Source organism: Niveispirillum sp. FG156, from assembly GCF_057809555.1.
This window is the reverse complement of sequence record NZ_JBMDKE010000022.1, coordinates 1-55125: the sequence shown is the minus strand read 5'-3', so window position 1 is coordinate 55125 and position 55125 is coordinate 1. Positions and strand designations below refer to the sequence as shown.

The following is a 55125-nucleotide window of genomic DNA, read 5'->3' as shown; positions in this document are numbered from 1 at the left end:
CCCAAATACGCGGATTATGCCGGGGCGAAACCCGCGCTATTTCGGCGCTGTTACAGGTATTTCAGCCACCAGATGTCACGGCGGCGCTGCTTCAGGCCCGCGAACCAGCGGGTGGGCAGATAGAGCGGCACCAGCAGGATGGCGACCCAGATCCAGACGGTGGAAACATTGTCCACGCCGAAGAACTGCCCCTTGTTCAGCCCATACAGGGCGACGGCGATCAGGTAGAGCGCCTTCAGCACATAAAGATGCAGCAGGTAGAAGAACATGGGTGCCCCGCCGAACATGGCGAGATAGGGCATGATTCTGCTGTCCTGATATTTTTCAAACAGAGCCAGCAGCAGCACACCCGTGCCGACCGTCGGCAACAGGAACAGCAGCGACGGCGGATACTTGGTCAACGACAGGAAGGCCATGACGCTGTGCAGCGTGTCGACGCCCGGCACCCAGGGCTTGTCACCATAGACGTTCAAGGCGCGGATGACGACAAACCCGACCAGCATGATGCTGCCGGTCAGGATCAGGCGGCGGCGGCGGACCATCGCGTCGCTGCCCTTGGCGAACCAGGGGCCGGTGGTATAGCCGAGCAAGATGACGCCGATCCAGGGCAGGATGGGGTAGGTGGTCTTGGCAATCAGACCGCCGCCCAGCTGGATCACCGACCGCTGATGCAGCACGGCCCAAATCTCATAGAACGCATCGCCGGGCGCCAGCCGGATCGGGTCCAGCAGATTATGCCCCAGCACGATGGCCAGCCCCAGCGCCACCTGTGCCGCGCGCGGCAGATGCAGCAGCCCGGCCAGCACGATCATCGAGATGCCGATGGCCCAGATCACCTGCAGCCAGAAGGTCTGCGGCGGAAACTGCGCCGACCAGGCAAAGCCCACGAAGGTCAGTTCCAGAAAGATCAGGAACAGGCCGCGCTTCAGCAGGAACATCGACGTCTCGGCCTTGCTGTGCGACTGGCCGTAGAGCCAGGCCGACAGGCCGGTCAGCGCCACGAAGGTCGGGGCGCAGAAGGTGGACAGAAGCCGCGTGAAGAACAGGGCAGGGTCGGTCGTCGTCGTATCGACCGGGTCCGTGACCTGCATGTGCAGGAACCAGGTCTCCCGCACATGGTCCACCAGCATGAAAACCATGACCAGACCGCGCAGCGCGTCAATCGCCACCAGACGCGCATGCGCCTTGGCGGCGGCCAGCGTCCTGCCGGCACCCGCTGCTTTGGCCTGTCCGTCCATACCCGTGATGCTGGTCATGCCGTGAACCCCCGTTCGCTGCGATGCGCCTTTTTGCGGCGTCTTGGATCAGATTATCCCTGCATGCGGTGCGTATATGCGGAAATGCGGGGGGCGGCAGTCAATGCTGCCGAAATGGGCGCGGCGGACAGCAGTGAGATATTTTGACGATTATCGAAATATAATATAGACGAGGCCAAAATATTTCGATAATTATCGAAATATGGAGCAGATACAAGCCATCGATGCCCTTGCGGCGCTTGCCCAATCCACAAGGCTGGAGATTTTCCGCCTGCTGGTACGGGTGGGGCCGGGCGGGCTGAATGCGGGGGAGATCGCGGAACGCCTCGGTGTCGGCGCCTCCACCCTGTCGCATCATCTGGCCACACTGGACCGGGCAGGATTGCTGCGGTCCTGGCGGGTGCAGCGGCAGATTTTCTACGCCACCGACTATGACGGGACCCGCCGCCTTCTGGCCTTCCTGATGGAAGATTGCTGCCAAGGGCGTCCCGAACTCTGCGGTGATGGGGCGGGCATGCTGGCTTGTGTCGCTGAACAGAAGGAACCCAACGATGAAACGCCTTCACCTACATGTGGCTGTTGACGATCTGGGACAGTCTGTCCGCTTTTACTCCACCTTGTTTGCGGCACAGCCTGCCGTGCTGAAGGATGATTACGCCAAGTGGATGCTGGATGATCCGCGCGTGAACTTTGCTATCTCCCTGCGCGCAAGCACCCCCGGCGTCGAACATTTGGGTATTCAAGTGGACAGCGCCGACGAATTGGCCGAGGTCTATGGCCGTCTGCGTCAGGCCGACACGCCGGTGCTGGAGGAAGGGCACACGACCTGCTGTTACGCCAAGTCGGAGAAATCCTGGGTCACCGATCCGGCTGGCCTGTCTTGGGAGGTGTTCCACACCTATGGCGGCAGCGCCACTTACGGCGGCGGTGCTACGGCCATTGATCCACGTCTGGCCTCTACGGCTGCTCCCAAGCCCGTGGAAAAGGCAAAATCGGCCTGCTGCGGCGCCACCGCGTGATTTCCCTATTCCCATTTCAGATCGGAGACCCGCCATGGTGGACGCTGGCGTTCACACCGTGCTGTTCCTTTGCACCCATAACAGCGCCCGTTCCGTCATGGCGGAATCGATCCTGAACCGGATGGGGCAGGGGCGTTTCAGGGCCTATAGCGCGGGCAGCCACCCGTCAGGCCGCATCAACCCTTATGTCCGCGATCTGCTAACCCGCCTCGGCTATGACCTGTCCGATGCAAGGTCAAAGGATTGGTCGGAATTTGCCCAGCCAGGCGCTCCAGCCTTGGATTTCATCATCACCGTCTGTGATCAGGCGGCGGGAGAGGTCTGTCCCATCTGGCCGGGACAGCCCATGACGGCGCATTGGGGCTTTCCCGATCCGTCGTCTGCCACCGGCACCGATGCAGAAAAGGCGGCTTTCACGGCGGATGTCTACCGCATGATCGAACGACGTCTGTCTATCTTCACCAGCCTGCCGCTGGCTACGCTGGACCGCATGGCGCTGAAAAGGCGGATGGATGAAATGGCCGGGGAAAGCCACGCATGACCCGGCCTTCCTTGTTTCAGGCGTTGATCGCCGAAGGGATCGGCACTGCCTTGCTGCTTGCCGTGATTGTCGGGTCCGGGATCATGGCGTGGCAACTGGCCGGTGGTAACGGCGCCATCGCTCTGTTGGCGAATGCCATTGCCACCGGTGGTGCCCTGGTGGCCCTGATCCATGCGTTCGGACCCTTATCTGGCGCGCATTTCAACCCGGCTGTCACGCTGGCCCTGGCCGCCACCGGCTATTTTCCCTGGTCGCGGGTGCCGGCCTATCTGGCTGTACAGGCGGTCGCTGCCGTATCAGGCGTGCTGCTGGCCCATGGTATGTTCGACCAGACGCTTGTGCAGGTCTCCGCGACGGTCCGCACCGGTCCGGGACAATGGCTGTCGGAAGCCGTGGCAACGCTCGTTCTGGCGACCGTCATTCTGCGGGCGCTACGCAGCGGTACGGCGACGGTTCTGCCTTATGCCGTGCCGCTGGCCGTCATGGCCGGCTACTGGTATACGGCCAGCACCGGCTTCGCCAATCCCGCCGTCACCCTGGCACGCAGCCTGACCGACAGTCTCGCCGGCATCCGCCCCCTGGATGTCCCAGGCTTCATATTGGCCCAGGCTGCTGGCCTCATTGCCAGTCTGGCCCTGGACCGTGCATTGAGGCTAATGAAGAAAATATAATTTCCATAATCATAATTATCGATTTTTATATTGTAAGCGGGGTGGGTTCTATTTTGAAGTGCGACTCTTCTTTATAATCAGATGGTTGCCGGTTCGGCGTTGCTTCACCCCCCGGTGCGCCGACGGATGACCTCGCTGAACGGAAACTCAATGTCGCAACGCAGGCCGTCGGGTTCAAAACGCAATGCCGTGGCGCCTTGCAGTTCGTAGGCAAGTGAGCGCTGGATCAGGGTTGTGCCGAAGCCAGAGGTGGTCGGCACCGCCGTCAGCGGGCCGCCGGTTTCCTTCCAGCTGAGATGGATGCGTGGCTGTTCCCCATCGGTCAGGGTCCACAGCACTTCCAGATGTCCGCCGGCCTGTGAGAAGGCTCCGTACTTGGCGGCGTTGGTGGCCAGTTCGTGGAAGACCAGTGCTAGGGCCAATGCCGCCTTGGGCCGCAGTTCGATGGCGGGACCATCGATACGCACATCATGCGGTTCCTGGGCATAGGGCGTCACCTCATGCCGAATGACGTCGGCCAACTGCACCCATTCCCAGAAATGATCGGCCAGCAGATTATGCGTCTCTGACAGTGCCCGCAGCCGGCCCTCAAACGACTGCCAGAAACTGTCCGTATCGGCATGACGCCGGCGGGTCTGCTTGCCAATCGACAGCACGGTGGCCAGCGTGTTTTTGACTCTGTGCGACAGTTCCGCCATCAGCAGTTCCTGCCGTTCTTCGGCCTGACGGCGTTCAGTCACGTCGATGATCTGCACAACGGCCCCTGCCGGCCCCTCATCACCATCCAGCGGGGTGATCGAATAGAGGACCGGGACCAGTTGCCCGTCGGGCCGTTCCAGGGTTGCGGCACTTTCCGCAACAGCCGGGATGGGAATATTGCCCTTCCCCAGGGGCACGCCCAGCTTTTCAAACAGGGATGCGCCTTCCAGCTCTGTCCCCAGAAGGCCGATGGCGGGCGGATTAAGGTATGTCGCCATGCCCGCGCCATTGGTCAGGATCAATGCTGCGGGCACATTTCGGGTGATGGTGGCGGTAATCAATGCTTGATCTGCAAGGCGCCTGTTCACCGTCGCCAACTGGTCGGCCAGCATGGCCCGTGTGCGGGCGGCGTTGCGTTCCGCCTCCAACCGCAGGGCGCGCCCTTCCCTTTCCCGGAAATCGGCCAAGAGGCGCCGGTTCTGTTCTTCCAGAAAACGGCGGCGCAGAATGGCGCGCAGTCGCGCACGCAGCGGCGGCAGCGGCGCCTTTGGATCGAACAGATCGTCGACGCCCGCACCCAGCAGCCGGTGGACCCGGTCCAAATCCTGCTGCCCACCCAAAGCCAGGATCAAGGCAGTACCGGTACCCAGGCTGGACCGGCATTGCCGGCAAAGCTCCAACCCGTCCATGTCCGCTAGTTGATCATTGACCAAAATCACATCCTGCGGCTCCAGCGCCAGGTGCGACAGAGCCAATGTAGCCGTCTTGACCCCCGTTATCCGGCACCCCTCCTCCAGCAACAGCGCGCGAAGGGCGTATTCCAGGACAGATTCAAACCCGACCAGCAGGGCGCGCGGCTGCCGGAACTGCGTCTGCGGCAGTACATCCATATCATCGTCGCGCCGCGCATGACGCAGCAGCTGCCGTACACGCAGCAGTAACACTGCCGAATCTGTGGATTTGGGCAGGAAATCGTCGGCGCCACTGTCCAGGCCTTCACGCTGCCGGGCCGGGGTCTCGTCGGCGGTCAGCATCAAGATGGGCATGGAAAGGGTTGCCACATGCAACCGGATCAACCGGCAAAGGTCGCCACCTTGCATGCCCGGCAAATGATGATCAACGACCAGCAGGTGTGGCAGCGTGCGGTTCAGAACGGGAAGTGCCGCTTCCGCGCTGTCTACCAGTTCGACAGTGTACCCCTCATCCTCCAGCAGTATCTGCAGGCGCAGGGCCTGCGTGGGGCTGTCTTCCACCAGCAGGATGCGCCGGGCACTGTGGGGAGCTTCCGTCTCAAGCCTGGCCGACACCCGCCACCTTCACCATTTCGCCTGTTTCTGCCAGGAAGACCGATTGCGCCAGACGGGCCAGGTCCCGTTCCGCCACCGGTTTGCGAAGGACCGGACGGTTCCTCCATTCCGCCGGAAGACCCGCCACGTCATAACCGCTGGTCAGGATGAAGGGAACGTTGCGGGCAGCCAGGGCAGATGCCACGGGAAATACCAGTTGCCCGGACAGGTTAACGTCCAGGATCGCGCCGTCCAGACGACCTTCATCAATCAGGGCCAATGCCTGCTGGATGTTTCCGGCGGGTCCGATCACACCAAAACCCAGGTCGGCGATGATGTCAGCCACATGGATGGCGATCAGGAACTCGTCCTCAACAACCAGGATTTGCTTCTGTTGCCCCATGGACCGGAAATCCTGCAATCGTGAACTCAACGTCTCTCAGACAGTCTAACGCTGTCGGGCCCAAAATGGCCCCAAGCGTTTCGCCTTATTTCGAATGGTATAAGAGAAGACATAGGCATGCCAGTCTTCCGCTTAAAGTCCAGGATTACCGCCAATTTCCGCCATGATGCGTCCTGCCGCCTGCCCGACCAGCCCACCCAGCAGGGGCATACGCGTATCGGTTATGCGTGCCATGGGGCCGGAAAGTGAGACGGCACCAACCGGATCGCCATGTTCATTGAAGATCGGCGCCGCCACACATCGCAGGCCAACAGCGTGTTCCTCATCGTCGATGGCGTAGCCACGTGCCCGTGCCGCAGCCAGATCCGCGCTCAAACCCCGCCTGTCGGTGAGGGTTCGGGCCGTCATCCGGGTCAGACCGTGCCTTTCCACATGGCGGAGCAGCGCTGCCTCATCCAACGCGGATAAAAGCGCCTTGCCGACGCCAGAGCAATGCATGGGCACCCGCGCGCCCAACCGCGCGAAAGTGCGCATCATCTCCCGGCATTCGACCTGCGACAGGTAGACGGCCGCCCCCTGATCCTCGATGGCCAGGTTCACCGTCTCGCCACTGGCCTCCATCAAGGCCCGCATATGGGGCCGGGCCAGCCGGACCAGATCACGGCTGCGCAGGAAACCGTTGCCCATGATGAAGGCCTGCACCCCCACCGACCACAGCTTGGTTTCCGCATCGAAGCGCACATAACGCTCCGACTCCAGCGATGTCAGCAGGCGGTGGGTGGTGGAGGCGGCCAGACCCACGGCATTGCCGATCTCCGTCAGGCTGGCCCCGCCATCGGCCTGCGCCAGATGGTTCAGGATGGCGATGGCGCGGGTCAGGACCTGGACATTGCCATTGCGTTCGGGGCTGTCGGCGGTGGGTTTGGGCATGGTGGTTCCGGTGATCATTCGCGTGAACCTATCAATCTTTCCGTATCGTGGAAAGACTTCCATTCTCTGTTGCGTGGCAACAAGGGCGCTGATAGGGGTGGACAAACAACACCAGCCGCCAGGGAAGGTCCGCGTCCATGTCCGCCACCGTCGATATAAACGGCCTGAAGGTCGATGCCGAACTGCACCGTTTCATTGAGATGGAGGCCCTGCCCGGCACCGGTGTGGAGCCTTCTGCCTTCTGGTCGGGCTTCGCGGCCCTGTTCAATGATCTGGCGCCCGTGAACAAGCGGTTGCTGGACCGGCGCGAGGCGTTACAGGCCAAGATCGATGGCTGGCACATCGCCCGGCGCGGGCAGGATATCGCCCCGGACGCGTACGAGGCTTTCCTGCGCGATATCGGCTATCTCGTGCCGGAAGGGCCGGATTTCGCCATCACCACCGCCAACACCGACCCGGAAGTCAGCCAGGTGGCGGGGCCGCAGCTTGTGGTGCCGGTGATGAACACCCGCTTCGCCCTGAACGCCGCCAATGCCCGCTGGGGCAGCCTGTATGACGCACTGTACGGTACCGACGCGCTGGGCGATGTCGGCACCGCCGGGGCCAAGGGCTATGACCCCGTGCGCGGGGCTGCGGTGATCGCCAAGGGCCGGGAGGTGCTGGACCGCGCCGCCCCGCTGGCCAGCGGCAGTCACAAGGACGCGACGGGTTATCGTGTGGCCGATGGTGCGCTGTCGGTGACGCTGGCTGACGGGTCGGTGACAGGGCTGGCCGACGCGGCACAGTTCACGGGGTATAATGGCGATGCCGCCGCCCCGACCAACATCCTGCTGGCCCATCACGGCCTGCACCTGGACATCGTCATCGACCGCACGCATGCCATCGGCAAGGGCGATGCCGCCGGTGTGGCCGATATCGTGCTGGAATCGGCCCTGACTGCCATCATGGATTGCGAGGACAGCATCGCCGCCGTCGATGCCGCCGACAAGGTGACCGTCTATCGCAACTGGCTGGGCCTGATGAAGGGCGACCTGACGGCGACGTTCGAAAAGGGCGGGCGCACGATGGACCGCACGCTCAACCCCGACCGCCGCTACACCAGTGCTGATGGTGTGGGTACGGTGACGCTGCATGGCCGTTCCCTGCTGTTCATCCGCAATGTTGGGCATCTGATGACCATCGATGCCGTGACCTTCGCGGATGGAGCCTGGGTGCCGGAGGGCATTCTGGACGGCATCGTTACCAGCCTGATCGCGCTTCACGACCTGCGCCGCACGGGCGGCCTGTCCAACAGCCGGGCCGGATCGGTCTATATCGTGAAGCCGAAGATGCATGGGCCGGAGGAAGTGGCCTTTGCCAACCATCTTTTCGACCGGATCGAGGATGTGCTGGGCCTGTCCCGCCACACCCTGAAGATCGGCATCATGGATGAGGAGCGGCGGACCACCGTCAACCTGAAGGAATGCATCCGCGCTGCCAAGGACCGGGTCTGCTTCATCAATACCGGCTTCTTGGACCGCACCGGCGATGAGATGCACACCTCGATGCAGGCCGGACCCATGATCCGCAAGGCCGACATGAAGGCCGCCGCCTGGATCGGGGCTTACGAGAACTGGAATGTCGATAATGGTCTGGCCGCCGGATTCCGTTCCCATGCGCAGATTGGCAAGGGCATGTGGGCCATGCCCGACCGGATGGCGGAAATGCTGAAGGTGAAGATGGGCCATCCGATGGCCGGCGCCACCACCGCCTGGGTCCCCTCACCCACCGCTGCCACCCTGCACGCGCTGCATTATCATCAGGTCGATGTGGCGGCCCGGCAGGCCGAACTGTCCTCCCGCCCGCGCGCTTTGCTGCGCGATATCCTGACCATTCCGCTGGCACGCGGCATCAACTGGTCCGACGCGGAGATCACTGAAGAGTTGGAGAACAACGCACAGGGTATTCTGGGCTATGTCGTGCGCTGGGTCGATCAAGGGATCGGCTGTTCCAAGGTGCCCGACATCCATAATGTAGGGCTGATGGAAGACCGCGCCACCCTGCGCATTTCCAGTCAGCATATCGCCAACTGGCTGTTGCATGGTGTCTGTACCGAGGCGCAGGTAATGGCGGTCATGAAGCGCATGGCTGCCGTCGTGGACGGGCAGAACGCGGGTGACCCCGCCTATCGCCCCATGGCCCCGGATTTCGACAGCTCCATCGCGTTTCAGGCAGCCTGTGATCTAGTGTTCAAGGGTGTGGAACAGCCCAGCGGCTATACCGAGCCGCTGCTGCACAAGCACCGCAGGGCGCTGAAGGCGCGGGGGTGATGGACTCCGGGAGGCATTGATTTCGACATCAACTAGTGTTGAAATCAATGCCTGAGGACAGGAGAGCGCGCGATGCGGACGACAATTTCGTTATTGCAGGCGGCGCTGAAAACACTGATTGCCCGAAAGGCTGCGTTTATTTTGGCCCAGCTTGGTGGCAGTGAACCTGAAATGACGGTCCCGCCCCGTCGGCGCCTTGAATGATCCGGTCGGTGCATCAGTCTGTCTCTACCATGCCAAGCTGGATTTTCCGCCAACCGTGCGTGAGAGTAGTCCTCACTTGATAAGCCGCAGCAGTTCCTTGAATTCTGGTCGGTCATAGCGTTCCAGCCATTCGAACAGCACCATTTCAACCGTGACCAGTTCCACGCCGTGGGAGCGCAGGCGGTCAAGGGCGGCCTGTTTGCTGGCGGCGGCACGGGAGCCTGCGGCGTCGATGATGACGGCGACGCGCAGGCCAAGCGCTTTTAACTCCAAGGCAGTTTGCAGTACGCAGACATGCGTCTCAGTGCCCGCCAGCAGAACGGTTCCCCCGGCGGCGGCCCAGGCCAGGAAATCGGCCTGACGCGCGGCGGAGAAGTGTGATTTGCCGAAGGTACGCGGGATCAACGCCGCCAGGACCGATGTTGTCGGGCCGATGCCGGTGGGGTTCTGTTCGGTGGCCGCGACCGGCACGCCCAGACGGTTGGCCGCCGTGACCAGCTTCACACAATTTGTCACAACGCCATCGGCGCCGTCGATGGCGGCCAGCAGCCGATCCTGAACGTCAATGATCACCAACCGGCTGTCGGTGGACAGAAGCAGGTTGGGGGGTGCCGTGTCGGTCATCACAGGGGCCTCTGGTAACAGCCATGCGGTGCAGCATGTGCGGTGGATCACTTTCCGACAAGCCTCGATCGCTGATCCTGCTCATGCTTTTGCACTGCAATATAAGGAGGCGGCGATGGGCCGCTTGATCCTGGTTCTGATCCCGATCTTCCTGCTGGCCGCCTGTGGCGGTCCGCAGGCCGTCAGTCCGCCGCTGGCCGTGGCCGACGAACATCCGCATTTCGCCAATTGCGCAGCCTATATCCAGGCTTCCATGCCGGCCAAGGGTGCGGAACAGGCCCGCGCAGACGCGCTTGAACGCTGTCTGGAACGCAATGGCAGCTCCAGACAGGTAGCCACAAGGCTTTGATAGGCCTGGACGGACGGCCCGCCCGTACTACATTGTCACCACGAACGTTCCTTTTACAGGTGCATCATGGGTGACAAGGTGACGACCCTGGGCCGGCGGGCCATGCTGGCGCTGGCCGGCGGTCTGGCGATGATGGGGGTGATGGGCATGACCGGTACCGCGCAGGCGGCCAACGCCTATGATTTCGGCTTTACCGCCATTGAGGGTGGTCCGCTGAAATTTGATGCCTATCGCGGCAAGACCGTGCTGGTGGTTAATACCGCCTCCATGTGCGGCTACACGCCCCAGTATAAGGGCCTGCAGGCCCTGTGGGAGAAGTACAAGGACAAGGGTCTGGTCGTGCTGGGCGTGCCATCGAATGATTTCGGCGGGCAGGAGCCGGGCAGCACGAAGGAGATCAAAGAGTTCTGCGAGGTCAATTTCGCCATCGACTTCCCCATGACCACCAAGGAACCGGTGAAGGGCCCCAATGCCCACCCGATGTACAAGTGGCTGGCCGAACAGAAGGGCGAGCCGAAGTGGAATTTCCACAAGTACCTGATCGGCACCGATGGCAACCTGATTGAGGCCTATGGCTCCAAGGTGACGCCGGACAGCGCCGAACTGACAGGTGCCATTGAAAAGGCGCTGCCCAAGGGCTGATGGGATCAATCCCCGCCCCTTGTAATTGTCTTACAGGCTGGGTTAGGGTCGGGCATGCCGTCCATGTGGACGGGTCCGACCCATCCTGTTGATTTGCCTGGGAAGAGATGAGCTACGGCCTCTACGACCACCGCCGCCGCTACCGCCGTCGCATCTGGGGCCGTGTGGGCAAGGCTGCCCTGGTCCTGGCTGTACTGGGCGGCGTTGCCGGCTTCTCCTATCTTGTCGGCGTGGAGCAGCTGAAATCCCGCGAAGGCTCCATCCAGGAAGAGCTGGCGAATATGACGGCGGCCAAGGACAAGGCCGAACGTCGTGCCCAGCAGTTGCAGCAGATCGCCCAGACCCAGGAAATCCGCGCCAACGAGCTGGAAATCCGCCTGCAGCGTGAAGTGCCGGGCGGCGAGCTGGCCAAGATCACCGAACTGGTGGCCCGCAAGCTGGCCGAGGGGGTGAACCCCGAACGCATGGCCTTCGTCATCGAACAGACCAGCAATCCGCGTTCCTGTGCCCGGCCCGACACGAAGCGATTCGTGCTGCCCACCCCGATCTATCGCGGATCGAACACACAGGTGGCCTTTGCCGATGGCGCCATCATCGTGACGGGTGAGGGTGTGCCCGCCCGCAATGATGGCGGCAGCCCGGAAGCCTGGTACGATCCGACCAAGCCCGTGAAGCTCCGCTTCACCGATGCCAATGGCAAGGTGGATGAGGTCAATGGCGTCCTGCCGCTGACCCACAACCTGATCTCCAGCGACAAGGAAGTGCGCCTGACGGTCGGCGCCGGTGCCCGGTCGTTTGTGGAGGTGACGGGCGAGGTCTGCCGCTTCCCGTAAGCGGTATTGCTGTTGCGTCGTCCATGTCCGAAAACCGCGAGCCGCCTTGGATGGCTCGTGGCAGGATCGGGACATGGAAACGCTCGACCCCACCGCCTGCTACCGCGCCGTTGAAACCAGGGATGCCCGCTTTGACGGGCGTTTCTTCACGGCGGTGCTGACCACCGGCATCTACTGCCGCCCCATCTGCCCGGCGCGCACGCCCAAGGCGGAGAATTGCCGCTTCTATCCAACGGCAGCCGCAGCACAGGAGGCGGGGTTCCGGCCCTGCCTGCGCTGCCGGCCCGAAGCCGCCCCGGACCTTGCCGTCTGGCGCGGCACCTCCAACACCGTCTCGCGTGGGCTGGCCCTGATCGCGGAAGGCGCGCTGGATGGGGAGGAAGCCAGCGTCGATGCCCTGGCCGGTCGGCTGGGCGTGGGGGAGCGGCAGTTGCGCCGCCTGTTCAAGCAGCATCTGGGCGCCAGCCCTATCGCCGTGGCGCAGACGCGGCGCGTGCTGTTCGCCAAACAGCTGCTGCATGAGACGGCGCTGCCCATGGCGGAGGTGGCGATGGCTTCTGGCTTTGGCAGCATCCGGCGCTTCAATGAGACGTTCCAGTCACTTTATGGCCGGCCCCCGCGTGATCTGCGCCGGCAGGCCCTGACGTCGGACCGGGCGGAGGGCAGCGTGGCGCAGGATGGGGTGATCCTTCGCCTGCGTTACCGCCCGCCCCTGGACTGGCCGGATCTATTGAACGCCATCGCGGCGCAGGGTGATGCAGCAGAGCAGGTGGCGGACGGGGTCTGGCGCCGGCAACTGTCCGATGGCGACGTCACTGTCGCCGCCCTTCCCGGCCAGGACGCGCTGAAGGCCGTGATCCGCACCGGCGATATCAAGTCACTGTCGGGCATCGCGGCCCGGCTGCGGCGGCGGTTCGACCTGTCGGCGGATATGGCGACCATCAACGCCCACCTGTCTCAGGACCCTGCCCTGGCCCCGCTGGTGGCGGACCGGCCCGGACGAAGGGTACCGGCCCCATGGGACGGGCCTGTTCCGATTTATGAAGGCGAGCGACGATGGCATCCCTGGGGTGCCTATGCCTGCCGTCACCTTGATCTTCCTGTATTTCCGCTTTCCCTGGAAAAGGCATCATGACCAAGACGAAGTTTGAGATTTTCGACGCCCTGCACCGGGGCGACAGCCCCCTGATCCTGTGCAATGTCTGGGACGGCGGCAGCGCGCGCATGATGCGCAATCTGGGGGCCCAGTCCATTGCCACCACCAGTGCCGGCCTTGCCTGGGCCCTGGGCGTGGCCGATGGCAACAAGCTGCCGGCGGATTTGCTGCTGCATGCCGCCGCCACCATCGTGCACGCCGTGCCCGACCTGCCCGTCAGCATCGATATGGAAGCTGGCTATAGCGATGATCCCGCCGCCGTCGCCGACCTAGCCCGCCGCATCGTGGCGACGGGTGTCGTCGGGGTGAATATTGAGGATGGGGCGGGCACGCCCGACCTGCTGGCCGCCAAGATCCAGGCCATCCGGGCCGCTGTTGGGCCGGGTCTATTCATCAATGCCCGTACCGATGTCTATCTGAAAGGGCTGGCCCCGGCAGGGGAGCGCGCGGCAGAGGTGGCACGGCGGGGACAGCTGTATACAGCTGTCGGAGCCTCTGGCCTGTTCCCTGCTGGCGTGACCGATCCAAAAGAAATCAACTATATAGCTGATAATGTTAAAGTGCCGCTGAATGTGATGGCCCGACCCGGTCTGTTGCCGGCAGCGGAACTGGCGAAGTTGGGCGTGAAGCGGCTGTCGGCGGGTTCGGCCCTGCCGGAATATCTCTGGGGCCGGGTGGCGGCCATCGGCGGGGCTTTCCTGTGGGATGGCGTGTCCGATCCGATCTGTGCCGATGCCATGCCGTATGGTCAGATCAACGCCCTGATGGCGGGGGCGTCGGCCTGAATTCTGCGGCCAGCGCCAGCAAACGGTCTCGCGCCTCCGCCACGGCGGGGCGCGGGGTGCCCGTGCGGGTGACAAGGTGATAGAGATAGGGGTTGGGGACCCAGAGCGGGCTGAGCGGTACCAGCCGGCCATCGGCCACCCAGGCATCGCCCAGGGGGGAGCGCAACATGCCGATCCCCAACCCCACCTCCAATGCGGCCAGCACGGTGTCGTAATCCTCAAACCGTATGTCCTGGGGCCGGGGCTTGCTGTACTGCACGTCATGGGCCGCCAGCCAGGCCCGCCAGGAGGTGACGGTACTGTCATGCACCAAGGTTTCGGCCATGATGGTGGCGACAGATGGGTTGGGTCCCAGACGGGCGGCCAGCGATGGAGAGGCAACGGGATAGACCATTTCCTGAAACAGGGGTGTGCTGTTCACCCCCGTCCACTGGCCATTGCCGCACCGTACCGCGATATCGACTTCTCCCTTTTCCAGATCGGCCAGCCGATGTTCGACCAGAAGGTCGAAGCGCAGGTGGGCATCCTGCAATTTGCCCAGCATCTGGAACAGCCAGAGCTTGGCGAAGGCCGGCAGGATAGAGAGGCGCACAATCTCCGTCCCCCGGCGGTGACGCCATTGGTCGCCGGAACGGGCGATCATGTTGAACGCCTCCCCCACCCGCGCGATGAAGCGGTCGCCATCGGGCGTGGTGCGGACGCCGCGCCCGTGCCGTTCGAACAGGGCCACCCCCAGCCAGCTTTCCGCAGCCTGTACCCGGCGGCTGATGGCGGCGTGGGTGACGCCCAGTTCTTGGGCGGCGGCGGAAAAGGAACCGGTGCGCCCGGCGGCCAGAACGGCGGTCAGGCTTTCCAGGGGCGGCAGGGATAAGCTGTGCGTCATGCGTACAGGTGTGCCGTCATCAGTACGCTATGTCAACAACCCGCAATCAGGCAGGATCACCATCATGTCGCCCCTGAACGGAAACTCTCCCATGACGGCCCTTGCCAGCCCCCTGCCCCGGTCACGCTTCCTGCCCGCCCTTGCCGTCTTGGTGACGGTGGTCAGCTGGGGATCGGCTTTTCCTTCCATCCGTCTGGCGCTGGGCGGCATGGACCCGTTGCCGCTGGCGGCGGCGCGGTTTGCCATGGCCGGGACGCTGGCCCTGATCTTTCTGCTAGTGACGCGGCCCAGGCTGCCACGCGGCATGGATGCGGTGCGGTTCGCGGCCTGCGGCGGGATCGGGATCGCGCTCTATAATCTGCTGCTGAATACCGGACAGAAGACAGTGGCGGCGGGGGCGGCCAGCTTCATCGTGAATGTGGCCCCGGTCCTGACCGTGATCTTCGCGACCCTATTCCTGAAGGAAAGGTTCCGCCGCTGGGCCTGGGTCGGCATGGGGATCAGCATGGCCGGCGTCGGCCTGATCGCGTCGGGGCAGCCGGGGGGCTTGCGCTTTGGCAGCGGCGCCACGCTTCTGATCGGGGCGGCATTGGCCACCGCCACCTATTTCGTGCTGCAACGGCCACTGGTGGCGCGCTATGGCGCCCTGCCCTCATCCGCGCTGACCTTGGCAGCCGGTGCGCTGTGGCTGTCGCCCTGGCTGGGTCAGGGGGTGCAGCAGGCATTGGCGGCCAGCTGGCAGGTGCAGGCTGCCCTGCTATTCCTGGCGCTGTTTCCCGCCGCCATCGGCTATGCCGCCTGGACCTACGCGCTGGGCCATTTCGGCGCGGCGCGGGGCTCAAACTTTCTCTACATGGTGCCCGTGGTCGCCTCCACGGTGGCTGTGCCGATGACGGGTGAGTTGCCCGTCTGGACGACACTGGCCGGTGGGGTATTGGCCCTGGGCGGTGTGGCGCTGGTCAATACCAAGGGGCGGGGGTGAGGCCGCGCGAGGCATTTAGATTAGAAATGTCGCTCAATCTCGTCATCCCGGCGAAAGCCGGGCCCCAGCATAAGGCGCGATTAGCGCCGATATGAGTCATGTCGCAGCTATCGCTGCTCTCGCTGGGTCCCGGCTTTCGCCGGGATGACGGATAGAGCGCTTCAGTTCACACCAGCCCCGCCACCAGCACCTTGCCCGGATCATAGGTGGCGCGGTCGCCGTTCGGCTCACTCTCGATCGACAGAAGCGGGGCGTTAACCCGGCCCAGGACGCGGGAACCGCCTTCGGACAGACGGATTACTTCCGCTTCTTCCGCCATGATGGCGGCCTGACAGCCGGCGGTACGGGCCAGGCGGGCATGGGCCTCCAGATGCATGTCGGTGCCATGCACCGGCAGGGCGATGCGCGGACGGACCATGGCATAGAGTTCACGCAGTTCATTGGCGCCGGGATGGCCGGAGACGTGCAGCGGCTCGCCACCCATCAGTTCGTGCCCCATCAGCACCTCCACGCCGCGCGCGCGCAGCTTAGAGACGACCTTTTCCACCGACTCTTCATTGCCGGGGATGACGCGGGCCGACAGGACCACCGTGTCACCGGCGCCAAACGGCGGGAAACGGCGTTCGCCGCGCGCCAGCTTGGCCAGGGCCGCCTTTTCTTCACCCTGCCCGCCTGTGCAGATCAGGGCGACCTTGTCGCGGTCCAGACCCTTCAGGTGGGCGGGTTCGGTCAGCGGTTCCGGCACATGGTTCAGCAGGCCCAGATCACGGGCCACTTCCTCGCAATTGCGCATGGAACGACCGGCCAGCGCCACCTGACGGCCTGCATCGGCGGCGGCGGAGATGGCGGACGCCACGCGCGCCACATTGGTCGCAAAGCAGCAGATGGCGATCTGGCCCTTGCGGGTGGCGAACAGCCGGTCAAAGGCGCGGCGCACCTGCGCCTCCGACGTTGACGGCAGATCCTTGTGGGCGTTGGTGCTGTCACACAGCATGGCCAGCACGCCATCGTCGCCCAGCTTGCGCAGGGCGTCGAAATCCGTGGGCAGGCCGATACCCGGCTCTGCGTCGAACTTCCAGTCGCCGGTATGCAGGACGGTGCCCGCCGCCGTGTCGATGGCCAGGGCCACCGGTTCCGGGATCGAATGGGTCATGCGGATGGAGCGGAAGCCGAAAGGCCCGATGTTGAACGCGCCACCCACCGGGTAGCTGTTCAACTCCACCTTTTCCAGCACACCAGCCTCATCCAACCGGCGGGAGATCAGCTTGGTCGCGAACGGTGTGGCATAGATGGGGCAGTCGATGCCCTGCGGCCACAGCCGGTCGATGCCGCCGATATGGTCCTCATGCGCGTGGGTGACCACCAGGGCCAGCAACCGGTCGCGGATAGGGGCCAGAAAGGCGGGGTGCGGGACGATACAGTCCACACCCTTCGTGTCGGGATCGGGGAAGGCAATGCCCGCATCGACCAGGACCCAGGCGCCGTCATGGCCGTACAGGGTCCAGTTCATGCCGATGCGGCCCAAGCCGCCCAACGGCACAACCAGAACTTCGCCCTTGCCCGGCACGGGCCAGCGGCGGTCATAGTCGGTATAGCGGTGGAAGGGGATAACCGTGGCGTCCGCCCGGTCCATGTCCGCGCCAGCCCCGATGCGGGGGAACGCGGTGGCGCTTTCATGCAAAGCGTCGAAATCAGTCTCGTTCATGCCTTACCTTTATGTCGCATCGCAGCACCCAAGTCAAAGGTGCCGTACGCGGGTCAGGCATGGGTTTTTGGATCAGGAATGGGCCGCCAGATCAGTGCCCTCAATCCAGCAGGCGATGGACATGTCCATGCACGGAATGCAGCGCCAGGAACTTAATTCGGATTCCGAATTAAGTTCCTGGCGGCGACGATATTGCCGGGATGGGCCGTGGGTTTGAAAGGGCTCCGGGTATCAATGTCAGTGCAGCGGAAGACCGACATAGTTTTCCGCCAGCGACTGCTGTGCCGCGTGGGAGCCGCGCAGATAGCTCAGTTCCGCGATCTGCATGCGGCGGCCAAAGGCGTCGGTTTCCGGGAAGCGGTGCATCAAGCTGGTAAACCACCAGGAGAAGCGTTCGGCCTTCCATACGCGGGCGAGTGCGCGGGCGGAATAGGCATCGATGCCGGCCTGATTTCCCCGGTAATGATCAGCCAACCCGTCGGCCAGATAAGCGACGTCGGTTGCGGCCAGATTGAGACCCTTGGCCCCCGTCGGTGGCACGATGTGGGCGGCATCACCGGCCAGGAACAGGTTGCCATGGCGCATCGGTTCGGCCACGAAGCTGCGCAGCGGCGCGATGGACTTTTCAATCGACGGACCGCGCGTGACACGGGGTGCGACTTCTCCCCCCAGGCGCAGGCACAGTTCATCCCAGAACCGCTCGTCCGACCAATCTTCCACCTTCTCGGTGTTCGCGACCTGCACATAGTAGCGCGAGCGGGTGTTGGACCGCATGGAGGCCAGCGCGAAGCCGCGTTCATGGCTGGCATAGATCAGTTCATGGTCGCACGGCGGCACATCGGCCAGCACGCCCAGCCACCCGAACGGGTACACACGCTCAAAGGTGCGCAGGACATCGGCGGGAATGCTGGCCCGCGCCACACCGTGGAACCCGTCACAACCCGCGATGAAGTCGCATTCCAGGACACGGTCGACGCCATCATGCCGGAACGTGACGCGGGGCCGCGCGCTGGTGATGTCGTGCAGGGCAACGTCCTGCGCCTCGAACAGCAGCGGGATATCACGGTGGATGGCGGCATCGATCAGGTCACGCGTCACCTCCGTCTGGCCATAGACCATGACGGATTTGCCGGTCAGCGCCTTCATGTCGATGCGGGTATTGTCGCCGTCGGTGGACAGCGCGAAGCCGTCATGCGGCAGGCCCTCACGGTCCATGCGGTCATGCACGCCGACCTGACGCAGCAGATCGACCGTCACCTGTTCCAGGATGCCGGCACGGATGCGGCTTTCGACATGGGCGCGGTCACGGCGTTCCAGGATGACGCATTCCACGCCCGCCTTGTACAAAAGATGGGCCAGAAGCAACCCGGCGGGGCCGGCACCGATGATGGCAACCTGTGTGCGCATTGCCTTCTTCCTCCCAATATTATGTTGGCTGTTGACGGGATGATAGCGTCGGCGAACCATTGAGGCAGGACACGCATCGTGTAAAAAATTGGATTTTTCGTCGATCCTTTGACATGCTGCGCCGCATGACCCGCAAAGCCAGCAATCCCGTGCCCCGCTTCTTTCTGTATGGAGAGGCTGAGGCCAAGGCAGATGAACATTTCATCCATGCCGAAACCCTGGAACGGCGCAGCCAGCCCAGCGGATGGCAGATCCGACCACACGCCCATGCCGATTTGAACCATGTGCTGGTCATTGCCACAGGCGGCGGGGATTTGTTGGCGGGGGGGGACAAAGAGGCTTTCACGGCGCCCTGCCTGCTGCTGATCCCGGCGGGGGAGGTGCATGGCTTCAACTGGAACGCCGACAGCCAGGGACATGTGGTCACATTCGTGGAGCCGATGCTGCGCAGGCTGGCGCGGCGGGAACCGGGGCTGGGCGAGTTGTTCGGGCAGGCATCGGCAGTACCACTTGGCAGCGATGGGGCGGATTGCCTGCGGCTGGCGGCCCTCTTGGAGGCAGAGATGGCGGGCGGCGGAGTTGGCCGTTCGCTGCTGGTTGAAGCGGCGCTGATGGCGCTGCTGGTCCATGCCTGGCGGGCGGCGCGCCTGTCGGCGGGCGGTGGTGGCGCAGCGCGCGGGCCACGGGCGGCCCTGGTGGCGCGCTACCGTGATCTGATTGAGGAGCAGTATCGCGCCGGATGGGGGGTGGCGCAGTTTGCCGATGCACTGGGCGTTACGCCGGGCCGCCTTCGCGCGGCCTGCATCGCGGTCACGGGCCATCCCCCCATCGATCTGCTGCATGATCGGCTGTTGGCGGAGGCGAAACGCAGCCTTCTTTACAGCGACCTGGGCGTGGCGGAGGTGGCGTTTGAGCTGGGATTCAGTGACCCCGCCTATTTCAACCGGTTCTTCACGGGCCGGGTCGGTTGCTCGCCGGGACGGTTCCGGCAGGGGGCGGCAGGGTAAAATTCGAACGGTTGCAGTAGGTCAGGTCGGGGCGTAAGCCCCGCCCTGACAGAGAAGGCCTTAAATCCATTTCTGTCAGGGCTCGCCTTTGGCTCGACCTGACCTACGCCTTTGCCTGTTCGCGCAGGCCCAGCCAGCGGCGGGCATTGGGCAACTGGCGCAGGATGGCCAGATCGATCAGGGCAACCACGATCACCGACAGGCCCAGCAAGGGCAGAAACAAGGCGAAGAACAGCAGGATCATGCCCATGACCGCCGGGCTGCCCCGCATCCGCAGGGGCGGCGGTGCGCCCAGCGCGCCGTTTGGCCGGCGTTTCCACCACATCACGGCCCCGCTGACCGACAGCAGGACCAGGCCCAGGGCGGCGATGACGCCCAAGGCCTGGTTGAACCAGCCGAACAGTTGCCCCTCATGAGCGGCGATGCCGATGCCGACGACGCGGTCGATGATGTGGCGGTCGGCGAAATCCTCCCGCCGGATTTGGGTGCCGGTGGCGCCGTCCAGATCGATGGAGACGCGGTCGGGCCGGTTGGCCGTCATCGACCGCACCGCCCAGCTGCCCCCCACCTTGGCCGGTAGGTTGATCTGAACGGGTGCGGCCAGTTTCAGGGGCGCCACCTGTGCCACGACATCGGCCAGGGTCACGGTTCCCACCATCATATCGTCCATGGACAGGCTGCCATGGTCCATCGGATGGTCTTCGGCATGTTCCTGGGCGTCGTGTCCGGCGCGTTCTGCCTTCCGGCTGGTTGTCCAGTCCTGCTTGACGGCGGCGGTTCCCGTCGCCTCCCGCACGGCCTTGAACGCTCCGCCCCAGACGCTGGCCCAGGGCAGGCCCGTCAGCAGCAGGAACAGGGCCAGCAACGATATCCACAGACCGGTCACGGCATGCAGATCGCGCCAGAAGGTGCGCCCGCCCGCCGATAGACGTGGATAGACAATGCCGGCCAGCCCCTGGCCGCCGCGCGGCCACCAGAGATAGAGCCCGCTGACCACCATCACGATGCCCCAGCATGCAGCCAGCTCCACGAACCAGGACCCCTGGTCACCCATCAGCAGTTCGCCATGGAAGGTCTTGATCTGGTTCATCAAGCGGTCTTCTTCTGGGATCGAATGCAGAACCTCCAGGGTCTGGGGATGAATATAGACGCGCCACATCGCCCCTTGCCCGTCGCGGACCAGAACGCGCACGGCGTCGTCCGCCTCTTCGGGCAAGATATAAGATTTCAATGTTCCACCCGGTACCGCGGCAAGGGCGGCCAGTGCCTGGGCATTGGCATCGGCCGCCGGGCCGGTCAGGACCAGATTGTCATAGGGCCTGTCGATCAACGCCTCCACCTGCGGCTTGAACAGGTAGAGCGAACCGGAGAGGGCCAGGGCGACAATGAAAGGCACACAGAACAGGCCGGCATAGAAATGCCAGCGCCAGATGGTGCGGTAATCCAGCCAGCCCTTGGCCGGCGGTGCCTTGATCGACAGGTCGGTCATGGCGTCAGCCCTTCCATTTCAGTTCAAGCGTGAAGGTGCGTTGCGGATAGGGGTGGAACACCCAGGCCTTGTCATTGCCGATATTATCGACACCGACGCTGAGCTGGGTTTCCGCCGTCACGTCCCAGGACAGTTTGGCATCAAAGATCATCAGTTCCGACGTATAGCCATAGGTATCGCCGCGCTGCGTCCCCTCCAGATTGGTGTTGGGACGCGACGCGTAGCGCCAGCCGGTGGAGAATTGCCAGTCATCGGCGAACTTGTACCGGGCATTACCGTTCAGGCGCCATTTCGGAATGCGCGGGAACTGCCCCCCTTCGGATGCCGGGACGGACCGGTTGCGCACCGTCTGGGCGTCGATCCAGGCGGCATTGAAATCGACATTCAGGCCCTCGATGCCGGCAATGTCCGAGGCCTCGATAATGCCCTCCACGCCCCACTGGCGCACAATGTCGATATTTTTGAACGACGAGGTCACGACGCCGAACTGGTTGAAGCCCTGCTGGCTGAAGATCGCATCTTCCACCCGCTGATAGAAGATGCTGCCGGTGAAGCGGATATCATCGAAGGCCCGACGCAGCATCAGGTTGGCGTCACGCGACTTTTCTGGCTTCAGGTTGGGATCGAAGCTGTTGATGTCGAAATTGCCATTGCCGTCCAGACGGCCCTGGAACAGCTCGCCCACCGTGGGGAAGCGGGTGGCGGTGGCAAGGCTCAGTTGCCCCACCCAATCGGCGGGCAGGTCGGCCTGAATGCCGGCGGACGGGTTGATGGCGGTTTCCTTGCGGTCGGTATAGGACTGATATTTCGGGGAACCGGATACGCGGGTGCCGATGCGGCCATCGAACGCTCGCCAGTTGTCCAGACGTACACCGCCGGTCAGCTTCACCCCCGGCGTCACCTGCCAGGCATTATCGATGAAGGCCCCCAATTGCCGGGAACGGCCACCAGTCTGCGTCGTGAAGGTCGGCGCGGCGCCGGTGCGCCAGTTGCCGACGCCATAAATGGTCTGATCGGTTTCATAGAGGCTGCTATTGAAACCGATGGCCAATTCGTGATCGCCCAGCGTGCGTTCCAACTGCCCATCGCCGGTCCACCAACCGGTATCGCCCTGACGTGTGTCGGTGCCGACGCCACTGTTGATGCCGTTCAGATAGCCGGTGGAGGCGCGGGAACGCTGTTTATCGATCACGAAGCGCGACAGGTTCAGGCTGGCCTGCCAGTCGCCAATCGGACCCTCCAGCTTTGCCCCACCCAGGATTTCCCGCCGTTCGGTCAGGGACAGGTTGATGGCGGGCATAGTGTATGGCGTGCCATTCACCGACACGCGGCCCGTGAAGACCGGGTTGCCGCTGGCGTCGCGCAGATATGTGGTGGGGGTGGTGCCGTCATAGTCACTGGTCCACAGCACGGCCAGCAGCGAGGCATTCCAGCCATCGCCGAAATCATAGCCGATGCGGCCCCGCAACTGGTCCTGCGTGGTGTCTTCCACCGAATAGGCGCCGGACACGGGCGTCTTGGTGATCAGGTTCGGGTCGGTCACGGCGCCGGTCACGACAGTTGACGCTGCCGTGCCGGTGGCCGGGGTCAGTTGATAGAATTGCTGCGGATGGCCCTGATTCTCCAGCCGGCGGTAGGACAGACGGGCGCTCCAGGGACCGTCCGTCTGCTTCCACCCGAAACCGGCCTCGCCTGTGTAACCGTCAAAATTGCGGTCGGTGCCGTATTGCTTATAGGGCTGGACGAAATATTGCACGGTGGCAAAGCTCTCCAGACCTTCCTTTGGCGGCTTGGTGGTGATCGAAATGATTCCGCCCATGGAATTGCCCGGATAGCGGGATGAATAGGGGCCGTAGACGATGTCGAACTGCTGCACCTCGCCCGGCCCGACCACGCCCCATTTCGGAGGAAACGAGAAACTGTTGCCCAACAGGTTCGACACCACAAACCCATCCACCAGCACCAGCGAGCGGGCCGATTGTGCGGAATGGGTGCCACGGAAGCCGGGAACGGCGTTGGCATCACCGATGAAGCGTTTGCGCACGAAGAAATTCGGCGCGTACTTCATCAGATCTTCGACATTGACGGCATTGATCGCCGTGAACTGTTCCTGGCCCAGCGAGACGGAAAGGCCGCGCGGCACGATGGTGATGGGGGTATCACGCTGGCCGATGACGATCACTTCCTGCACCGGGGCGGCGTCGGCCACCTGGGTATCCTGAGCAAAGGCAGGCGTGGATAGGGCGATGAGGGCGACCGAAGCCAGGCTGCGGGCGCGAAAAGGCGTGCGGGGCACTGTAACGTCCTCCGGCGGCCGACCCCGCGATCATGCTTTTCTCAAGCGGGGGGCGCCAAATACGGGAATTGTCCTGGGATGATGGGTGTCAATAAGCCCAGGACAGGGGCGGTGCCCGCGCCCCCAAGGTCGGCCCGCACAGCAGGCGGCGTCGACGCGTACCCATGAAGGGCCGCAGAACAACAATATCCCCCGCCACCGGCAGCAGCAGCGCCAGCAGCAGCAGGACGGGACCCAGCAGGGTCATGGCCAGGTAGGGGCAAAGGCCCTGATGCCCGGTATCGGCGGGGGCATTGTCATCCCCGCCATCACCATCAACCTGAATGCTGGCGGAACCGGCACCGGTACAGATGACCAGCCAGCCCTTGCCATTGTCGGGGTTCATGTTGGGCATATAGCCGCCGGGGATCATCCCGCGCAGCAGCAGGGCAAGCAACAGCAGCCACGGCGCGAAACGCCGTGCAACGCCGATTGCAGAAAGGAGAATGCCCTTGCCCATGAAGGGTTAATGACGCCAAGCCATCGTGCGGTCAATGGCCCCGTGATGCGACCGAATGGCATTCGCGTCATGACGGGGGCACGGATAATCCCCACCCCCGCCTGCATTCATCAGATGCCAGCCACCGATCCCAGGATCAGCAGAACCGACGCGGCCAACAGCATGATCCAAGTCAGCAGAATGCCCAGCAGGCGGCCCGGGCTTTTACCGTCGGGATTGGAGGTCAGACCCTGGGCATGCAGGACGCGGCCCAGGAACAGGGCAGCACCCAGCCCATGCACGATGGCCGGCTGCCGGCCCGTCAGTTCCACCAGCAGCAGCAGGATCAGGGCGGTGGGCACATATTCCACGAAATTGCCCTGCACCCGGATGGCGGTATGCAGGCCCTTATGACCGCCATCGCCCAGCGAGATGCCGTGGCGACGGCGATACATCGATACGCGGTAGCTCAAAGCCAGCAGCAGCACGCCCAGCAAACCCGCATACAGTGCGGTGATACCCATCTGCATGTTTCCCCCCGAATATAATCATTGTGTCGTAAAGATCACCATACGGGGGGATCATTCCCCCCGCAACGCGAAGCCCACAGCCCGTTCGATGACACCGGCATCCGACAGCAGTCGGCGATGACCCAGCCCCTGCACCAGATGCATCCCGGCACCGGGCCAGACAGACGCCAATTGCAGGGCATCCGCCACCGGCATGATCCGGTCATCCGCAGAATGGATCAGCAGGGCCGGTGTGCCTTCATCACCATGCAGATGCAGGGCGGCCAGCGGCTGTCCCAATGTCCGGTCAATCTCCCGCCCCAGCGCATGTTCGCTATCCAGGTCCAGGCGCAGGACATAAGCGATCTGGCGCAGGGGCAGGGTCAGGTCGGCAAGGGGGGACAGCAGAATGGCGCGTCCCGCCTGGAACCCATCCTGGATCGCGAGCGTCAGGGCGGTGGCACCCAGGCCATGGCCGATCACCGCCGCTACCTTGCCACCTGTGGCGGTCGCGACCGCCCGGATGGCGCGGGCCATTTCCAGCAGGTTGGTCTCGTCGCCCGAACTGCGGCCATGGGCCGGCGCATCAAAGGCCACGACGCGGGCGCCGGCATTCAGCAGCGGCTGCACAAAGCCCAGCATGTCGTGCACCTGCCCTTCCCAGCCATGGGCCAGCAGCACCAGCGGTGCTGCCTCCCCCCGCTCTGCCCCCCAGAGGCGGGCGGCAAGGTGGGGCGTGAAGCCAGGAACCGCCAGCACCATGGCGCCCGCCGGTTCCGGCAGGGCCGGCGGTGCCACCGCCCGTTCCGGCTCCAGATACATGCGCCGTCCCTCGGCCAGCAGGTGGCGTTCGCGTGACCAGGGGTGGAACAGGTCCGTCAACCCATCCAGCCAGGACTGGCCTTGCTGCTTATTTTTACGAACGTTCGTGCTTTTTTCAGACGAAAAATAGGCCATGGAACTCTCCCCCCAATGGGGGCGTCCGTCCATCCGGGCGGGCGCCGTGATGAAACCGGTCCGGTCCCGCCGCACGCGGAACCCGACGAACGCTTTACTGACGCACACGCGCCCGGTCGACCAGACCATGGACAGCGTTGCGGGCCCAGACCTCCGACTTCGGGTTCTTCAGAAGCCGATAGGACTGGGTGAAACCGTAACAGAGCGAGATCCCCTCAAACGCGAATTGCTCCACATCCAGGTCGGCCCGCAGGTGCCCCTCCTCCACCGCGCGGCGGGCGGCACCGATGACCACGCGGCGCATATCCTCCTGCTGCTTGACGATCAGGTCCTGGATGGGACCGGGTCGATCATCAAACTCGATAGAGGCAGCCTGAATGGGACAGCCGCCGGGCAGAACCGGGTCCATCGTCCAGGCAATCCAATTCTCAAACAGGCCCAGCACACGCGGCAGTCCACGCGGCTGTGCCAGGGCGGGACGCACCACGGTATCGGCGAAAAGTTCCGCCGCCCGCTCCAGCACCGCCGCCTGCAGCTGTTCCTTGCTGCCGAAATGGGCGAACAGCCCGGATTTCGACATGCCCAGCCGGTCGGCCAGTGTCCCGATGGTCAGGCCGGTCAATCCGTCCGTGCTGGTCATGGCCAGCGCTTGGTCCAGGATTGCGGCGCGTGTGCGTTCACCTTTGCTCATAAGGTCTAAATAATACGAACGGTCGTACTATTGTCAAGCCCATGGCAAATGGAAAGCAATCAGCGTAAAGCTTGGCTGGCCTGCGCCTGTCGCGGGCGCCGCCGCTGCCAAGGGGTCCGCTGCCATGTCCGCCGCTTTCGAACGCCGAACTTTCGCACCGGGCGAGCTGATCTTCAAGGAGGGTGATCCCGGCGACAGCCTTTATGTAGTGGAAAGTGGCCGTGTGCGCATCTGGCGGGGTGATGGGGAGCATCCGACCGTCATCGGTCGGGTCGAAACCAGCGGCATTTTCGGGGAAATGGCGATTTTCGACCGCAAGCCGCGCATGGCCCATGCCAGTGCGGAGGTGGAGTCGGTCCTGATGCGCATGCCGGCCAGCGTGCTGCGCGAGGGGCTATATGGTGCCGACCCGCTGTTGCGGCAGCTGGTGCAGCTTCTGATCGACAATATCCGTACCATGGCGAGGCGCCTGGACGAGTTGGAGGCGAGGCTGAGCGGCGAATGACATTCGCCCGATCCCGTTGATTTTACAGGTGCGTCCGGTCACGCCGCTCCCCATACTGCGGCAACTGATCCATTGTTCCGCGCCCAAGGTTAAATCGCGTGCCGCACGACACCAATCTGCTTGCCACCCTGTCCATCGCGTTCGTCCTGGCTTTCGGCTTCGGTTTCCTGGCCGACCGGCTGCGTCTGCCGCCTCTGGTCGGCTATCTGGTGGCGGGTGTCCTGGTCGGGCCGTTCACGCCGGGTTTCGTGGCGGATGGAAAGCTGGCGCTGGAACTGGCGGAGATCGGCGTCATCCTGCTGATGTTCGGGGTTGGGCTGCATTTCTCTGCCGCCGACCTGATGGCGGTAAAGGGGATCGCTATCCCAGGCGCGGTGGGACAGATCCTCATTGCGACCCTGATGGGCCTTGGCCTGGCACTTTACTGGGATTGGGGGCTGGGGGCCGGCATCGTGCTGGGCCTGTCGCTGTCGGTGGCCAGTACGGTGGTGCTGCTGAAGGCCCTGGAAGAACGTAATCTGTTGCAGACCCCTAATGGCCGGATCGCCGTCGGCTGGTTGATTGTCGAGGATCTGGTCATGGTGGTGGCGCTGGTGCTGCTGCCAGCCTTCGCGGGCCTGTTGGGCGGCACGGTTCCGGCTGATGGCGGTGGACACGGTGCCGCCGCCCCGACCGATGCGCCGGTCTGGCTGACCTTGGCCATTACCCTGGGCAAGGTGGGGCTGTTCGCGGCGGTCGCCCTGATTCTGGGTCCGCGTATCGTCCCCTGGCTACTGGCCCAGGTGGCGCGCACAGGCTCGCGGGAGCTGTTCACCCTGGCCGTTCTCGCCATCGCCATGGGCATCGCCTATGGCTCAGCCCAGGTGTTCGGCGTGTCGTTCGCGCTGGGCGCCTTCTTTGCGGGCGTGGTGCTGGCCGAAAGCCGGTTCAGCCACAAGGCGGCGGCGGACAGCCTGCCCCTGCAGGATGCCTTCTCGGTCATCTTCTTCGTGTCGGTCGGCATGCTATTCGACCCGTCGATCCTGCTGCGCGAGCCGCTGTCGGTGGCGGCTGTCCTCCTGACCATCATCGTGGGCAAGTCGCTGGTGGCCTTCGCCATTGTCCTGGCGCTGGGATACCCGATGGGTGCCGGCCTGCTGATCTCCGCCAGTCTGGCCCAGATCGGGGAGTTTTCCTTTATCCTGGTCGGGTTGGGCATCAGCATGAACCTGCTGCCGCCGGAAGGGCGCGATCTGGTGTTGGCCGGGGCCTTGCTGTCGATCACCCTGAACCCGCTGGTCTTTGCGGCGGTGGAAAAGGCAACCGTCAGGGTGAAGGCCCGGCGTCCCGACTGGTCCAACTATGGCCAGACCAAGTTCAAGCGCCTGACGCAGCAGATCAACCGCGTCCGCGACCAGATGGCGGAGCGGGAGAAGGCGCACGGCCTGCAGGTGCAGAAGCTGGTGGAGACCTTCCCCGTCCTGTCCCGCCTGGGCAAGGATGAGCTGGAACGTCTGCTGCTGATGTTCCGGCCAGCGGCAGCGGTGCCGGGCGAACGCGTCATCCGCAGCGGCGATCCCGCCGACGGCATGTATTTCCTGGCCAGTGGGGCCGTGGAGGTGCAGTTGCCCGACCACAAGATCAAGCTGGAGACCGGGGCCTTTTTCGGGGAGATGGCCCTGCTGTCGGGCCGTCGGCGCAGTGCCGACATCACGGCGCTGGATTACTGCCAGTTCCTGATCCTGGAACGGCGCGATTTCAACCAGTTCACCCGCCAGCATGGCGAACTGCGCGCCGCCATCCTGGAAAAGGCCAATCAGCGCCGCAAGATGAACCAGACCGCCAAGGAAAAGCAGCAAGAGACGGAACCGGAAGAGGTGGCAACCGTCATGCCGACCGCAACTCCTTCTTGAACCGCTCCGCCAGGGCCGGGTGGGCCAACGCATCGGTCAGCAGAGCCGGATCAGGCCGCTTGTCCAACAGTAGGGCGTTCAGACGCGCGACCGTCCAGGCCTCCTCCCCACGCTCCACCAGTGTTACGGCATCACCCGCTGTCAGAATGCCCGGTCGCACCACCTGCATGTACCAGCCGGGCGTGCCGGCCTTCATGGCCAGCGGCCCCAGCGCCTTTACGCCTGTAAGGACACCGGGCCAGGAACAGCGCGGCACGGGCTGGTTCACCATCACCTGGGCGGTGCCGATGGCCAGCACGTCGCCGATGCGCGCCTCGGCATCGGTATAGCCTTCAAACAGCAGGTTCTCCCCAAAGCCGGGGCGCTGTATCGGCCGGCCAAGGCTGGCTTCCAGCGCCTCATAGGACTCGGATGCAAAGCCATGCAGGGCCGTGTCGCCGTCCTTTCGGTCGCGATAGGCGCTTTCATCGCCATTCAGACCGCTGGGCCCCAGGGGGAGCAGACCGGTCACAGGCTGCTTGCCGATGCCCGTCCCTTCCTCCCGCCCCTTGGCGTTGGTGCGGGGGATGACACGCCCGATATTTACCTGAAGGATCTGCATGTCCATCTGCCGATATGGAAAGGGCCGGTCGCAAGGACCGGCCCTTCTTAACTCTGGGGGGGGGGCTGTTGAGATTCGCCGGAGCTTCAGAAAATCTGCCTCCCCGGCGAAGGCCGGGACCCAGGGGGCACAGGCTCAAACCTATAAGCTGCGTTGATCGACGCTGCTGATATGTCGGACGCTGGGCCCCTGGGCCCCGGCCTTCGCCGGGGAGGCAATCTATGAGTTCCAATGGGTTAGAAAAACTAAGCCCCGAATCTCAACACACCCAAAAACGCCAATGCCTTACTTGAAGGCTTCGGTATTTTCGATGATGTGGCTGACGATGCCATATTCCTTGGCTTCTTCCGCCGACATCCAGAAATTGCGGTCGGTATCCACGGCCACCCGCTCATAGGACTGGCCGGTTTCGCGGGCGATCTCTTCATTGATGCGCTTGCGCATCTTGATAATTTCCTTCGCCTCAATCGCGATATCGGTGGCCGGACCACCTACGCCGCCCGCCGGCTGATGGATCATGAAGCGGGTATTGGGCAAACAGAACCGGTCTTCCTTGGCAGCGCCCAGGAAGATATGGGCGCCGGCAGAGGCGACCCAGCCGGTGCCCAGCACCAGCACGCGCGGCTTCACGAAGCGGATCATGTCATGGATCGTGTCACCGGATTCGACATGGCCGCCCGGCGAGTTGATGATCAGCTTGATCGGCTCGTCATTCTCTGCGGCCAGACCCAGAAGCTGGGCCGTCACGGCCTGTGCCACCTTCTGGTTGATCTCGCCGAACAGCAGGATGGTGCGGGCCTTGAACAGATTCTGCGCGATGGAGGGGGGCGCCTTGGCCTTTTCCTCCTGGGCATCGGACTCCGGCTTTTCGTCCTCAAGACGGATCGGGTTGACGAGCAAGGCGGCACTCCTGAATTTGGTATTCTGCATTTACTGACCTAGCGGGAAATCGGTCGCGGTTCAACCCATCATTGGATGGGAGTCCCATACTTATGAAAGGTCGATCCAGACGCTTTTCAAGTCCGTGTATTTTTCCAGCGCATGCAGGCTCTTGTCGCGGCCAAAGCCGGACTGTTTGAAGCCGCCGAAAGGCGTGGTGATGTCGCCCGCATCGAAGCAGTTGATCCAGACCGATCCCGCCTTGATGGTGCGGGCGGCCTTCATGGCGGTGGAAATGTCGCGGGTCCAGATGGCCGACGCCAGACCATAGATCGTGTCATTGGCGATCTTGAAGGCTTCTTTCGTGGTCTTGAAGGTCAGGGTGGACAGGACGGGGCCAAAAATCTCCTCCCGCGCGATGGTCATGGAACTGTCCACGCCGTCGAACAGGGTGGGTTCGATGTAGTAGCCGCCGGTATCCTTGCGTACCGCCGATCCGCCCAGACGCAGGGCGGCCCCTTCGGCCTTGCCCTTTTCGATATAGGACAGCACGCGTTCATGCTGTTTGGCATCGACCATAGCGCCCATGGTCGTCGCGGGGTTCAGCGGATCGCCGGGTATCCAGCGTTTGGAATGGTGGATCACCTTTTCCAGGAACTCATCCTTGATGCTTTCATGCACCAGCAGGCGAGAGCCGGCGTTACAGACCTCCCCCTGATTGAAGAAGATACCACCGGCGGCATTGGCGGCGGCCTTATCCAGGTCGGCGGCGTCGGGCATGATGATATGCGGGGTCTTGCCGCCGCATTCCAGCGACACGCGCTTCAGGTTGCTTTCCCCTGAATAGCGCATGAAGTACTTGCCAACCTCGGTCGAGCCGGTGAAGGCCAGCATGTCCACATCCATATGGCGGCCAATGGCCTGACCCGCCGTTTCCCCGAAACCGGGCACGACATTCAGCACGCCATCCGGCAGCCCCGCCGCCACCGCCAGTTCGCCCAAGCGGATGGCCGTCAGGGGCGATTGTTCGGCAGGCTTCAGCACCACGGAATTGCCGGTGGCCAGTGCCGGCGCCACCTTCCACACCGCCATCATCAGGGGGAAATTCCAGGGCACCACCACGCCGATGACGCCCAGCGGTTCACGCAGGATCAGCGACATGGCGTCCGGCCCGCTGGGCCCGACCTGATCATACAGCTTGTCGATGGCTTCGGCGTAATATTGTACACAGCGGATCGACAGGGGGATGTCGATGGAGCGGCTGTCACGGATGGGCTTGCCCATGTCCAGCGTTTCCAGCAGCGCCAGCTCGTCCGCATGCTCCTCCATCAAGCGCGCCAGCTTCAGCAGCACGGCCTTGCGGGCACGCGGATGCTGATCCCGCCAAATACCGGATTCGAAGGTGCGGCGGGCGGCAGCCACGGCGCGGTTCACATCCTCCGCATCGCATTCGGCGACCTGGGTCAGCACCTTGCCGTCGCGCGGGCTGATTTTGGGGAAGCTCTTGTAACTGGCGGCGGGCACATACTCCCCGTCGATGAAGGCATTGTTGCGGAATTGCAGCCGGGCGGCGCGGTCCTGCCAGTTGGTGGCGGCGATGGCGTCCATTCGAAGGGCTCTCCCGTTAGAGGGTGGTCGCTGGTTGAAGCGATCACACAACGAAACCTGCGGCGGGCGTGCCCGCCTGTCGAGGGAGAGAGTGCCCGGTGGCACAGGCTGCGGCAACCCCCAACGGATGGGCAATTGTCACGGACACATCTTGGTAATTGCGTCAGCAATGCTGACATGTTCCGATCCTGATCCCGATATCATCCAGCCGGATGTCCAGCCGATGCGCCCCCTCCACATCGCCCTCGCCTTTCTGGTCGCCATCATCTGGGGGGCCAATTTCGTGGTGATCAAGCTGGCGCTGACCGGCTTTCCACCCATCCTGCTGACGGCCCTGCGCTTCACGCTGGCCTGTCTGCCGGTGCTGTTCATCCCGCGTCCGGCGGGGATCGGGTTCAAACAGCTGGCGCTGGTTTCCACGTTCCTGTTCACCGGTCATTACATTTTTCTGTTCATGGGCATGGACCGGGGGATGGCGCCAGGCCTGGCCTCCATCGTGCTGCAATGCCAAGCTTTCCTGACCATGCTGTTCGCGGCGGGCATGCTGGGTGAGCGGCCCAAGGGCCAGCAACTGGCCGGGGCCGGGGTGGCGGCGGCGGGGCTGGCGGTGACGGGCAGTACGGTCGGGCTGGATGTCACCTGGATCGGCTTCGTCCTGACGCTGCTGGCGGCGGCCAGTTGGGCCATGGGCAATGTGCTGATGCGGCGCCTGCCGCCGACGCCGACCTTGCCGTTGATGGTCTGGCTGTCGACCGTGCCGCCCCTGCCCGTCTTTGCCCTGTCGCTGATGGTGGAGGGGCCGGACCGGGTGTGGGCGGCATTGACGGGCTTCAGTTGGACCGCCGGCCTGTCGCTGCTTTACATCGTCTGCCTGTCCACCCTGGTGGCCTTCGGCATCTGGGGCATGCTGCTGCGGGAATATAAGGCCGGGGTGGTGGCGCCCTTCTCCCTGCTGGTGCCCGTGACCGGCACCGTGGCGGCCCATCTGGCCTTTGGGGAGACGTTCGGGCCGCTGCGCCTGCTGGGCATGGCGCTGCTTTTCGCCGGCATCGTGATCACCATCCTGCCGTTGCGAAAACGGCAGGCGGCGATGGTTTGATCAAGGTTCGACCAGGACCTTGGCCCGCATTTTGGGGTGAATTCGGCATTGGATGATGAATTCACCCGGTGCCGTGAAGGTCACCGGCGTCTCTGTGCCGGGGTCCTGCAAGCCGATGTCGAACACGCCATTCATGCTGGGTGAATAGACATTGTGGCCGAACGGGTCCTCGTTCCGGAACGTGACCTGATCCCCCACCTTGATCGTGACGGCCCGTGGCGCGAAGGAGATGTCGCGCTGGGCAATGACGAACGGATCCTCCGCCGCGCTGGAGCCGGCCAGCAGGCCCAACCCCATCACGGGTGCCAGGGTACACGCCCATTTACGCCACGCACGCGACATCGCCATCATTCCCCTCACATCCTCATCGTCTCGGTTATGGCCGTGAGACCTTATCGCTTGTCCAGGATGGCGATATCGATCACGTCGCTGCCATCGCCGATGCGGCCCATCTTCTTCATGCCACCCCGGGTGACATTAAGCTCATAGAGGGCACCCCCGGCCACCGCACGACCATGATATTCATCTTGGGCGTCGGTGAAGATATCGACTCCTTCAACGATGGTGCCCGCCGGCACGCCCAACGGGCCGATGGTACGCAGCACGCCGTCATTGGGCGGGTCCTGCGACACCCAGGCGCCGGCACCGCTATCGACATCGAACAGCTGCGTCTGCGTCGCCCCGGCGAAGGAGTTGATATAGGCCCCGGCATAGACGGCAGGCTTCTTGCCGGCGTTTACCTTGTTGTTGGCGTGATAGACCAGCGGCTTGTCCACGGCGGCGGCACCTGTCTCCACGTTGACGCGCAGGTTCTGCCCGTCCGACCCCATGACACGCAGGCGGTCCGCCTGTGGGTTGAAGTCCGCAACCACATGGTCGATGGCCGTCAGCGCGACCGACAGTTTCGGCCCCGCCGTGGCGGCACCGGTTTCCAGATCGATGGTGTAAAGGCTGTTGTCGCTGGCTATACCATAAAGCTTGCCATTGGCCGGACGGACATCGATGCCCAGCAGCTTGCCCTTCACGCCCGTCACGGGCAGCACCTTTACGGTGCCCGGCGATTTGTCAGAGAATAGCAGCAGTTCGTTGCGCTGGTTCAGCCCGGCAATATCAAGTGCCAGCGACGGCATGGCAGTGCCGGTCAGCGCCAGCCCAATGGCAATGGTTGCGACCTTGTTCTTCATCGACCCCTCCCAACCGCCGGCGGCGTTCTGCCACCTTCGCGATTGAACAAGGTAGGTGAATTGGGCCGCCTGTCATTAGTCCATTAGATCAGGCCGTCAGACCTTGATGTTGAAAATGGCGCAGATTTTCTGACGCAGCTGCAGAGGCGAGAATGGCTTTATGATATAGGCGTCCACCCGGTTGGCGCGGGCGGCCTGCACGAAATCCACTGTCTGGTTGCCGGTCAGCATCAGGAAAGGCATGTTCTCCCAGGTCTTGCGTACATGCTGGAGCAGTTCCAGGCCGGTCACATTGGGCATGTTCCAGTCGGAAATGATCAGATCAAAGCGAATTTCGCTTTCTTCCAGCGCCTCGATCGCCGCTTTCCCGTCCGCCACGATATGGATGTTCTGCACACCCAGTTGCAGCAGCACCTGACGTGCCAGCCGCTGGGCGAAGGCGTTATCCTCCACCAGCAGGACGTTCAGCTTCTCAAAGCCGGGGATGTGATCACGGTTATGCATGGGCGCGGTCTTTTCAGGGACTGACAAGCTGTGTGATCCGGCTGGCCAGATCGCGTGGGGAAAAGGGCTTTACCATATAGGCATCGACGGCATTGGCCTTGGCCAGCCTGACGAAGTCAACCGTGGCATGGGCGGTCAGCATCAGGAAGGGTGTATGCCGCCAGATGGCCCGCACATGCCGCAGCAGGTCCAGGCCCGTGCTTTCTGGCATGTTCCAGTCAGAGATGACGAGGTCGAATGGTACTCCGTCCGGCATGACGGCGCCAATGGCGCCCGCACCGTCGCGATGATGGTCTACATTACCAACACCAAGCTGACGCAATACGCCAACGATCAGCCGCGCCTCGAACGCATTATCCTCGGCCAGCAATACGCGCAGCCGGTTGCCGTCGCGAAGGCCCATCATGATGCGGCCTCCGCCATCGCGGCCTCGAATGTTTCGCGTTGTGCCCGCAACCAGGCCAACCCCTCATCCATATCCCGCCGCAGGGCGGGCAACAGCGACAGAAGCGCGTCGGCATCCCCCTGATGCCCCGCCGCCTCTACCGCGGCGGCTGTGCGGTAAACCTGGGCCATGCCAAGGCTGCCCGCAGCTGATTTCAGGGAATGCGCAACCTCCCCCACCTGATGGGCGACCGGTGCGCCATCGGCGGGGAACAGGTCGGGTTCCACCTCAGGCAGGATGGACAGGAATGTGTCGATCAGGTCGAGCGCCATGTCAGGCCCCATACTGTCGGCCATCTCCGTCAGCATTTCCGGCGCGAAAGGCTCTGTCCCGGTTAGCAGTGCGTTGGCCGTTCCACCGGCCTCTTCCATCTCCATATCCATGGAGGCGATGGCATCGGCCCCCTCCGCCGGGTTCTCTTTCAGAATGCCGTCGGGAAACAGGCGCTCGATTACCTTGAACAGATTGGCCGGATCAATGGGCTTGGACACATAGGCGTTCATGCCGGCATCCAGGCAACGCTGGATACCGTTGGTCCCAACGCTGGCTGTGGCCGCGACGATGGTTACCAGCGAGGCCGGACCCGGCAGGGCGCGGATGGCACGGGCGGCGCTCATCCCGTCCATACGGGGCATATGCACATCCATCAGGACCAAATCCAGCGCCGGATCGGCGTCACGCACGGCGGCCACGGCCTGTTCGCCATCCACGGCAAACACGACCATATGCCCATGTTCGGCCAGCGCACCGGCCAACACCTTGCGGTTGACGGCATTGTCATCGGCGACCAGCACGCGCAGCGGGCGAACGGCATGGCCGTCGAAATCACCTGCCGGATCGCCGGTGACGGCGCTGCCTTCCAGCAGCGGGATTTCGAACCAGAAGGTGCTACCCTGCCCTATCACGCTATCAACACCGATGGCGCCGCCCATGGCCTCCACCAGCTTCTTGCAGATGGCAAGCCCCAGGCCGGTGCCACCGAAACGGCGGGTGATGGAACTGTCGGCCTGCACGAAGCTGCCGAAAAGCTTGGCACGCGCGGCTTCGGAGATGCCGATGCCGGTATCCACCACCTCCACCCGCAGACGGGCGGGTTCGGCCAGGGCGCGGGCGCGCAGCGTGACGCCGCCCGACTCAGTGAACTTGATGGCATTGCCGACGAGGTTCAGCATGACTTGCCGCAGGCGGTTGGGATCGCCCTTCAGGTAAGACGGCAGGTGCCCGTCCACCTCCTCCCGCAGCCAGAGGTCCCTTTCCTCCGCCCGGTTGCGCATCAGCATGGTGGTGCCGGAGATCAGGGACACCAGCTCGAAATCCAGGATTTCGATATCGGCCTTCCCGGCCTCCAGCTTCGAGAAATCCAGAATATCGTTCAGGATGCGCAGCAATGACTGGCCCGATTGCAGGACGGTAGTGGCCAGTTTAGCCTGTTCCTCATTCAGTCCCGACCGCAGCAGCAGGCGGGTAAGCCCTAGCACCCCATTCATGGGGGTACGGATTTCATGGCTCATCATGGCCAGGAATTCGGATTTGGCGCGGGTAGCGGCCTCCGCCTTCTCCTGTGCCTCGCGCACGACCTCCATGGCACCCTTGAACACGCCCAGTGCGCCGGCGACGCTGCCGATCTCGTCCCGGCGGCTGGTATGGGGCACCGTGACATCCATGTCGCCGCCCGCCAGCTGGATCGTCGCGCGGGTCAGGCGGTTCAGCGGGGTCACGATATTGCGGATCAAGGCGATGGTGATACCCACCACCAGCGTGAACAGGGCCGCGATCAGGAATGTCGTGCGGTCAGCCGCATTCTTGATCGTCTCTTCCGCCGACAGACGGAATCGGTAGCCGTCCTCCGCCGCCATCTGGGTGACGATTTCAAGATTGCTGATGATCCCCCCGCCCAGTTCCTCCATGCCCTGCATGGCGGCGTGATGGTCGGGGGACGTGGCCGTCATGTCCGTCAATTGGCGGACCGCCTGCATCCAGGCCTGATTTTGTTCCCGGATGCGGGCGACGTATTTACGGATTTCGGGGTTCAAGCCGCGCTCTTCGGCCACCGCAAGGCTGGCCAGGAAATCCTCGCCATTGATTTCCAGGTCTTCGCGAAAGGTTTCAGGCAGACCGGTAGGCGATTTCAGGGCGCGGTCCACCATCAGGTCCAGAGTCACGAAATTGGTCTGCGCCAACCTTGCATAGTTAATGGCCTGCAGGGGTTGATCGTACATGCGGATGACAAGATCACCCGTGGATCGCACCACGAACACAGCCACAATGCCGATGGTGACAGCGGCCAGCACCGCCACCGCAAACGCCGCCGCCAGCTTGAAGCGGATGGTCCTGAACATGCGCGACGGCCCCGTGCCGAATTTAACTATCTTTCTATATGCGCGCTGGAGCCGGACACGGCAAGCTGGCACTGACTGCCCGCAAGGATACAGATGCGACAGGGCACCCACGCTCCCTGCCCGCCTTGACAGGGACGCCCACCCCTGGTGCCATGCCGCTGTTTCAACAGCACCAAGGGACCAGCCCCGGAATGACCACCAGCCCCGACCTGTTCCGTGAGATCGAGATATTCCGGCAGCAGCATCCGGCCGTCACGGCTGTGGATGTGCTGTTGCCCGATCTGTGCGGGGTATTCCGAGGCAAACGTGTGCCAATCGATGAATTGTCGAAGGTCTGGAAGGAGGGCGTGGCCTTTCCCGGCTGCACCTTCGCCGTCGATATCACGGGCGATACCGTGGAAGAGACGGGCATGTCGGTGGATAAGGGCGTGCCAGACCGCATCTGCCGGCCCGTCGCCGGTACCCTGACGCCGGTGCCCTGGGCCGCGAAGCCGCTGGGCCAGATCATGCTGTCGATGCGCGATGGCGACGGGTCCCCCTTCCCTTACGCGCCGCGTGCCCTGGTGGAAAATCTGGTGGCGGAACTGTCGCGCCGCCGTCTGACGCCTATGGTCGCCATCGAACTGGAATTCTATCTGTTCGACCGCGACCGTACCGCCGACGCCCCGCCCTCCCCGCCCGTGTCCAAGCGCAGCGGCCTGCCCCAGAACCGGACGCAGGTCTATGGCCTGACAGAGCTGGAGGATTTCGAAGAGGTGCTGGACGAGATCACGGCGGCGGTGCAGGCCCAGGGCATTCCCGCCGGTACCGCCATCGCCGAATATGGGCCGGGGCAGTATGAGATTACCCTGTCCCACCGCCCCGACGCCCTGCGCGCCGCCGATGATGCCGTCCTGTTCAAACGGGCCGTACGCGGTGTCGCCCACAAGCACGGCTATGAGGCGAGCTTCATGGCCAAACCCTACACGGATCAGGCCAGCAGCGGCATGCACATCCATATGAGCGTGCTGGACAAGGATGGCCACAACATCTTTGCCGATGACGCCCCGGAGGGGTCCGAGGCGCTGCGCCACGCCATCGGCGGTATGGCAGAGACCATGCCCGCCTGCATGGCGCTGGCGGCCCCCGGCGCCAACAGCTGGCGCCGGTTCCAGACGGGCTCCTATGCCCCGACCGTCATTGCATGGGGCGTCAATAACCGTACGGCCCCGCTGCGCATCCCTGCGGGCGGGCCGGACAGCCGACGGGTCGAGTACCGTATCGCCGGCGCCGATGCGAACCCCTATCTGGTGCTGGCCGGCATGCTGACCGGTCTTCTGCACGGGCTGGATGGCAAGATTGATCCCGGCCCGGCGCTGGAGGGTAATGCCTATGAGGCGGATGCCCCCCGCCTGCCCGATGAATGGGGCAAGGCGCTGGACCTGTTCCAAGGATCGACGGTGCTGCGCCGCTGGCTGGGTGACGCGTTCGTGGATACCTACGCCATCACCAAACGGGCCGAACGCGCCAAGTTCAACCAGCGTGTCACGCCGCTGGAATGGGAATGGTATCTGCGGGGGTGAGGCGGACGGGGGGAGATCATACCAGCAGCATGAGATGTAGACTCATGCTGCTGGAGGCCGGCGACCGCCGGCCCGCGACCCCATGGTCGCGCAACCCAAGCCGCCGGATGGCGCCGCCCGGTGCCTGAGGGAACGAGTATTAAGCCGCCGCCGTCAGGTCGCTCAGCTTCGTCAGCAGGTAATCGACATCGTCGCTGGCCAGTTCCTCGAACTGGGTCAGGATGCGTTCCAGCATGCGGCGGCGATGGCGTTCCAGATCATGGTCCAGACCATCGAAATCCGTCTCGCTGGCCACGTCCAGCGCGATGCGCAGGGCGGGATACAGCTTCGGCGGCATGCCGGTGCGGTCGAACAGGGACTTCAGCCCCAGACGGCCCGCATCATGGATCAGCAGGCGGGCATTGGTGATCGGCACCTGCCCCAACTGCGACAGCGCCATCTCAAAAAACGGCACATCGCCCATGCACAGCGCCCGCAGCAGCAGCGACGGGGTCAGGCGATGGCTGCGGCGCAACTGCACCACCAGCTTTTCCAGATCCGCATCACCGGCGCCGCCGACAAGGCCATAGGTCGCCTTCTCACGGGTCTGGATCACGATATCGGCAGCGATATCGTTGGGCAGTTCATGCTTGGCGACCAGCCGTTCGCGCAGCTGTTCCGACACCAGTGCAACCAAACGCTCCGCCACCGTGACCGGCAGCTTGGCACGGTTGACCATCGGACCGGCAACAACCTCGCTGTCCGGGAACCGGTCCAACGCCTTGACCATTGCGCTGTCGGCAATGGCGGCTGTGTCGTTCGCCATCAGGGTGGCCACCGCCTTCTCGCTGCCGCGTTCCACCAGGGCATCGGCAACGGACTCGGTGACATTGGGCCGCTTGGCGACGGCAGTCTGCTTTTCCGAGGAGCCGGAACGGATGATCTCAACCAGATCATCGTCGGTCAGGACCGTCGACACCTCGATAAAGGGCAGCGACACCTCCTCCACATCGCGGGCCATGGACATGGCGATATCGCGCGGGATGGTGGCGTTGGATTTCAGGCTTTCGGCCAGGGCGGACCGCACACGCGTGGCGACGTCGCGCGCCATGATGCGCACGATATCCTCCGCCAGCACCCGCTCGGACGCGGAAAGGTTTGGCGCGGCGAAATGCTGCGCGACCTTGCCGGCCATTTCAGCGCGGGTCGTGGGAGAAGGATCGGTCAGCAGCCGCTGAACATCCTGCGTGGTCAACATGTCGGACATGGGTTGAACAAACCCTCCCTGGAACGACCATGCGACTGAGCCACCGGCCAACGGCCGACAGGGTCGCATCGCACCTGTTTCTTTAACATTTAGTGCAGGGCGCTGCCAATTGCGAACGCCAAAATCAAGAACAGACCGAAACAATCCACTCGTGCCACGCAAGGCGGCATAACTCCACCATCCGGAAGGATAGGTCTTGCCTTGGGTCCTTGCCCCAATCGCCTTGCCCGGCACTCCCCTGTATGCCGCCCTTCAACGAATCGTTGGGATCAGGGCTTGGCGGGCCCGCTGGCGGCAAAAGCCTTCTCGGCCGCCGGGTGCAGCGGCGCGGTCCGGCCCCGGTCCCCCATGCCATCGGCTGGTACCGTGCTGAAAACCGGATGCTGATCCACCAGATCGGGCCGTTCCTCCAGAAGGACACGCACGATCTCTGCAATTACCGCATCGGGCACGTCGGCACGGGTAACCAGCGTGGCGGCCACGCCGATGGTCGCCACATCCTCCTGCACCCCGGGATAGAGATTGGCCGGAATGCTGGTGCGGGTCAGGTCCTTGCGGCCGGCCAGCAGCTTGTCGATGCCAGGACCGGCAATGGGCAGCGCTACGGCACCGCAGGTGGATGTTGCCTGCTGAACAGCGGCATTGGGATGGCCAACAGCAAAGAAGGCGGCATCCAACTGCCCCGCACAAAGGGCGGCCAGTGCCGCGTCAGGTGCTTGCCCGGCATCGTCGCTGATGCGCAGACCGGCGGCATCCACCACCTGCTGCGACAGATTGCGCAGGGCGGAGCCGCGCGGCCCCAGGTTCACGCGCTTGCCTGTCAGTTTCGACACGTCATCGATTTCCGCGTCGGGCCGGACAAGCAGGGTCACCGTTTCGGCATGCAGGCTGGCAACGGCGCGCAATTCCTTGAACGGGCCAGCACTGGAAAACCGTCCATCACCCCGCACGGCGGCGGCCTGCCAGTCCGACTGGACCACGGCCAGATCAACCTCGCCCGCACGCAATGCCGTCAGGTTCTGAACCGGACCTTCGGTGGCCTCCACCAGGCAACGCAGGCCATGGCGGGCCTTCTCCTGATTGACCTGCCGACAGATCGCGCCGGCGACGGGATAATAGAGGCCCGTGACAACTCCGCTGGCAATAACCAGCGGCTTTGTGGCCGGTGCCGGCGCCTGGGCCAGGGCGGAACCGGTAAACGCCAGGGTGATGGCCAGCAGTGAGGCACAACGTAACAACGGATTAATCCCGGATCAACGGTAAGCGGCAGGCTCTGCGGCCCAGGCCAGCGGATAGACATCGACATTGGCCATGCCCTGCTGCAGCGTCCATTCGACGATACGCCGCAGGACGGCACCCGTCGCCTGATCAAAAGCCTTAATGATGTCATCCAGGGCCGGGCTGGCGGCGCGGACGGTGGATTCGAACGTATCGCCCGCCACGATGTTCCGGCGTGGCATCCGCACCAGCTTGGCATTGATCCGCACCGTCGCCTCCGGCGCGGTATCATGCGGGTCATGGCCCTTGTAGTTGGCGTGGAAGTCGCGCAGGTCCGTCTTCAGGATGAAGTCAGCGCGCAGCCCCGACCGCTCAACGCCCACCGCCACGATGCGGCGGCTGTTCTCAAAGCTCTCCACCAGCAGGGTCTGCATCATGTCCGGCCCGGTATCGGCCCAACTGGCCCCGGAATAATAGGTCATGCGATTGGAGGTCTCGCCCAGCACGATGCGCGGCGTATCGACGGCGGCGTTGGCCAGCGGCGTTTCCACCAGAAGCTGCCACGGGGCCCGTGCCAGACCAGCCGTGAATTCCCGTGCCGGGGTGAGCACATAGACCTTCTGCACCTTGCCACCCGTCAGCAGGGAGGCCGGCGAACAGGCGGCCAGCGGCATCAGGGAGGCCAAGGCCAGCAGGCGGCGGCGGTTCAGGGGCTTGTCGGTCATTCCGCTTTCACTCCGCTGTTGCCGCCGAACAGAAGGTCGGTCGGATCGCGCTCCAGCCGGCGGGAAACGCGGCTGAGATTGTTGGTCAGGTCCTGCAGATGGATCAGCAGCTGCGAGAGATCATAAAGGCCGGTGGCCGTGAAATCACGGATCGGTTCCCGATTTTCCTCAATCATGCCGGCCAGCGAGGCTGACAGCTTGTTGATTTCCTTGCTGGTCTTGGCCAGTTCCGCCGTGATGACGGTGGTGTCGCGCCCGACCTTGCCGACAGTATCGTTGGCGGTGATCATCAGCACTTCTGCCTGCTTGCTGAGCGTGTCGGCCTGCCGGCGCAGATCGACAATCAGCAGGTTGGCGTTACGCATCGTGTCATTGGCATTGCCCGACGCCTGCGCCAGGTTGGCCAGCAAGGTACCGATGGATTTCTGGTTATCGTCGTTCAGCAATAGGGTCAGCCGGTTGGAGATCTTCATCAGATTCTCCAGAACCTCCGGCGCCTTGGACAGCACGGCGGCGATAGAACTGGGGCGCGATGGGATGACGGGGATGCCGCTGACCTTCTCCCGCAGCAGGGGGGCATCCCTGCTGCCGCCCTGGATTTCCACATAGACGCCGCCCGTCACGCCCACCGGTTCCAGCGACGCGATGGCATCGGTCTTGATGGGCGTGTCCTCCGGCACCTCGATGGTCAGGCGCACTTCCTCGACATTGTCGGGATTGATGCGGATATCGCTGACAGTGCCGACATTGACGCCGCGATAACGCACAGGCCCACCTTCCACAAGCCCCGTCACGGTGCCGGTGACCATGATGTAATAGGGCTGGATCGCCTTGTCGAACTGCACCTTGGCCAGCCAGATGACGAAGACGAACACCGCCGCCGCCAGCGCCAGGACGAAGGCACCGACAGCCGTATAATTGGCCCGTGTTTCCATGCCCTAACTCCCTTTCGCCGCACTGGCCGCCCGACCGCGAGGCCCATGAAAATAGTCGCGTATCCAGGGATGTTCCTGGCGCAACAGTTCGTCAATCGTACCGATCACCAGCTTCTTGTCCACCAGGACAGCGATGCGGTCACAAATGGCATAGAGGCTGTCCAGATCATGGGTCACCATGAAAACGGTCAGGCCCAGGCTTTTTTGCAAGGACCCGATCAAATCGTCAAAGGCTGCCGCCCCGATCGGGTCCAGGCCCGCCGTCGGTTCATCCAGGAACAGGATTTCCGGGTCCATGGCCAGCGCACGGGCCAGACCCGCCCGCTTGCGCATGCCGCCCGACAGCTGTGACGGGTATTTTGGCCCGGCATCGGGCGGCAGGCCCACCATGGCCACCTTCACCCGCGCGATCTCCTCGATCAGGTCGGGGGGCAGCCTGGTATGTTCCTTCAGGGGAACCTTGATATTCTCCAGAACGGTCAGCGAGCTGAACAGCGCGCCATCCTGGAACAGCATGCCCCAACGGGCCTGCAAAGATAGTCGTTCGGACTCCGACATATTTTCCGTATCTTTGCCCAACACTTCGATCTTGCCGGCGGACGGGACCATCAGGCCCACAATCTCCCGCAGCAGCACGGATTTGCCCGTGCCGGAACCGCCGACAAGGCCGATCACTTCCCCCTTGCTGACATCCAGATCGACGCCATCATGCACGACCTGCTGGCCGAAGCGCGTCTTGAGACCCCGGACACGGATGACGGGCGCCGCCATGTCAGATCCCGATATAGGAGAAGAGGATGGAGAAGATGGCGTCCAGAACGATCACCAGGAAGATCGATACGACAACGGAACGGGTGGTCAGAAGACCGACGCTTTCCGCCGATCCGCTGACCCGAAGCCCTTCGTAGCAGCCGACCAGGGCAATGACCACCGCGAAGACCGGTGCCTTGATCAGGCCCACGAACAAGGTGGTCGTGCTGACCGCGATCTGCAACTGCCGGGCAAACTGCCCGAAATTGATATCGAGATAGACATAGGCCATGACGGCGCCACCGGCCAGCGCCACCATATTGGCGAAGAATCCGATCAGCGGCAGAGCGATCAGCAGTGCCAACATGCGTGGCAGCACCAGCATCTCCACCGGGTCCAGGCCCAGGGTGCGCATGGCATCCACCTCTTGGTTCACCTTCATGGTCCCGATCTGGGCCGTGAAGGCGGAACCGGAACGGCCCGCCACGATGATGGAGGTCATCAGAATACCGATCTCCCGCAGGACACCGATGCCCAGCAGGTTCACGACATAGATTTCGGCACCGAAACGACGCAGCTGATCCGCCCCCTGATAGGCCAGAACGATACCGATCAGGAAGGAGAGCAGGCCCACAATGGGCAGCGCGTTCAGCCCCACCTGCTCCAGGTGGAAAAACAGGGGCTTCAGTCGGATGCGGTTTGGCGTACGCAGCAGCCGGGCAGCCGTAACAGTGACCAGACCCAGGAAGTTCAACATCGACAGGATATCCTGCCAGATGCCGATCGTTGCGCGTCCGACACGGTCGGCCAGCGGAAAGGCGGGCCGCTTTTCAGCGGGTGCGGGGTTCTTCGGTTCTGCTCCTGCCGCCGCCCGCTGCACATCCTTCAACAAGGCGCAAAGGTCGGATCGGGCGCCAACAACCGCCACGACGTGGCCCTGCCCCCGCAACCGCTTGATCAGGCGGTCCAACAGCAAGGCGCCGGCAGTATCCAGGGCCGTCAGGTCAGAGAGGTCGAGACAGACGGGCGCGCCCTTGCGTCCCGGCATGCGGTCGCGCAGCATCGGGCCCAGCCGTTCGGCGGACGCAATGTCCCAGCGGCCGGATGCTGCCAGCACGAACTGATTCTCTTCCCAATTGGCGCTTAAGGTTCCGGTCTGCACGTTCCTGGCCCATGGTGCGCCGCATCGAACGACGACGCACCCCGCCAATTGACATTACCGGACAGGGTGGGTCAACAGCCCGTGAACGATGTGTCACCAATGGCTGTATCGCGTGACCTATTCCCCCCCGCCCGGATGCCAGCGGCGCAGCAACAGATGCTGTACCCAGGTCAGCAGGGCGAAGATCAGGATTCCCAAGAGGGAGAGCAGGACCAGGGCCGCGAACAGGCGCGGCATGTTCAGGCGGTTTCCCGCCTCGATCACCCTCCAGGCCAGCCCCGTCGCCGTACCCGACCCGGCCACAAACTCCGCCACCACAGCCCCGATCAGGGCCAGACCGCCGGAAATCTTGGCCCCAGCCAGGATGTAGGGCAGTGCCGATGGGAGTTGCAGACGCCACAGCACCTGCCAGCGACTGGCCCCGTACAACCGGAACAGGTCACGCAAGTTTGGATCGACAGCGGCCAGCCCCGCCGTGCTGTTCGACAGGACGGGGAAGAAGGCCACAATCCAGGCGAGGATCAGCAGCGACAGGTTCACCCGCTCATACCCGACCCAGATGACGACCAGCGGTGCGATGGCCACGATGGGTGTGACCTGAAGGATCACCGCATAGGGGTAGAGGGCGGCTTCCAGCGCGCGCGACTGTTTGAACAGCACCGCCAGCGCTACCCCGCTGGTCAGGGCCAGCAGGAAGGCCTGAATTGTTATGATCAGGGTGATCCAGCTGGATTGCAGCAGCAGCGGCGCATCATTCCACAGGGCCTTTGCAACGGCGCTGGGTGGCGGCAGGACGAAGGGTGGGATGTCCCAGGCGCTGACCGCAGCCTCCCAGCCCAGGAGAAACAGCAGCCCCACCAGCGGCGGCAAAAGGCGCCGTGCCCAGATACCGTTCATGCCGCCACCACCATGGCTGCATGCAGCCGGTCAGACACATCGCGGCAGATGGCGCCATAGTCGGTGCCCGTCCGTACCGACAGACCGCGTGGAAAGGGCAGCGGCACAGGCACCTCTGCCACCACCCGCCCTGGCCGGGGGCCGATGATGGCGATACGGCCCGACAGATAGACGCTTTCAAACACGGAATGCGTTACGAACAGTGCAGTGAAGCGCTGCGCGTCCCAAAGGGACAGCAGATCATCGTTCAGCTTTAGCCGCGTGATCTCATCCAGGGCGGCGAATGGTTCATCCAGCAGCAGCAGACGCGGGTTGGTGACCAGGGCGCGGGCCAGCGAGGCCCGCATCTTCATACCGCCTGACAGTTCAGCGGGGAAGGCCTTCAGGAAATCGCCCAGGCCGACGCGGGCCAGACCGTCGGCAGCCCGGTCATTCCCCTCATGCTTCGGTACGCCGGCCAGGTCCAGCGGCAGGCGCACATTGTCGATGATGCGTGCCCAGGGCATCAAGGTCGGTTCCTGAAACACAAAGCCGATATCCCCCCGCGCCACCGGTCGCAGCCAGTTCAGCCGCCCGCCCGTGGGTTCCATCAGCCCGGCAACCAGCCGCAGGATCGTGCTCTTGCCGCATCCGCTGGGTCCCAGCAGCGACACAAACTCCCCCTCCGCCACCGAAAGGTCGACGCCGTCCAGGGCGCAGGTGCCATTGGGGTAAGTCAGCGACAGGCCGGAAAGCCGGAACAGATCACCCGTCACGCGATGTTTCCGATCTTTTGCCAGGGGCGATCCATCAGCCTGTTCCTCTTTCACTGCCGGGCTGATATTAGCCCGGCATGTCATTTTGTCGAGGCGTCGGGCGTAGCCATGATCCCATCTCCCCATTTCCAGATACTGGTGCGCGAGGTGGCAGTGACGCTGCCGGTGGCGGGGCGTGCGGGTGATCTGGACTGCCGCATCAATCTGCGCCTGGGCACAAGCGTTACGGGGCCGTTCACCGGCGACCCTGACGATATCTCCATGACCGTCGATTATTCACAGATCGTGCGGCATATCCTGGGTCCGTTCCGCAATGATGGTCCGTTTGTCGATGCCGAAGGGGTTGCCCGCACGCTGGGGCGTTTCATCTTCGCTTTCGATGGCCGCATCGTGACGCAAAAGATCAGTGTGGCCAGTCCCGCCGATCTTGGCTTTGCCTGCCAAATTGATCTGGAGCGCCCCTGATGACCCCGCCGCATGCCGTTCTGATCACCGGTGGCGCGCGCTGTCTGGGGGCCGCCATGGCATTGGCCTGCGCCGGTGCCGGTATGGATGTGGCGATCCATTACTGTACCGACGGGCCGGACGTCGCGGCGACGGTGGATGCCATCCGGGCCAGCGGTGTACGCGCCGCCGCCATCGCCGCCGATCTGGCCGATCCGGCACAGGTGTCGGGCGTGGTGGCCGATGCGGCAAAGGCATTGGGGCGGCCCCTGACCGCCCTGGTCAACAGCGCCTCAATCTTTGAATGGGATGACATCACGACCCTGACGGCGGAACGGATGCTGGCCCATTACCTGCCCAACACCGTGGCCCCGGCTCTGCTGGCACAGTCGCTGCTGGCACAGTTGCCCGGTGGGGTGACGGGCGCCATCGTCAATATCCTGGACCAGGATATGGCCAACCAGCATGGCGACCGGATGAGCTACACGCTCTCTCAATATGCGCTTGTAGGGCTGGGAGAGATGCTGGCACGGGTCGGCGCGCCGCGTCTGCGCGTGAATGCCATCGCTCCCGGTTTCTTGCCGGCTGTTTGCGGAGAGGTGCAGATAGGGCGGGAGTGGCGTCAGGCACGTAGCCAGCCGGGAGCCGACCCTGTTGCCAAGGCCTGCGTCCATCTGCTGGAAAGCCCGGTGATCACGGGGCAGACGATCCATCTCGATGTTGGCCTGCGCTTTGCCGGTTAAGGCCGGGATATCAGTTTCTATTGAAAGCTGCCGATCCCGACTTGCCTGCCCCCCCCGCCCTCTGCCTATACTCAACATATCCGAAACAATGTGGAGGGCTGCGGGCGTAGCACCATTTCCCAGCCCCGAAGGCCGGACAAGCGTTCGGCTGCGACGGGTGCATCTGGGCCGCCAACCCGTGGCGTCATCATGAGTACATTGGAAGAATTCATCCGTTCGCGGCGGATCACCGAAGTTGAATGTCTGGTGCCGGACATGGCCGGCATCGCCCGTGGCAAGATCGTGCCTGCCGAGAAGTTCCTGCGCATTCTGCGGGACCGGGGCCTACGCCTGCCCGAATCCATTTTCATCCAGACCGTTACGGGCGAATACCCGGAAGACGAGGATGTGACGAGCGTGGAGAACTGGGACGTCTATATGACGCCCGATCCGGCCACCGTCCGCGTCGTGCCCTGGTACAATGAACCCACCGCCCAGGTCATCTGCGACTGTTTCTATGCCGACGGATCGACCGTCGATATCTCCCCCCGCTCCGTGTTGAAGCGCATACTGGCCCTGTATGATGCGCGCGGGTGGAAGCCCATTGTGGCGCCAGAGCTGGAATTCTTCCTGGTTGCGGTCAACAAGGACCCGGATTACCCGCTGGTCCCCCCCGTCGGTCGTTCAGGCCGGCAGGAAAGCGGACGTCAGGCCTATGGCATCGACGCCGTCAACGAATTCGATCCGATCTTTGAGGATGTCTACGATTTCTGCGAGAAGCAGGAAATCGACGTGGACACGATGAGCCACGAGGCCGGTGCCGCCCAGATCGAAATCAACTTCAACCATGGCGACGCGCTGGAACTGGCCGATCAGGTTTTCCTGTTCAAGCGCACCGTGCGTGAGGCGGCGATCCGGCATCAGGTCTATGCGACCTTCATGGCCAAGCCCATGCAGAACGAGCCGGGCAGCGCCATGCATGTCCACCAGTCACTGGTTGATGCCAAGACGGGTGTGAACCTGTTCGCCAATGCGGACGGGTCCGACACGCCGCTGTTCATGAGCTTTATCGCCGGTTTGCAGAAGTACCTGCCCTATGCGATGCCGCTTCTGGCGCCGAATGTGAACTCCTACCGCCGTCTGGTGCAGGGGTCGGACGCGCCGATCAATGTGCATTGGGGACGCGACAACCGTACCACCGGCTTCCGCGTGCCGGTCAGCCCGCCTGAGGCGCGGCGTGTGGAAAACCGTGTGGCCGGCGCCGATGCCAATCCGTATCTGGCGCTCGCCGCGTCACTGGCCTGCGGCTATATCGGCATGGTGCAGGAGTTGGAACCGTCCGATCCGGTCAAGGGTTCGGCCCACCGGCTGGCCTTCTCCCTGCCCCGCCACCAGGGCGATGCCCTGAACAAGTTCAACAGCTGCAAGCCGTTGAAGGAAGTTCTGGGAGATCGGTTCGTATCCGCCGTCAGCTCTGTGAAGCAGGCCGAGTATGACGCTTATCAGCGCGTGATCAGCAGCTGGGAGCGTGAGAACCTGTTGCTGAACGTGTAAGCGTAAAAGCAAAAAACGCCGCATGTGGGAGCACCCCGCATGCGGCGTTTTGTTTGATCGCCTGCTGCCAGACGGCAGCCCGGCAACTGCTTACTTCTTCTTTTTCTTGTCGTCCTTCTTCTTGCGCGACGGCTTGGACAGGTTGCCCAGCAGCTGCTCGAAGAAGTTCAGATCGTGGCCGACAGTCGGGGTGACGCGGGCGATGGGTTCGACATAGGCCGCCTCGGCGGCGCCATCCAGTTCCTTGATTTCCTGCACCGTCCCACCTTCATCGAAGCGGACGCGGATGATGCGCTGGGCCGTGACCTCCGGGTCCAGGAAGGCGGTCTGTTCGGTGCGGCGACCGATATAGTACCAGGTGGAGCCGTCCACGACACCGGTGGAGGTCGGCGTGCCCAGCACGTACTGGACCTGTTCGCGCGTCGTCTGACCGGTTTGGATCTGGGCCAGACGGGTATCTTCCACCAGATTGCCGCGCTGGGCGATGATGGGGCTGCAGCCGGTGAGAGCAAGGCCCAGAAGGCCGAAGGTCAACAGGGCGGTAGCTTGGGTCTTGCGCATCAACGTGACGTCTCTCGAACCTTGGATGTGACCAACGGCGTGGTGCCGGACAATGCACGGGGCAAATGCCCCGCCACCAGCGGCGATTTGTCATTCTTACCTGGTGAGAACCCTTTCAGGCACGCACCATGGCTTGACGACGGGGCCGCCGCCCCCTATCTGGCCGGTGACATTGGCACCGGCCTTGGCGCAATGTCAATGTCCGCAGCCTGCCAGCCATGGGAGAAGGCACGTCTTGTTCAGCCGCCTGTTCCAACGCCCCCAGCGTGAACGCACCATTGCCGCCCTCTATGGCGCCATTGTGGCCCAATCGCGCCTGCCCGTATTTTTCAGCGAGCGCGGTGTGCCCGACACGCTGGAGGGACGGTTCGAATCCGTATGCTTGCATGCCTGGCTGGTCATGCGCCGGCTGGCCATGGGCGGCAAGGCGACGGCAGAGTTCAATCAGGGCCTGTTCGATTTCATGTTCGCCGACCTGGATTTCAATCTGCGCGAACTGGGCGCGGGCGACATGAAGGTGGGCGACAAGGTCAAGGATCTGGCCAGCCATTACTATGGTCGTGTCGGCGCCTATGATGACGGTATTGCGGCCAATGCCGATCCGTCGGTGCTGGAATCGGCGCTGGACCGCAATCTGTATGGCTCCACCCTGCCCGACCCGGCGCATGTGAAGGTGATGGCCGACTATACGCGCCGACAGCTGGCGCATCTGGAGACCTTCCCCATCGACAGGCTGCTGGCCGGCGAGGTGGAGTTTGCTGCCGTATGACGCAACGGGACTGGCTCCGCCTGTTCATGCCTGTAATCCGTGGTCGCATCAGCGGTCGGGTTAACGAGGATGTGACGGCGGATGAACTGGCCTATGCGTTGGGCGACCTGCTGAAGCGGGATCGGCGGCTTCCGGTCCAGGCCGGAAACAAAGTTGAATGCGATGACATATCAACCGCGCTTTTGAATAATTGGCGACTCTATGCGCTCTGTGGGCATGTGGCGTTCGCGGTTGATGTGAAACCGGGCGGTCGGGCGGACATTGATTATGTTCTGAATTTCTGGCGGACATGGGCGTTTTTCATGATCTTCGGCCAACTGCTTCTCGCTGGTCTTATCGCTGCTGCGGTCATGGGCCATTGGCTGGGTGCCCTGCAGATACTCGTAGGCTTCCCGGTGCTACTGTGGACAATGATGGTGCCACCCACCCTGATCCGCCAACGGTTGGCGATCTGGCGTCTGCTGCGCTGGTTCCGCTGAAGCGGTTGCCATCGCCAGTCTGCTGTCTCTATCTATATAGCAAATATTATTCTGGAGTTGCCTGCTATGACCGCCTCCCTGCCCGAACTGTCCCGCATCATTATCGCCGACAAGGTGACGACGGCTGGCGGGTTTGAGGTCGTGACGGCCAGCGAGGCTGAGTGCGCTGCGCTTGCCGAACGATTCGATCTGGTCTCGCTGTCCGGCCTTAAGGCCAAGATGCGCCTGCGCCGCGTGCGGTCGGAGTTTGTGAAGGTGACGGGCGAGATTGAGGCCGATGTGGTTCAGCGCTGCGTCGTGACCCTGGAGCCCGTTCCTGCGCACGTTAAGGAGGAATTCTCCGCCCTTTTTGCCCCCGAGCATCTGATCCCCAAGGAGGAAGAGGAGGATGAGAGCGATCATTTCCAGTATCTGGGCAGTGATGAGGACTTCCCCGAAGCGATGCCGGGTGGCCGGATCGATATTGGCGAGTTGGTAGCACAGAACCTGTCGCTGGCACTGGAGCCCTATCCACGCAAGGAAGGGGTCGAATTCACCCCGATTCTGGAGGATGTGGGTCCCGATACTCTGTCCTTGACCGAGGACACACCCCCGGAACCGCCCCGCCAGAACCCTTTTGCGGCCCTGTCCCGCTTAAAGAAGCCCTCTTGATCCGGTTTCGTACTTGCCCTCGCACACCATATCCAGTATTCAAGCGCCTCTGTCCGGGCGGCCCTAGCGGTCGCCTTAAAACATTGTGAGTTACGATCATGGCCGTTCCTAAGAAGAAGACCTCCAAGTCGAAGCGCAACATGCGCCGTTCGCACGATGGTTTGACCGCCGCCGCATACAACGAATGCGGCAATTGCGGTGAGCTGAAGCGCCCGCACCATGTCTGCGGCTCCTGCGGCCACTATGACAGCCGCGAAGTGACCGCGACCGCCCCGGCTGCTGCCTGATAGCCGGACCGGTCCAGGTTTTCGCGGGTTATAGGGACGTCGAACGGAAGTGACAACGCGCCTGCGCATCGCCTTGGACGCCATGGGTGGCGACCATGCTCCTGACATGGTCGTCGCCGGCGCCGACCTTGCTCGTGAGCGTTGCCCTAACGTCGATTTCCTCTTCGTCGGTGACGAAGCGCGCATCAACGTCCTGCTAGAGCGCCATCCGGCCTTGAAGTCCATTTCCACAGTCAAGCATACGCCTGACTTCGTGGCTATGGACGCCAAGCCGTCGGTGGCGCTTCGTGCTGGGCGCAATTCCAGCATGCGGTTGGCCATTGATGCCGTCGCTGCCGGTGATGCCGCGTGCGTGGTCTCCGCTGGGAATACCGGCGCGCTGATGGCTATTGCCAAATTCGTGCTGAAGACCCTGCCGGGCATCGACCGACCGGCTATCGCCTCTATCCTGCCCACACAGCGGGGGGAGTTGGTGATGCTGGATCTGGGGGCGAACCTGGAATGCGATGCCGACAATCTGGTGCAGTTCGCCGTGATGGGCACGGTGTTCAGCCGGACCGTTCTGGGCCTGCTGAACCCGACCATCGGCCTGCTGAATGTCGGGTCGGAAGAACAAAAAGGGCATGAGCAGATTCGTGAGGCCGCAGCAGCCCTGCGCGCCACGCCGCTCGCCCCTTACTTCCACGGCTTCATTGAAGGCAACGACTTGGCGTTGGGCACTGTCGATGTCGTGGTGACCGACGGCTTCACGGGCAATGTCGCCCTGAAGACGGCGGAAGGCACGGCAAAGCTTTATGCCGAATTCCTGAAGCGGACCTTCAAATCATCTCTCCTGGCGAAGCTGGGTTATGTCCTAGCGTCGGGTGCGTTCAACAAGCTGCGTCAGCGCATGGACCCGCGCCGCTATAATGGTGCGATGTTCCTGGGGCTGCGCGGCATCTGCGTGAAAAGCCATGGCGGCACAGACGCCGTTGGATTCTCCAACGCCATCGCCGTGGCCGCCAATATGGCCAATCACGGTTTCAACGAGAAGATCCGCGACCAATTGGCGGTGCTGCAGGCAGCATTGAATGCTGCGGCAGCTGCCGACCCGGCCAAGGACGTGGGCGCAACGGGCAGCGAAACGGCGGTGCAGTAATGGCCATCCGGTCTGTGATCCTGGGCTGTGGGTCTTACCTGCCCGCAAAGGTGATGACGAATGCCGAGATGGCGCAGGTCGTCGACACCTCTGACGAATGGATTACGGAACGGACGGGCATCAAGTCGCGCCATATCGCGGCGGAAGGCGAACTGACTTCCGACCTTGCCTATAACGCCGCACTTGCCGCCATGGCCCATGCCGGCGTGACGGCGGATGAGTTGGATCTGATTGTTCTGGCCACGGCCACGCCCGACAACACCTTCCCCGCCACCGCGGTGAAAGTGCAGGCGCGTCTGGGCATGACGCGCGGCGCGGCGTTCGATGTGCAGGCCGTATGCTCCGGCTTCATCTATGCACTGTCGGTGGCCGACAATTTCATCAAGGCCGGTCAGGCCAGGACGGTTCTGGTCATCGGTGCCGAAACCTTCTCCCGCATCCTGGATTGGAACGACCGCACCACCTGCGTGCTGTTCGGTGACGGGGCGGGTGCCGTGGTGCTGCGTTCCACCGACGGGGCCGGCACGGCAGAGGATCAGGGCATCCTGTCCACGCATCTGCATTCCGATGGCAACCACCATGACCTGCTTTATGTCGATGGTGGCCCGTCCAGCACGCAGACTGTGGGCCATGTCCGCATGCGCGGGCAGGAAGTGTTCAAGCATGCGGTCGTGAACCTGGCCGATGTCGTCAAGGAAGCGATGGCCGCCAATGGACTGACGGCGGATGCCATCGACTGGCTGGTCCCGCATCAGGCCAACCGCCGCATCATCGAGGGCACGGGCCGCAAGCTGAAACTGCCGGCAGAGCGTGTGGTGATTACGGTCGATCATCATGGCAATACATCCGCCGCCAGCATTCCGCTGGCCCTGGCGGAGGCAGTGGCCGATGGTCGCATCAAGCGCGGCGACCTCATGCTGCTGGAAGCCATGGGTGGCGGTTTCACCTGGGGTGGAGCATTGGTGCGCTTCTGATCCTCCCTGCCCCGCATTTCTGCGGTGTGGGATCAGCATTTCCCGCCAACCATCTGAATTGACGGATTTCTCCGGTCCAAGTACCGTCATTCCCTGATAACCGGGGAGGACGAACATGACCGAAACTGTCACCCGCGCGCAGTTGAGCGAGGCCGTCTATCAGGAAGTTGGGCTGTCCAGGAACGAATCCGCCGATCTGGTGGAAAGCGTCCTGAACGAGATTTCCGACGCATTGGCCAATGGCGACATGGTCAAGATTTCTTCCTTCGGCAGCTTTGCTGTCCGGTCCAAGGGGCAGCGCATTGGCCGCAACCCGAAGACGGGGGAGGAAGTGCCGATTCTGCCGCGTCGGGTCCTGGTCTTCCGCGCGTCCCACGTCCTGAAAAGCCGCATTAATGAGCGGTTCGAAGACGGCGCGAAAGGCTGATCCTGTCGATGATCGAGGAAACCAGCGAAGGTGCGCGATCCAAGTCCGTGGCGTCGAAATCCGCCTCGGCCTTCCGCACCATCAGCGAGGTTTCCGTCGATCTTGAAGTCCCGCAGCATGTCCTGCGGTTCTGGGAAACCAAGTTTCCCCAGATCAAGCCGCTGAAGCGTGGTGGTGGCCGGCGCTATTATCGTCCCGACGATGTGGAACTGCTGCGGCGTATCCAGTCGCTGCTGTATCAGGACGGCTACACGATCAAGGGCGTGCAGAAACTTCTGCGCGAGTCGCGGGGTCTTGCCGGACTTCCCCCGCCCGGAACCCGCATGCCAAGCCTTTTCGACGATGACGAGGCGGGTGACGACAATTCGGCCGAAGAGCTGGCCCTGCTTGCGACGCAAGGGGATGAGGAGGATGAGCCCCCTCCCCTGGAAAAGAAGGCCGCCCCCAAGCGGCAGACAAAACAGTCCTTATCGCCGGAAGTTCGTGAGATTCTGTCGGAAATCCTGATGGATCTAACAGCGTTGCGCCGCTTGTTGGACTGAACCCCGTCAATCCAATTGGTGATGCGGTTGCTTGGGCCCTATGCGTGGCCCAACCATGCCTGAATGCGCGCCATCCCCACACTTTTGCCAAAAGTTTCCTCGATTATACCAAGAGCCTTGGGTTCTGACTCTCTGGTGGGTTTGGCTTTTCCTGTTGCCG

At 63.3% G+C, this 55125-nt stretch carries 59 protein-coding genes; 28 read left to right on the top strand and 31 right to left on the bottom strand.

Features of this window, described 5'->3' with window-relative positions:
- Positions 1-50: 50 nt before the first annotated feature.
- Entirely contained in the window at positions 51-1256 is a 1206-nt protein-coding gene (locus ACODSP_RS15305; protein ID WP_488966432.1) for an acetyltransferase domain-containing protein, read from the bottom strand.
- A gap of 202 nt (positions 1257-1458) precedes the next feature.
- On the opposite strand from ACODSP_RS15305, the gene ACODSP_RS15300 reads away from it, so the two are divergent.
- Genes ACODSP_RS15300 through ACODSP_RS15285 form a run of 4 tightly spaced genes read left to right on the top strand, consistent with a single transcriptional unit; the run spans position 1459 to position 3487 of the window.
- Complete coding sequence (locus tag ACODSP_RS15300; protein WP_488966431.1) at positions 1459-1839, top strand: ArsR/SmtB family transcription factor; 381 nt, start codon at positions 1459-1461, stop codon at positions 1837-1839.
- Positions 1808-2275: an ArsI/CadI family heavy metal resistance metalloenzyme gene (locus tag ACODSP_RS15295; RefSeq protein WP_488966430.1), complete on the top strand. Its 468-nt coding sequence runs from the start codon at positions 1808-1810 to the stop codon at positions 2273-2275. Before ACODSP_RS15300 ends, ACODSP_RS15295 begins: the two co-directional genes overlap by 32 nt.
- A gap of 34 nt (positions 2276-2309) precedes the next feature.
- A complete protein-coding gene (locus ACODSP_RS15290) occupies positions 2310-2816 on the top strand; it encodes an arsenate reductase ArsC (RefSeq protein WP_488966429.1) in 507 nt (168 codons plus the stop codon).
- Entirely contained in the window at positions 2813-3487 is a 675-nt protein-coding gene (locus tag ACODSP_RS15285) for an aquaporin (protein WP_488966428.1), read from the top strand. The genes ACODSP_RS15290 and ACODSP_RS15285 overlap by 4 nt, the downstream gene beginning before the upstream one ends.
- A 104-nt stretch (positions 3488-3591) precedes the next feature.
- Here ACODSP_RS15285 and ACODSP_RS15280 read toward each other — a convergent pair whose 3' ends face one another.
- The 3 genes from ACODSP_RS15280 to ACODSP_RS15270 all read right to left on the bottom strand — a co-directional run bounded on the left by ACODSP_RS15280 (position 3592) and on the right by ACODSP_RS15270 (position 6805).
- Positions 3592-5493, bottom strand: a complete 1902-nt coding sequence (locus ACODSP_RS15280) for a response regulator (RefSeq protein ID WP_488966427.1) — start codon at positions 5491-5493, stop codon at positions 3592-3594.
- Positions 5477-5875, bottom strand: a complete 399-nt coding sequence (locus tag ACODSP_RS15275) for a response regulator (protein WP_488966426.1) — start codon at positions 5873-5875, stop codon at positions 5477-5479. Before ACODSP_RS15275 ends, ACODSP_RS15280 begins: the two co-directional genes overlap by 17 nt.
- Before the next feature lie 132 nt (positions 5876-6007).
- Positions 6008-6805 (bottom strand): IclR family transcriptional regulator domain-containing protein, encoded by a 798-nt coding sequence (locus ACODSP_RS15270; protein ID WP_488966425.1) that lies wholly within the window; start codon positions 6803-6805, stop codon positions 6008-6010.
- Between the two features lie 137 nt (positions 6806-6942).
- Between ACODSP_RS15270 and ACODSP_RS15265 the strand changes: the two genes are divergently transcribed.
- Together ACODSP_RS15265 and ACODSP_RS15260 are read left to right on the top strand one after the other, a co-directional pair.
- Positions 6943-9114 carry a malate synthase G gene (locus ACODSP_RS15265; protein ID WP_488966424.1) on the top strand — a complete coding sequence of 724 codons (2172 nt, stop codon included), beginning with the start codon at positions 6943-6945 and terminating at the stop codon, positions 9112-9114.
- A 72-nt stretch (positions 9115-9186) separates the two neighbouring features.
- The gene (locus tag ACODSP_RS15260; RefSeq protein ID WP_488966423.1) at positions 9187-9318 is read left to right on the top strand and encodes a hypothetical protein; all 132 of its coding nucleotides are present in this window, start codon (positions 9187-9189) and stop codon (positions 9316-9318) included.
- Between the two features lie 72 nt (positions 9319-9390).
- Here the strand turns inward: ACODSP_RS15260 and ACODSP_RS15255 are convergent, their stop codons facing one another.
- On the bottom strand, positions 9391-9942 hold the full coding sequence (locus ACODSP_RS15255; protein WP_488966422.1) for an isochorismatase family protein: 552 nt from the start codon (positions 9940-9942) through the stop codon (positions 9391-9393).
- A gap of 115 nt (positions 9943-10057) precedes the next feature.
- Here ACODSP_RS15255 and ACODSP_RS15250 point away from each other — a divergent pair, with 115 nt between their 5' ends.
- The 5 genes from ACODSP_RS15250 to ACODSP_RS15230 all read left to right on the top strand — a co-directional run bounded on the left by ACODSP_RS15250 (position 10058) and on the right by ACODSP_RS15230 (position 13707).
- A complete protein-coding gene (locus tag ACODSP_RS15250; protein WP_488966421.1) occupies positions 10058-10291 on the top strand; it encodes a hypothetical protein in 234 nt (77 codons plus the stop codon).
- A gap of 66 nt (positions 10292-10357) precedes the next feature.
- Entirely contained in the window at positions 10358-10933 is a 576-nt protein-coding gene (locus ACODSP_RS15245; RefSeq protein WP_488966420.1) for a glutathione peroxidase, read from the top strand.
- A 107-nt stretch (positions 10934-11040) separates the two neighbouring features.
- Positions 11041-11766, top strand: a complete 726-nt coding sequence (locus ACODSP_RS15240) for a hypothetical protein (protein ID WP_488966419.1) — start codon at positions 11041-11043, stop codon at positions 11764-11766.
- 73 nt (positions 11767-11839) lie between these two features.
- The gene (locus ACODSP_RS15235) at positions 11840-12901 is read left to right on the top strand and encodes a bifunctional transcriptional activator/DNA repair enzyme AdaA (protein WP_488966418.1); all 1062 of its coding nucleotides are present in this window, start codon (positions 11840-11842) and stop codon (positions 12899-12901) included.
- A complete protein-coding gene (locus ACODSP_RS15230; protein WP_488966417.1) occupies positions 12898-13707 on the top strand; it encodes an isocitrate lyase/PEP mutase family protein in 810 nt (269 codons plus the stop codon). The genes ACODSP_RS15235 and ACODSP_RS15230 overlap by 4 nt, the downstream gene beginning before the upstream one ends.
- Here the strand turns inward: ACODSP_RS15230 and ACODSP_RS15225 are convergent.
- Positions 13676-14590 (bottom strand): LysR substrate-binding domain-containing protein, encoded by a 915-nt coding sequence (locus ACODSP_RS15225; RefSeq protein WP_488966416.1) that lies wholly within the window; start codon positions 14588-14590, stop codon positions 13676-13678. The genes ACODSP_RS15230 and ACODSP_RS15225 overlap by 32 nt on opposite strands.
- A 91-nt stretch (positions 14591-14681) precedes the next feature.
- On the opposite strand from ACODSP_RS15225, the gene ACODSP_RS15220 reads away from it, so the two are divergent.
- Complete coding sequence (locus ACODSP_RS15220; protein WP_488966415.1) at positions 14682-15572, top strand: DMT family transporter; 891 nt, start codon at positions 14682-14684, stop codon at positions 15570-15572.
- Positions 15573-15738: 166 nt separating this feature from the next.
- Here the strand turns inward: ACODSP_RS15220 and ACODSP_RS15215 are convergent, their stop codons facing one another.
- A complete protein-coding gene (locus tag ACODSP_RS15215) occupies positions 15739-17277 on the bottom strand; it encodes a ribonuclease J (protein WP_488966414.1) in 1539 nt (512 codons plus the stop codon).
- 237 nt (positions 17278-17514) lie between these two features.
- A complete protein-coding gene (pobA, locus tag ACODSP_RS15210; protein ID WP_488966413.1) occupies positions 17515-18684 on the bottom strand; it encodes a 4-hydroxybenzoate 3-monooxygenase in 1170 nt (389 codons plus the stop codon).
- Positions 18685-18809: 125 nt separating this feature from the next.
- Here pobA and ACODSP_RS15205 point away from each other — a divergent pair, with 125 nt between their 5' ends.
- Positions 18810-19691, top strand: coding sequence for a helix-turn-helix domain-containing protein (locus ACODSP_RS15205; RefSeq protein ID WP_488966412.1), 882 nt, complete (start codon positions 18810-18812; stop codon positions 19689-19691).
- Positions 19692-19794: 103 nt separating this feature from the next.
- Here the strand turns inward: ACODSP_RS15205 and ACODSP_RS15200 are convergent, their stop codons facing one another.
- The 6 genes from ACODSP_RS15200 to ACODSP_RS15175 form a co-directional block, all read right to left on the bottom strand.
- On the bottom strand, positions 19795-21180 hold the full coding sequence (locus tag ACODSP_RS15200; RefSeq protein ID WP_488966411.1) for a PepSY-associated TM helix domain-containing protein: 1386 nt from the start codon (positions 21178-21180) through the stop codon (positions 19795-19797).
- A 4-nt stretch (positions 21181-21184) separates the two neighbouring features.
- Positions 21185-23476 (bottom strand): TonB-dependent receptor, encoded by a 2292-nt coding sequence (locus ACODSP_RS15195; RefSeq protein ID WP_488966410.1) that lies wholly within the window; start codon positions 23474-23476, stop codon positions 21185-21187.
- A gap of 88 nt (positions 23477-23564) precedes the next feature.
- Positions 23565-23975 carry a DUF2946 family protein gene (locus ACODSP_RS15190; protein ID WP_488966409.1) on the bottom strand — a complete coding sequence of 137 codons (411 nt, stop codon included), beginning with the start codon at positions 23973-23975 and terminating at the stop codon, positions 23565-23567.
- Positions 23976-24085: 110 nt separating this feature from the next.
- Positions 24086-24478, bottom strand: a complete 393-nt coding sequence (locus ACODSP_RS15185) for an MAPEG family protein (RefSeq protein ID WP_488966408.1) — start codon at positions 24476-24478, stop codon at positions 24086-24088.
- A gap of 57 nt (positions 24479-24535) precedes the next feature.
- Positions 24536-25420, bottom strand: a complete 885-nt coding sequence (locus ACODSP_RS15180; RefSeq protein ID WP_488966407.1) for an alpha/beta fold hydrolase — start codon at positions 25418-25420, stop codon at positions 24536-24538.
- Between the two features lie 94 nt (positions 25421-25514).
- Positions 25515-26111 (bottom strand): TetR/AcrR family transcriptional regulator, encoded by a 597-nt coding sequence (locus ACODSP_RS15175; protein WP_488966406.1) that lies wholly within the window; start codon positions 26109-26111, stop codon positions 25515-25517.
- A 124-nt stretch (positions 26112-26235) separates the two neighbouring features.
- On the opposite strand from ACODSP_RS15175, the gene ACODSP_RS15170 reads away from it, so the two are divergent.
- Both ACODSP_RS15170 and ACODSP_RS15165 read left to right on the top strand, forming a co-directional pair.
- Positions 26236-26616 carry a Crp/Fnr family transcriptional regulator gene (locus ACODSP_RS15170; protein WP_488966405.1) on the top strand — a complete coding sequence of 127 codons (381 nt, stop codon included), beginning with the start codon at positions 26236-26238 and terminating at the stop codon, positions 26614-26616.
- 98 nt (positions 26617-26714) lie between these two features.
- Positions 26715-28508 (top strand): cation:proton antiporter domain-containing protein, encoded by a 1794-nt coding sequence (locus ACODSP_RS15165; RefSeq protein WP_488966404.1) that lies wholly within the window; start codon positions 26715-26717, stop codon positions 28506-28508.
- On the opposite strand, the gene ACODSP_RS15160 is transcribed toward ACODSP_RS15165, so the two are convergent.
- The 3 genes from ACODSP_RS15160 to ACODSP_RS15150 form a co-directional block, all read right to left on the bottom strand.
- Positions 28483-29109 carry an MOSC domain-containing protein gene (locus tag ACODSP_RS15160; RefSeq protein WP_488966403.1) on the bottom strand — a complete coding sequence of 209 codons (627 nt, stop codon included), beginning with the start codon at positions 29107-29109 and terminating at the stop codon, positions 28483-28485. The two genes, ACODSP_RS15165 and ACODSP_RS15160, sit on opposite strands and share 26 nt — an antisense overlap.
- A gap of 285 nt (positions 29110-29394) precedes the next feature.
- On the bottom strand, positions 29395-30039 hold the full coding sequence (locus ACODSP_RS15155; protein WP_488966402.1) for an ATP-dependent Clp protease proteolytic subunit: 645 nt from the start codon (positions 30037-30039) through the stop codon (positions 29395-29397).
- A gap of 60 nt (positions 30040-30099) precedes the next feature.
- Positions 30100-31596: an aldehyde dehydrogenase gene (locus ACODSP_RS15150; RefSeq protein WP_488966401.1), complete on the bottom strand. Its 1497-nt coding sequence runs from the start codon at positions 31594-31596 to the stop codon at positions 30100-30102.
- A gap of 223 nt (positions 31597-31819) precedes the next feature.
- Between ACODSP_RS15150 and ACODSP_RS15145 the strand changes: the two genes are divergently transcribed.
- Positions 31820-32695 (top strand): EamA family transporter, encoded by an 876-nt coding sequence (locus ACODSP_RS15145; RefSeq protein WP_488966400.1) that lies wholly within the window; start codon positions 31820-31822, stop codon positions 32693-32695.
- On the opposite strand, the gene ACODSP_RS15140 is transcribed toward ACODSP_RS15145, so the two are convergent.
- The 5 genes from ACODSP_RS15140 to ACODSP_RS15120 form a co-directional block, all read right to left on the bottom strand.
- Positions 32696-33037, bottom strand: a complete 342-nt coding sequence (locus ACODSP_RS15140) for a plastocyanin/azurin family copper-binding protein (protein ID WP_488966399.1) — start codon at positions 33035-33037, stop codon at positions 32696-32698.
- A gap of 50 nt (positions 33038-33087) precedes the next feature.
- Entirely contained in the window at positions 33088-33879 is a 792-nt protein-coding gene (locus tag ACODSP_RS15135; RefSeq protein WP_488966398.1) for a DUF4394 domain-containing protein, read from the bottom strand.
- 96 nt (positions 33880-33975) lie between these two features.
- Positions 33976-34383, bottom strand: a complete 408-nt coding sequence (locus tag ACODSP_RS15130) for a response regulator (protein WP_054166542.1) — start codon at positions 34381-34383, stop codon at positions 33976-33978.
- Between the two features lie 13 nt (positions 34384-34396).
- Entirely contained in the window at positions 34397-34789 is a 393-nt protein-coding gene (locus tag ACODSP_RS15125; protein ID WP_488966397.1) for a response regulator, read from the bottom strand.
- Positions 34786-37167 (bottom strand): ATP-binding protein, encoded by a 2382-nt coding sequence (locus ACODSP_RS15120; protein WP_488966396.1) that lies wholly within the window; start codon positions 37165-37167, stop codon positions 34786-34788. The genes ACODSP_RS15125 and ACODSP_RS15120 overlap by 4 nt, the downstream gene beginning before the upstream one ends.
- A gap of 191 nt (positions 37168-37358) precedes the next feature.
- Between ACODSP_RS15120 and ACODSP_RS15115 the strand changes: the two genes are divergently transcribed.
- Positions 37359-38729, top strand: a complete 1371-nt coding sequence (locus ACODSP_RS15115; protein ID WP_488966395.1) for a glutamine synthetase family protein — start codon at positions 37359-37361, stop codon at positions 38727-38729.
- 139 nt (positions 38730-38868) lie between these two features.
- On the opposite strand, the gene spbR is transcribed toward ACODSP_RS15115, so the two are convergent.
- The 8 genes from spbR to ACODSP_RS15075 form a co-directional block, all read right to left on the bottom strand.
- Positions 38869-39975, bottom strand: a complete 1107-nt coding sequence (gene spbR, locus ACODSP_RS15110) for a SpbR family protein (RefSeq protein WP_488966394.1) — start codon at positions 39973-39975, stop codon at positions 38869-38871.
- Positions 39976-40244: 269 nt separating this feature from the next.
- On the bottom strand, positions 40245-41213 hold the full coding sequence (locus ACODSP_RS15105) for a TAXI family TRAP transporter solute-binding subunit (RefSeq protein ID WP_488966393.1): 969 nt from the start codon (positions 41211-41213) through the stop codon (positions 40245-40247).
- 15 nt (positions 41214-41228) lie between these two features.
- A complete protein-coding gene (locus ACODSP_RS15100; RefSeq protein WP_488966392.1) occupies positions 41229-41918 on the bottom strand; it encodes an ABC-type transport auxiliary lipoprotein family protein in 690 nt (229 codons plus the stop codon).
- Entirely contained in the window at positions 41915-42853 is a 939-nt protein-coding gene (locus ACODSP_RS15095) for an MlaD family protein (protein WP_488966391.1), read from the bottom strand. Before ACODSP_RS15095 ends, ACODSP_RS15100 begins: the two co-directional genes overlap by 4 nt.
- A 3-nt stretch (positions 42854-42856) precedes the next feature.
- Positions 42857-43624, bottom strand: coding sequence for an ABC transporter ATP-binding protein (locus tag ACODSP_RS15090; RefSeq protein ID WP_488966390.1), 768 nt, complete (start codon positions 43622-43624; stop codon positions 42857-42859).
- Between the two features lies 1 nt (position 43625).
- Positions 43626-44765, bottom strand: coding sequence for an ABC transporter permease (locus tag ACODSP_RS15085; RefSeq protein ID WP_488966389.1), 1140 nt, complete (start codon positions 44763-44765; stop codon positions 43626-43628).
- A 117-nt stretch (positions 44766-44882) separates the two neighbouring features.
- Entirely contained in the window at positions 44883-45662 is a 780-nt protein-coding gene (locus ACODSP_RS15080) for an ABC transporter permease (RefSeq protein WP_488966388.1), read from the bottom strand.
- On the bottom strand, positions 45659-46417 hold the full coding sequence (locus tag ACODSP_RS15075; protein ID WP_488966387.1) for an ABC transporter ATP-binding protein: 759 nt from the start codon (positions 46415-46417) through the stop codon (positions 45659-45661). The genes ACODSP_RS15080 and ACODSP_RS15075 overlap by 4 nt, the downstream gene beginning before the upstream one ends.
- 108 nt (positions 46418-46525) lie before the next feature.
- Here ACODSP_RS15075 and ACODSP_RS15070 point away from each other — a divergent pair, with 108 nt between their 5' ends.
- From ACODSP_RS15070 to ACODSP_RS15060, 3 genes are all read left to right on the top strand, one after another.
- Positions 46526-46882: a hypothetical protein gene (locus ACODSP_RS15070; RefSeq protein ID WP_488966386.1), complete on the top strand. Its 357-nt coding sequence runs from the start codon at positions 46526-46528 to the stop codon at positions 46880-46882.
- Positions 46882-47604: an SDR family NAD(P)-dependent oxidoreductase gene (locus tag ACODSP_RS15065; protein ID WP_488966385.1), complete on the top strand. Its 723-nt coding sequence runs from the start codon at positions 46882-46884 to the stop codon at positions 47602-47604. Before ACODSP_RS15070 ends, ACODSP_RS15065 begins: the two co-directional genes overlap by 1 nt.
- A gap of 189 nt (positions 47605-47793) precedes the next feature.
- Positions 47794-49137, top strand: a complete 1344-nt coding sequence (locus ACODSP_RS15060) for a glutamine synthetase family protein (RefSeq protein WP_488966384.1) — start codon at positions 47794-47796, stop codon at positions 49135-49137.
- A 90-nt stretch (positions 49138-49227) separates the two neighbouring features.
- Here ACODSP_RS15060 and ACODSP_RS15055 read toward each other — a convergent pair whose 3' ends face one another.
- Entirely contained in the window at positions 49228-49698 is a 471-nt protein-coding gene (locus tag ACODSP_RS15055) for an outer membrane protein assembly factor BamE (RefSeq protein ID WP_488966383.1), read from the bottom strand.
- Between the two features lie 235 nt (positions 49699-49933).
- Between ACODSP_RS15055 and ACODSP_RS15050 the strand changes: the two genes are divergently transcribed.
- The 8 genes from ACODSP_RS15050 to ACODSP_RS15015 all read left to right on the top strand — a co-directional run bounded on the left by ACODSP_RS15050 (position 49934) and on the right by ACODSP_RS15015 (position 54965).
- Positions 49934-50467: a ubiquinol-cytochrome C chaperone family protein gene (locus ACODSP_RS15050; protein WP_488966382.1), complete on the top strand. Its 534-nt coding sequence runs from the start codon at positions 49934-49936 to the stop codon at positions 50465-50467.
- Between the two features lie 71 nt (positions 50468-50538).
- Positions 50539-50946, top strand: a complete 408-nt coding sequence (locus tag ACODSP_RS15045) for a hypothetical protein (protein ID WP_488966381.1) — start codon at positions 50539-50541, stop codon at positions 50944-50946.
- Between the two features lie 66 nt (positions 50947-51012).
- Entirely contained in the window at positions 51013-51597 is a 585-nt protein-coding gene (locus ACODSP_RS15040) for a YceD family protein (RefSeq protein ID WP_488966380.1), read from the top strand.
- 98 nt (positions 51598-51695) lie between these two features.
- A complete protein-coding gene (gene rpmF, locus ACODSP_RS15035; protein WP_054166525.1) occupies positions 51696-51884 on the top strand; it encodes a 50S ribosomal protein L32 in 189 nt (62 codons plus the stop codon).
- 49 nt (positions 51885-51933) lie between these two features.
- Positions 51934-53022, top strand: a complete 1089-nt coding sequence (gene plsX, locus ACODSP_RS15030; RefSeq protein ID WP_488966379.1) for a phosphate acyltransferase PlsX — start codon at positions 51934-51936, stop codon at positions 53020-53022.
- Positions 53022-53996: a beta-ketoacyl-ACP synthase III gene (locus ACODSP_RS15025; RefSeq protein WP_488966378.1), complete on the top strand. Its 975-nt coding sequence runs from the start codon at positions 53022-53024 to the stop codon at positions 53994-53996. Before plsX ends, ACODSP_RS15025 begins: the two co-directional genes overlap by 1 nt.
- A gap of 115 nt (positions 53997-54111) precedes the next feature.
- Positions 54112-54423 carry an integration host factor subunit alpha gene (locus ACODSP_RS15020; protein ID WP_054166522.1) on the top strand — a complete coding sequence of 104 codons (312 nt, stop codon included), beginning with the start codon at positions 54112-54114 and terminating at the stop codon, positions 54421-54423.
- An 8-nt stretch (positions 54424-54431) separates the two neighbouring features.
- A complete protein-coding gene (locus ACODSP_RS15015) occupies positions 54432-54965 on the top strand; it encodes a MerR family transcriptional regulator (protein WP_488966377.1) in 534 nt (177 codons plus the stop codon).
- Positions 54966-55125: the final 160 nt, after the last annotated feature.

Bases quoted from the DNA above. Each gene is read 5' to 3' on its own strand.
- ACODSP_RS15250 (WP_488966421.1), top strand. From the start codon at position 10,058: ATGGGCCGCTTGATCCTGGTTCTGATCCCGATCTTCCTGCTGGCCGCC.
- ACODSP_RS15040 (WP_488966380.1), top strand. From the start codon at position 51,013: ATGACCGCCTCCCTGCCCGAACTGTCCCGCATCATTATCGCCGACAAG.
- ACODSP_RS15285 (WP_488966428.1), top strand. From the start codon at position 2,813: ATGACCCGGCCTTCCTTGTTTCAGGCGTTGATCGCCGAAGGGATCGGC.
- ACODSP_RS15170 (WP_488966405.1), top strand. From the start codon at position 26,236: ATGTCCGCCGCTTTCGAACGCCGAACTTTCGCACCGGGCGAGCTGATC.
- ACODSP_RS15090 (WP_488966390.1), bottom strand. From the start codon at position 43,624: ATGGCGGCGCCCGTCATCCGTGTCCGGGGTCTCAAGACGCGCTTCGGC.
- ACODSP_RS15070 (WP_488966386.1), top strand. From the start codon at position 46,526: ATGATCCCATCTCCCCATTTCCAGATACTGGTGCGCGAGGTGGCAGTG.
- ACODSP_RS15080 (WP_488966388.1), bottom strand. From the start codon at position 45,662: ATGAACGGTATCTGGGCACGGCGCCTTTTGCCGCCGCTGGTGGGGCTG.
- ACODSP_RS15135 (WP_488966398.1), bottom strand. From the start codon at position 33,879: ATGAAGAACAAGGTCGCAACCATTGCCATTGGGCTGGCGCTGACCGGC.
- ACODSP_RS15290 (WP_488966429.1), top strand. From the start codon at position 2,310: ATGGTGGACGCTGGCGTTCACACCGTGCTGTTCCTTTGCACCCATAAC.
- ACODSP_RS15235 (WP_488966418.1), top strand. From the start codon at position 11,840: ATGGAAACGCTCGACCCCACCGCCTGCTACCGCGCCGTTGAAACCAGG.
- ACODSP_RS15200 (WP_488966411.1), bottom strand. From the start codon at position 21,180: ATGACCGACCTGTCGATCAAGGCACCGCCGGCCAAGGGCTGGCTGGAT.
- ACODSP_RS15015 (WP_488966377.1), top strand. From the start codon at position 54,432: ATGATCGAGGAAACCAGCGAAGGTGCGCGATCCAAGTCCGTGGCGTCG.
- ACODSP_RS15160 (WP_488966403.1), bottom strand. From the start codon at position 29,109: ATGCAGATCCTTCAGGTAAATATCGGGCGTGTCATCCCCCGCACCAAC.
- ACODSP_RS15240 (WP_488966419.1), top strand. From the start codon at position 11,041: ATGAGCTACGGCCTCTACGACCACCGCCGCCGCTACCGCCGTCGCATC.
- ACODSP_RS15190 (WP_488966409.1), bottom strand. From the start codon at position 23,975: ATGGGCAAGGGCATTCTCCTTTCTGCAATCGGCGTTGCACGGCGTTTC.
- ACODSP_RS15055 (WP_488966383.1), bottom strand. From the start codon at position 49,698: ATGCGCAAGACCCAAGCTACCGCCCTGTTGACCTTCGGCCTTCTGGGC.
- ACODSP_RS15115 (WP_488966395.1), top strand. From the start codon at position 37,359: ATGACCACCAGCCCCGACCTGTTCCGTGAGATCGAGATATTCCGGCAG.
- pobA (WP_488966413.1), bottom strand. From the start codon at position 18,684: ATGCGCACACAGGTTGCCATCATCGGTGCCGGCCCCGCCGGGTTGCTT.
- ACODSP_RS15120 (WP_488966396.1), bottom strand. From the start codon at position 37,167: ATGTTCAGGACCATCCGCTTCAAGCTGGCGGCGGCGTTTGCGGTGGCG.
- ACODSP_RS15260 (WP_488966423.1), top strand. From the start codon at position 9,187: ATGCGGACGACAATTTCGTTATTGCAGGCGGCGCTGAAAACACTGATT.
- ACODSP_RS15095 (WP_488966391.1), bottom strand. From the start codon at position 42,853: ATGGAAACACGGGCCAATTATACGGCTGTCGGTGCCTTCGTCCTGGCG.
- ACODSP_RS15225 (WP_488966416.1), bottom strand. From the start codon at position 14,590: ATGACGCACAGCTTATCCCTGCCGCCCCTGGAAAGCCTGACCGCCGTT.
- ACODSP_RS15300 (WP_488966431.1), top strand. From the start codon at position 1,459: ATGGAGCAGATACAAGCCATCGATGCCCTTGCGGCGCTTGCCCAATCC.
- ACODSP_RS15265 (WP_488966424.1), top strand. From the start codon at position 6,943: ATGTCCGCCACCGTCGATATAAACGGCCTGAAGGTCGATGCCGAACTG.
- ACODSP_RS15100 (WP_488966392.1), bottom strand. From the start codon at position 41,918: ATGACCGACAAGCCCCTGAACCGCCGCCGCCTGCTGGCCTTGGCCTCC.
- ACODSP_RS15145 (WP_488966400.1), top strand. From the start codon at position 31,820: ATGCGCCCCCTCCACATCGCCCTCGCCTTTCTGGTCGCCATCATCTGG.
- ACODSP_RS15275 (WP_488966426.1), bottom strand. From the start codon at position 5,875: ATGGGGCAACAGAAGCAAATCCTGGTTGTTGAGGACGAGTTCCTGATC.
- ACODSP_RS15025 (WP_488966378.1), top strand. From the start codon at position 53,022: ATGGCCATCCGGTCTGTGATCCTGGGCTGTGGGTCTTACCTGCCCGCA.
- ACODSP_RS15295 (WP_488966430.1), top strand. From the start codon at position 1,808: ATGAAACGCCTTCACCTACATGTGGCTGTTGACGATCTGGGACAGTCT.
- rpmF (WP_054166525.1), top strand. From the start codon at position 51,696: ATGGCCGTTCCTAAGAAGAAGACCTCCAAGTCGAAGCGCAACATGCGC.
- ACODSP_RS15205 (WP_488966412.1), top strand. From the start codon at position 18,810: ATGACCCGCAAAGCCAGCAATCCCGTGCCCCGCTTCTTTCTGTATGGA.
- ACODSP_RS15220 (WP_488966415.1), top strand. From the start codon at position 14,682: ATGACGGCCCTTGCCAGCCCCCTGCCCCGGTCACGCTTCCTGCCCGCC.
- ACODSP_RS15185 (WP_488966408.1), bottom strand. From the start codon at position 24,478: ATGGGTATCACCGCACTGTATGCGGGTTTGCTGGGCGTGCTGCTGCTG.
- ACODSP_RS15215 (WP_488966414.1), bottom strand. From the start codon at position 17,277: ATGAACGAGACTGATTTCGACGCTTTGCATGAAAGCGCCACCGCGTTC.
- ACODSP_RS15255 (WP_488966422.1), bottom strand. From the start codon at position 9,942: ATGACCGACACGGCACCCCCCAACCTGCTTCTGTCCACCGACAGCCGG.
- ACODSP_RS15230 (WP_488966417.1), top strand. From the start codon at position 12,898: ATGACCAAGACGAAGTTTGAGATTTTCGACGCCCTGCACCGGGGCGAC.
- ACODSP_RS15065 (WP_488966385.1), top strand. From the start codon at position 46,882: ATGACCCCGCCGCATGCCGTTCTGATCACCGGTGGCGCGCGCTGTCTG.
- ACODSP_RS15140 (WP_488966399.1), bottom strand. From the start codon at position 33,037: ATGTCGCGTGCGTGGCGTAAATGGGCGTGTACCCTGGCACCCGTGATG.
- spbR (WP_488966394.1), bottom strand. From the start codon at position 39,975: ATGTCCGACATGTTGACCACGCAGGATGTTCAGCGGCTGCTGACCGAT.
- ACODSP_RS15305 (WP_488966432.1), bottom strand. From the start codon at position 1,256: ATGACCAGCATCACGGGTATGGACGGACAGGCCAAAGCAGCGGGTGCC.
- ACODSP_RS15150 (WP_488966401.1), bottom strand. From the start codon at position 31,596: ATGGACGCCATCGCCGCCACCAACTGGCAGGACCGCGCCGCCCGGCTG.
- ACODSP_RS15130 (WP_054166542.1), bottom strand. From the start codon at position 34,383: ATGCATAACCGTGATCACATCCCCGGCTTTGAGAAGCTGAACGTCCTG.
- ACODSP_RS15125 (WP_488966397.1), bottom strand. From the start codon at position 34,789: ATGATGGGCCTTCGCGACGGCAACCGGCTGCGCGTATTGCTGGCCGAG.
- ACODSP_RS15245 (WP_488966420.1), top strand. From the start codon at position 10,358: ATGGGTGACAAGGTGACGACCCTGGGCCGGCGGGCCATGCTGGCGCTG.
- ACODSP_RS15175 (WP_488966406.1), bottom strand. From the start codon at position 26,111: ATGAGCAAAGGTGAACGCACACGCGCCGCAATCCTGGACCAAGCGCTG.
- ACODSP_RS15180 (WP_488966407.1), bottom strand. From the start codon at position 25,420: ATGGCCTATTTTTCGTCTGAAAAAAGCACGAACGTTCGTAAAAATAAG.
- ACODSP_RS15060 (WP_488966384.1), top strand. From the start codon at position 47,794: ATGAGTACATTGGAAGAATTCATCCGTTCGCGGCGGATCACCGAAGTT.
- ACODSP_RS15155 (WP_488966402.1), bottom strand. From the start codon at position 30,039: ATGCAGAATACCAAATTCAGGAGTGCCGCCTTGCTCGTCAACCCGATC.
- ACODSP_RS15270 (WP_488966425.1), bottom strand. From the start codon at position 6,805: ATGCCCAAACCCACCGCCGACAGCCCCGAACGCAATGGCAATGTCCAG.
- ACODSP_RS15020 (WP_054166522.1), top strand. From the start codon at position 54,112: ATGACCGAAACTGTCACCCGCGCGCAGTTGAGCGAGGCCGTCTATCAG.